The sequence below is a fragment of the Curtobacterium sp. Csp2 genome (assembly GCF_013347165.1).
Window position 1 is genome coordinate 853,796 of the sequence record NZ_CP054593.1, and the last position, 46,211, is coordinate 900,006.

Consider the following 46,211-nt stretch of genomic DNA (forward strand, 5'->3'; position numbering starts at 1 on the left):
GGCGGTCGTCCGGGCGGTCGGCTGCTCGTCAGGGGTCGGGTCGGGGCGACGGAGCCGGAGCGTCGCGGCCAGGCCGAGCACGAGGAACCCGGCAGCGGACCACGCTGCGGCTCGGGTCCCGTCGCTGAAGGCCGTCGCGGCGACGTCGGCGGTCGCGGCGTCGCGCTCCCGGAGGCCGGCGATCGCCCCGCCCGAGGACGTCACGACCGCGTCGGACACCCGGGACGCGACGCCGGACGGGGTCCCGGCGTCCTCGAGCCGCTGCTGGAGGAGTCCGCCCGTGCTGGTGAAGAGCACCGTCCCGAGCACCGCGATGCCGAGCGCCGACCCGATCTGCCGCGCGGTGCTCTGGGCGCCGGACGCCTCGCCGCTGCGCTCCACCGGGATGTCCTGCAGCACGACCCCGGTCAGCTGTGCGGTCGCGAGCCCGACGCCGAACCCGTAGACGAACAGGCACGGCACGACCGCCCACCACGGCGTGTCCGCGGAGACGACGAACCCGATCGCCGCGACCCCGACGATCTCCGCGGCGATGCCGATGCGGACGATGGGGAGGGGGCCGATCCGCTGGCCGGCGGTGGCCGCGAACCCGCTCGCCACGAACGAGCCGATCGCCAGTGCGAGCAGGACGAAGCCGGTCTGCAGTGCCGAGTAGCCGAGCACGTTCTGCAGCCAGAGCGGCAGTGACAGGACGATCCCGAACTCGCCGAGCGACACGATCAGGGCTGCGATCGACCCGTTCCGGAACGAGCCGATGCGGAACAGGTCGAGCGCGATCAGGGTCGAGCGTCCCGAGCGCTGCCGGCGTCGGGACCAGGCGACGAAGGCGATCCCGGCGACGATCGTCAGCGCGAAGGCGAACGGGATCGGGGAGGTGTCCGCCGGCCATGCCCAGTCGCCGACGCGGAAGCGCTCCGCGGGCGTCCACCACCCGTACGTCCGCCCCTCGATCAAGCCGAACACGAGCGACGCGCTCGTCAGCACGCTGAGCACGGCACCGACCACGTCGGTCCCGCCGGCGTGTGCGGCGTCCTGGGACTCCCGGACGGTGAGGAACGCACCGACGACGATCGCGATGCCGAGCGGCACGTTGATCCCGAAGGCCCAGCGCCACGAGAAGTCCGTCGTCAGCCAGCCGCCGAGCAGCGGGCCGACCGCGACCATGCCGCCGATGGTCGATCCCCAGACCGCGAAGGCGATGCCACGCTCGCGCCCGGTGAAGGTCGCGTTGACGAGCGACAGCGTGGTCGGGAGCACCATCGCGCCGCCCAGGCCCTGCAGGATGCGGGCCGCGACGAGCAGGTCTCCCGTCGGCGCGATCGCCGCGAGCACCGAGGCCACCACGAAGACCGAGACGCCGATCGTCAGCAGGCGCCGGCGTCCGTAGCGGTCGGCGAGCGACCCGAACACGAGCAGCAGTGCGGCGAACACCAGGGTGTAGCTCTCCTGGACCCACTGCACGAGCGTCGAGCCGATGTCCAGGTCGGCGACGATGCTCGGGATCGCGACGTTCACGATCGTCGAGTCGACGATGATCAGGGAGACCGCGACGCTGATGACGACGAGTCCCGCCCAGCGGCGGCGGTCGGGGACGGACGGGGTCTGCACGGGCCCTCCTGGTGGTCGGCCGACGGAGATCGTCAGCATGCTGACGACACTGTACGCCTGCGGCCCGTGCGCGTCCGGGAACGATGTGTCCGGGGACGCGTCCGGCGGGCGCACACGTCCCGTACCGCCCGCGTCCGGTTAGGCTGACCTGAGCCACGATGACCAACCACGACACCGACCGCACCGCGACCCCGCACCCGGGCACCACCCTCCGCACCGGGACCGGGTCCTCCCACGGCAAGACGATCCTGATCGGCGAGCACGCCGTGGTGTACGGCGTACCCGCACTCGTGCTGCCCGTCCTGGACGTCCGCGTGACCGCGACCGCGACCCCGGTGTCGTCGACCTCGGGCAGCGCACTGGAGTCCACCGTGCACACCGGTCCGCTCGACACCGCGCCCGCCGCCGTGCTGCCGACCGTCACGGCGGTCACGGCCACGCTGCGGCACCTCGGCGCCCCGGGGCAGCACCTGCACGTCCGCGTCGACAGCGCCGTGCCGACCGCCCGCGGCATGGGGTCGAGCGCCGCGGTCGCCGCCGCCGTCACGGCCGCCGTCGCCGACGTCTTCGACCGGACCCTGGAAGCGCAGGAGCACCACGAGCTCGTGCAGGAGTGCGAGCGGGTCGCCCACGGCCGACCGTCCGGGCTCGACGCCCGCGGTGTGGTCGCCGACGTCCCGGTGTGGTTCGAGGACGGCGTCGTCGAACCCGTCCCGCTCGGCGCCGCGTTCACGTTCGTCGTCGCCGACACCGGCGTCCCCGGGCACACGCGCGAGGCCGTCGCCGCCGTGCGGGAGCGGCACGACCGCGACCCGCAGGCCGTCGACGCCGTGGTCGCGGCGATCGGCGACCTCGCCCGTCGCGCACGGGGGACACTCGTGGACGGCGACGCACAGGGCCTCGGTGCCACGATGGACGCCGCGCACGGACTGCTCACCGAACTCGACGTGTCGAGCGCGGACCTCGACCGGCTCGTCGACGCCGCACGCCGTGCGGACGCCCTCGGCGCGAAGCTCACCGGCGGTGGGCGCGGCGGATGCGTCCTCGCGCTCGTCGCGGACGCCGCGCACGCCGACCGCGTCGCGACGGCCCTCCGTGCCGCCGGCGCGACGGAGACCTGGACCACCACGATCGGAGCCCGCGCCCTATGACCGCCACCGCCGTCGCGCACCCCAACATCGCGCTCGTGAAGTACTGGGGCAAGGCCGACGCGCAGCTCGCCCTCCCGGCGACGGGCAGCGTGTCGATGGGCCTCGACGTGTTCCCGACGACCACCACCGTCACGCTCGACGGTGCCGCGGCGGCGGACTCGCTCGTGCTGAACGGCGGCGCGGCCCCGGACGGCGCCCTGCTCCGCGTGCAGCAGTTCCTCGACCTCGTGCGCCGGGCCGCGGGGTCGTCCGTGCACGCCGCGGTGGTGTCGGAGAACACCGTGCCGACCGGCGCCGGACTCGCGTCGAGCGCGTCGGGCTTCGCGGCGCTCGCGACGGCCGCGGCCGCCGCGTACGGGCTCGACCTGTCCGAGCGCGACCTGTCCCGGCTCGCCCGTCGCGGCTCCGGTTCCGCCACCCGGTCGATCCCCGGCGGCGTCGCGGTGTGGCACGCTGGCGACGACCAGGCGTCGTTCGCCGAACGCGTCCCCGCGCCGCCGATGGCGATGGTGGTCGTGACGATCTCGGCCGGCGAGAAGGCGATCGGGTCGCGCGAGGCGATGCGCCGCACGATCGCGACCTCGCCGTTCTACCCGGCGTGGGTCGAGTCGACCACGGCCACCGTCGACGACATGCTCGCCGCGTGCGCCGCCGGCGACTTCGCCCGCATCGGCGAGCTCACCGAGAGCAACGCGCTCCGCATGCACGCCACCATCGAGGGCGCGTTCCCGCCGATCCGCTACCTGAACGCCCGGAGCGTCGCCGTGTTCGACGCCGTCGCCGGGCTCCGTGCCGACGGGCTGACCGCGTACGCCACGGCCGACGCCGGGCCGAACGTCGTCGTGCTCACCACGCCCGAGGACCGCGGCGCCGTCGCTGCCGCGCTCGCCGACCTGGGAGACGTCATCGAGTCCGGTACCGGACCAGGCGCGCACTTGCTCCGCTCCGAAGGAACGGAGGCACCTGGAGCGGGTGCCGTCCGACCGGAGGAGACCGCCGAGTGATCGAGTTCCGCGCCCACGGCAAGCTGTTCGTCGCGGGCGAGTACGCCGTCGTCGAGCCCGGGCAGCCGTCCGTGCTCATCGCCCTCGACCGCGCCATCACGGCCCGGGTCGCCGAGGGCCACGGCTCGGGCAGCGTGCACTCCGAGGAGTACGGCCACCTGCCGCTCACATGGACCCGCGCGGACGACGGGCTCGCACTCGACCGCGAGCACCACCCGTACGACTACGTGATGGCGACGATCGACCTCGTCGAGAAGCTCCGCGCCGAGCGGGGGATCGCCCCGCGGTTCCACGACCTGCGGATCGAGAGCCAGCTCGACGACGCCAGCGGTCGGAAGTTCGGGCTCGGGTCCTCCGCCGCCGTGACCGTCGCGACCGTCGGCGCGCTCGACCGCTTCTACGGCATCGGGCTGTCCCAGCGCGACCGCTTCCGGGTCGCCCTGCTCGCCACCATCCGGGTGAACCCCCGGGCGTCCGGCGGCGACCTCGCGGCGAGCACGTTCGGCGGGTGGCTGCGGTACAGCGCGCCCGACCGGGAGCGCCTCGCGGGGATGCTCGGCGGCCGGACGGTGTCCGAGGTCCTGGCCGACGCGGACGCCTGGGCCGGCTTCGACGTCGAACGGCTGCCGGCGCCGAAGGACCTCGAACTGCTGGTCGGCTGGACCGGTTCGCCCGCGTCCACGACGAAGCTCGTCGACGTCGTGCGGCGCCACCGCAACGGTGGCTACCCGGCGTTCCTCGACGAGAGCCGGACCTGCGTCGACGACCTGACCACGGGCCTCCGTTCCGGTGACGCGGCGCGGACGCTCGACGCCCTGCGACGCGCCCGCACGCTCCTGCAGGGGCTCGGCGCCTCGGTCGGGTCGCAGATCGAGACCGAGCGTCTCGCGACCCTGTGCGACGTGGTCGAGGCGGCCGGTGGGGCGGCGAAGCCGTCCGGCGCCGGCGGCGGCGACTGCGGCATCGCGCTCGTCCCGGCGGACACCGACCTCGCCGGCATCCACCGCGCCTGGGAGGCGCACGACATCAGACACCTCAGCGTCGCGGTGCAAGCGCCCGAAGGGAGCGTCGAATGACCGACCTGCTGACCCCGATCCCCACGAAGTGGGTGGGGCCGATCCGCGTGAGCGGCAACGCCGTCGAGGGCGAGCACGAGGTGCCGCTCGCGACGTACGAGTCGCCGCTCTGGCCGTCCGTCGGCCGCGGTGCCCGTGTCTCGCGGATGGTCGAGGGCGGGATCGTCGCGACCGTCGTCGACGAGCGCATGACCCGCTCCGTCGTCGTGAAGGCCGACAGTGCCGCCGCCGCGCACATCGCCGCGGGGCGGATCCTGGCGCGCCAGGACGAGCTCGAGCAGCTCGTCGCCGGGCAGAGCCGGTTCGCGAAGCTGATCGAGGTGCACCCGGAGATCGTCGGCGACCTGCTGTTCCTGCGCTTCGCGTTCACCACGGGCGACGCCTCCGGCCACAACATGGTCACGCAGGCGGCGGACAAGCTGCTGCCGGCGATCCTCGCGTGGGAGCCGGGCCTGCGGTACGTCAGCGTCTCGGGCAACTTCTGCACCGACAAGAAGGCCACGGCGGTGAACGGGATCCGCGGACGCGGCCGGAACACCATCGCCGAGATCGTCATCCCGGGCGAGGTCGTCGAGAAGCGGCTCCGGTCGAGTGCCGCGCGGATCGCCGAGCTCAACGTCGCGAAGAACCTCGTCGGGTCGACGATCGCCGGTGCCCTGCGCTCCGCGAACGCGCACTACGCGAACATGCTCCTCGGCTTCTACCTGGCCACCGGGCAGGACGCCGCGAACATCGTCGAGGGCTCGCAGGGCATCACCTACGCCGAGGCCCGCGGCGACGACCTGTACTTCTCGACCGCGCTGCCGCACCTGATCGTCGGCACGGTCGGCAACGGCAAGGGCGGCGACCTGCCGGTCGTCGAGGACGCGCTCGTGCGGCTCGGCTGCCGCGAGGAACGCGAACCCGGCGCGAACGCCCGACGCCTGGCGGCCCTGTGCGCCGCCACGGTCCTCTGCGGTGAGCTCTCCCTGCTCGCCGCCCAGACGAACCCCGGAGAACTGATGGCGGCCCACGTCGCCATGGAACGCCGGGGCTCCCGGCCTGCAGGAGGTGCAGCATGACCGCGCAGCAGCCGCTGAGCATCGGCATCCACGACATCGCGATCGCCACCGGCCACCACGTGCTCGAGCTCGACGACCTCGCCGAGCGCCTGGGTGTCGACCCCGCGAAGTACCACGTCGGCATCGGCCAGGACGCCTTCAGCGTGCCCGCGCCCGACGAGGACATCGTCACGATGGGGGCCGCCGCCGCGAAGGAGGTCATCGACCGCCACGGCGTCGAGGGCATCCGCACGGTCCTGTTCGCCACCGAGTCCGGCGTCGACCAGTCCAAGGCCGCCGGCGTCTTCGTGCACGGGCTGCTCGGCCTGCCGCAGTCGGTGCGCGTCGTCGAGCTCAAGCAGGCCTGCTACGGCGGGACCGCGGCCGTGCAGCTCGCGCTCGGCATCGTCGCGCGCGCCCCGCACGAGCGGGTGCTCGTGATCGCCGCCGACGTCGCGCGCTACGACGTCGACACCGCGGCCGAGCCCACGCAGGGCGCCGGTGCCGCCGCGATCCTGGTGTCCGCGGACCCGGACCTCGTCGAGCTCGAGCCGGCCGCCGGTGTCTTCACCGCCGACGTCGACGACTTCTGGCGTCCGAACGACCGCTCCACGGCGCTCGTCGACGGGCGGCTCTCGGTGAGCGCGTACGTCGACGCCTTCGTCGGTGCCTGGGACGACCTCGCCGCGCAGGGCGGTCCCGCGTACGCCGACATCACCCGCTTCGTGCACCACCAGCCGTTCACGAAGATGGCCCTCAAGGCGCACCGGAAGCTGACGCAGCACGTCGGGGAGCCCTTCGACGAGTCCGAGCTCGCGATCGGCTTCACCTACAACCGGCAGACCGGCAACACCTACACGGCGTCGATCTGGATCGGCCTCGCGGCACTCCTCGACCTGGACGACGAGCTCGGCGGGCAGCGCATCGCGATGTTCAGCTACGGCTCCGGCAGCGTCGGCGAGCTCATGACGGGCATCGTGCAGCCCGACTACCGGTCGCACCGCCGCGAGGGTCGCGTGCGCGCGGTGCTCGACGCGCGCGTCCGGCTGACGGTCGACGAGTACCGCGCGCTGCACGCCGGCGGCGCCGCCACCAGCGAGGACGTCGAGCGTCCCCGGGTCACCGCCGGTCCGTACCGGTTCGCCGGGGTGCGCGGTGGCGCGCGCCACTACGAGGCGGTCGCGCAGGACTGAGCGGGTCCGGCCCACCAGGACGCGGACGGGAGGATCGTGGCGGGCCCGCCACGATCCTCCCGTCCGTCGTCCGGGCACCCCGCGACCGCCCGCGCCGACGCCGCCCGGATCGCACGGCCGGCCGCGTGGATCCGCGCCGGTAGGCTGTCCACGGGACGAGGGGGAGTCGATGGCCGAGCGGGACGTGACGACGGTGGTCGCCGACCTCGTGCGCACGCTGCCGGCCGACCCGCGTCTCGACGACGTCGTGGCCGCGGTCGCCCGCACGGTCGGCACGCCGACACGCGTCGTCGACGTGGACGGCCCGTCGTGGGGCAGCCTCACCGCACTCGTCTCGCAGGCGCCGCACGAGAACCTCGTGCTCGTCCCCGCCGCCGTGCCGCCCCTGTACCGCATGCACTGCGTGCTGCACGAGCTCGGGCACCTGCTGCACGGCGACGCCGGGGCGCCGACGCCCGCATCGGTCGCGTCGCTCGCCGCAGGGACGAACGTGTGCCAACGGGACGTCGACGGCCGGAGCGCGGCGCACGGGGACGACCCGACGCAGACTGCCGGGCACGGGCTCGTGAGCGTGTCCGGCGACGACGAGCACTTCGCGGAGGACTTCGCGTACGAGGTCGCCACCGTCCTGCTCGGCGCGGGGTCGTCGGACGAGCGGGCCTACGGCTGATGGGTGCCCTGCACGCCGCCACCTTCTGGTGCGCGGCCTTCATCTTCGCGGCGCGGACGCCGTCGGTGCGGCGGAACCCGCGCGGTCGTGCGGCCTGGGCGGCGACCGGGGTGGGTGCCCTCGGGCTCCTCACCCTCGGCAGCGTCGTGCCGCAGACCGTGCTCGACGGGTGGCTCGGCGGCACGAACCTCGTCAACCTCGTGCAGAACGTCTGCGCGACCACCGCCTTCTGGCTCATGCTCCGCGCGTCCACGGGCGACCTGCCGCGCCGACCGGTCCTGGCGCACCCCCTCGCGCTGCTCGCGATGGTCACCGCGTTCACGATCCCGTTCGCCTGCATCACCGACCGGGGCACGACCGCGTTCCACTTCATCGTGCTCGGCATCGACCAGACCGCGATGTGGCTCTACGCCTCGGTCTACATGGCCTGCGTGGCCGCGATCACGGTGACGACGCTCGTGCGCGGGATGCCGACCGGGCGCGGGGCCCTCGGGGTCTTCCGGGTCGGACTCGTCCTCGTCGCCCTGGCCAGCGTGGAGGAGATCGTGTCGCTGACGGCCGACCACCTCGGCCTGGCCACCCCCGGCGTCCGCGACGCGTTGCGGTTCGCGTTCGACCCGCCCTTCTACCTCGGCATCGTGCTCGTCGTCGTCGGGATGGCCTCGTTCACGGTGCGCCGGTGGGTCCGCGACCTGCGGCTCGGCCGGCACCACCGTCGGCTCGCCCGCGTCGTCCGACACCACGGCCTGCGGCCCGTCGACCGCCGTGCCGACCTGCGGGTGCGGACGTACAACCTCGTCATCGCGATCCGCGACGCCGAGGTGCAGGGACGGACGATCGACCCGGGCGAGCTCGCGCACGTGCGGTCGGCGGAGCGGCTGCTCGCTCGGAACCTCGGAGGATGACGGCATGACGGTCGTGGTGTGGGCGCTCGTCGCCCTGGTGGTGCTCGTGGTGGTCGGCGGGCTGCTGGCCGTCCGTGCGGTGGTCGGCAAGATCGTCCTGCCCGGGCGGCACCGGTGGACGCCGGTGCTCGACGCGGACGCCGACTCGGTGCAGCTGCCCCTGACCGCCGACACGCTGCGGCCGGGGGAGTACGGCCTGTGGCACGAGGGCGACGGACACACCACGGTCGGGCCGGTGCTCGAGGTCGACGAGGCCGCCGGCACCGTCCGCCGCGCCGTGGTCCGGACGACCGGCGCGGTGTCCGCCCGGATCCGGTGGAGCGGTCACGTGCACCCCGACCCCGCCGCGATGGAGGTCGACTGGTCAGAGGTGTCGATCCCGACCCCGCTCGGCGCGGCACCCGCGTGGGTGGTGCGCCCCGCCCGCCCCGACGACGACGCCGCGGCCACGTGGGCCGTCCACGTGCACGGCATCCGGACGACCCGGGTGACCGCGCTCCGGACCGTCCCGGCGGCGCTCGAGGCCGGCTGGACCTCGATCGTGCCGTCGTTCCGCGGAGACGGTGAGGCGCCGTGGGAGGGACGCGCGTCGCACCTCGGTGCCCGGGAGTGGGTCGACGTCGAGGCAGCCCTCGACCACGCGGTCGCGAACGGTGCGCGGCGGATCGTCCTGGTCGGCTGGTCGATGGGCGCCACGATCACCCACGAGCTGCTGCTGCACTCGGCCCACCGCGACCTGGTCACGGGCGTGCTGCTCGTGGCGCCGGCGCTCGACTGGGAGGCGGCCGTCCGCTTCCAGGCGGCCCGCACCCCGGTGCCCGGGTTCGTCGTCTCCGCGGCCCTCGCGGCGATGCGCACGCCGCTGCTGCACCGCGTGGTCGGGCTCCGTGCGCCGGTCGACGTCCGGGCGCTCTCGTGGCTCCGGGTCCCGCCGCCCCTGCCGCCGACGCTGCTCGTGCACTCCGACGGGGACCGCACCGTGCCGTTCGCCGTGAGCCAGGAGTTCGCCGCGGGGGAGCCCGACCGGGTGACCCTGGTGGTCAGCGGCTCGGCCGAGCACGCGTGGGAGCGGAACCTCGACGCGGCGTGGTTCGACGCGCAGGTCGCCGGGTGGATCGCGGGGCTGCCGGCGCGCTGAGGGGCACCCCACGCGCAGATCGGCGCCCCTCGCGCGGGTCAGTAGACGTCGCGGACGTACCGCTTCGCGCGCCGCAGGTCGGCCAGGTACCCGAGCGCGTCGTCGGCGCCCCGGCCCCGCTGCTCGGCGACGACGTCGAGCAGCGCCTGCTCGACGTCCTTCGCCATCCGCGAGGCGTCGCCGCACACGTACACGAACGCGCCGTCCTCGAGCCACCGGTACAGCTCGACGGCCTGCTCCCGCATCCGGGTCTGCACGTAGACCTTCTCGGCCTGATCGCGTGAGAACGCCAGGTCGAGCCGGTCGAGCACGCCGGACTCCCGGAACGCGGTGAGCTCGTCCTCGTAGACGAAGTCCGTGTCGCGGTGCTGGTCGCCGAAGAACAGCCAGTTGCGCCCGGTCGCCCCGGCGGCCGCCCGCTCGTGCAGGAACCCGCGGAACGGCGCGATCCCGGTCCCGGGGCCGATCATCACCATCGGGGCGTCGCCGTCGGCCGGCACCCCGAACGCGGCGTTCGGCTGCAGGTACACACCGACCTCACCGTCCGCCTGCACCCGGTCCGCCAGGTACGTCGACGCGACGCCGTGGTGGGTGCGTCGGGTGTCCCCGTACCGGACGCTCGCGACGGTCAGGTGCACGCGGCCGGGGTGGGCGAGCGGGCTCGACGAGATCGAGTACTGCCGCGCCTGCAGTCCGCGGAGGTTCGGCAGCAGCTCGTCGAGCGACGGCGCCGCGGGTCCGGCGTCCACGAGCAGGTCGAGGACGTCCCGCCCCCACAGCCACCGGTCGAGCTCCTGCTTGTCGCCGTGCGCCACGACCGCGGCGAGCTCCGACGCGGGCGCACGCTGCACCAGGTCGGCGACGAGGTCCTTCGACGGCGTCCGGATCTCGCGCTCGACGCGCAGGACCTCGGCGAGCGGTCGGCCGTCGACGTCCGCCGCACCGTCCGCGCCGAGGTGGTCGATCAGCTGGTCGACGAGCGCCGGGTCGTTGTGCGGCACCACGGCCAGCGCGTCGCCGGCCGCGTACGTGATCCCGGAGTCACCGAGGTCGAACTCCAGGTGCCGGATCTCCTTCGCGCTCCGCGGCGCACTGAGCACCCGGTTCACGACGAGCGGCGCCCGGTACGGGGTGCGCTTGGTCCACTGCGCACCCGGCCGGGAGGCACGACCCGCGCCCGCCCCGCCGGCTGCGGTCGCGGTCGGCGCGGCCCCGGCAGCGGCGGTCCCGCCCGTCGCGGCGACGCCGGCCTGGGCGGCGATCCGGTCGAGGACGGCGGCGCTCCACAGGGCTGCCGGGTCCTCGTAGTCGACGTCGCAGTCCACCCGGTCGTGCACCCGCGTCGCGCCGAGCTGCTCGAACCGCAGGTCCAGGAGCTTCCCGGCCTGGCAGAACTCGTCGTAGCTCGTGTCGCCGAGTCCGAGCACCGCGTACTGCACGCCCTCGAGACGGGGGACCGCGGGGGATTGCAGCGCCTCCCAGAACAGGCCGGCGTTGTCGGGCATCTCGCCCTCGCCGTACGTCGAGGTGACGACGAGCACGTGCGACATGCCGGCGAGCTGCTCCGGCGACACGGCGTCGAGCGGGGTCGCCCGACCGCCGAGGCCCCTGGCGGTCGCGCCGGCGACGAGGTCCTCGGCGAGGAGTTCCGCGTTGCCGGTCTGCGTGCCGAACAGCACGTCGATCGTCGTGGTCGGCGCTGCCGGGGCGGCCTTCTTCCCCGCGGCGGCGATGCCCGCGATGAACCCGGCGAGCCAGGACTCCTGCGCGGCCGAGAACGGGGCGTCGACGGGGATGAGCGACCCGGTCGGGGGCATGGTCGTCATGCCGTCACCGCCTCGACCGGGGCGAGCGGCGCGCGGCGGGCGATGTCCTCGAGCGCCGCTGTGGCGAGCAGCTCGTCGAACCGTGCGGCTCGGCGTCGGCCGGCGTTCTTGGCGGTCTGGTGCATGATCCACCCCGTGGTTCCCGGCATGTCCGCGCTGCGGTTGTTCCGCTGCGCGAGCGCACGCTTGGCGTCGTCGAGCCGCTTCGTCGCGATGAGCGTCGCGAGCTCGTCGTCCGCGAAGGACTCGAGCGTGCGGCGCAGGTACTTCACGACCCGCTGCTTGACCTGGAAGTCCTCGGTCAGGACGAGGTTGCGGACCGCCTCGGTGACCCGGGGGTCGCCCGCCGCGGCACCGGGGACGCGCTCCTGCGCCACGTCCTGGGCGACCCCGAGCACGGTGTACGACGACAGGAGCGCGAACGTGTCCTCGCCCTGGTCGCCGAGCGCGGGAGCGCGGCCGTCGAGCACGGTGCGCCGGTCGCGGTAGTCCGTCTTGAACGCGCGGAGCTTGTCCGTCGCGACCGAGGTCGCGAGCTCGTCGAGGAGCTCCGGTCGAGTCGCGGCGGCGAGGATCTCGTCCGCGTCCTGGCTGAGCAGGAGCGCCCGCGGCATGCCGACGTACACGTGGTCGCGGGTGGTCTCCCACGCCGCGAGCAGCCGCTCGGCGAGCGCCGAGCCCGTCGCCTCGAGGTGCCACTCGAGCAGGAGCTTCGCGGCCGCCTCGTGGAACGCCCCGCGCCCGGTCTCCGTGACGGGGAACACCAGGAGCGAGTCGGTGCTCGCGCGCTCGGTCACCTGCCCCGAGGGGTCGTACTGGTACAGGAAGCCGCCGGACATGCCGTTCCCGAGCCCCTTGCCGAAGCCGCCGAGGTTGAGCACGGCACCGCCGGTCATGTACTCGCAGCCGAAGTCGCCGAGGCCCTCGACGACCGCGGTCGCCCCGGAGTTGCGCACGGCGAAGCGGTCGCCGGCCTCGCCCTCGACGAACGTCCGGCCGCCCGTGGCGCCGAACAGCGCGAAGTTGCCGACGAGGACGTTGCCGCCGCGCTCGGCACTGCCGCCGCCCGGCGCGCGGACGACGATCCGGCCGCCGGACTGGCTCTTGCCGACGCCGTCGTTCGCGGTGCCGGTGTGGTCGAGCGTCGTGCCGTCGTTCGTGAAGACCCCGTAGGACTGCCCCGCGGACCCGCTCGTGCGGATCGTCAGGGCGCCGTCGACCAGCCGACGGCGACCGCGGTCGTCCTCGGCGATCGCCGGGTGCCCGGACAGGTCGACCCCGCGGAGCTCGTGGTTCAGGATCCGCTCGATGTCGATGCCGAGCTGGCCGCCGACGGACTTGTCCGCGTTGCCGAGGACGACGCCGTCGACCACGAGCGCGCACTCGTGTCCGTCGACGAGCGCCGCACGCACCTGGTCGATGAGCGCGTCGTCGGTCCGGTAGTCCTTCTCGAGGTACTCCGGGTCCGCGACGACCTTCTCCGGCACCTGCGCCAGGAGGTCCCGCACGTCGAGCCGGCCGACGCTCGCCGGGTGGTCGAGCAGCTGCAGCAGGTCGGTGCGGCCGCGCGCCTCGCGGAGCGACCGCAGGCCGAGGCGCGCGAGGATCTGCCGAACGTCGTGCGCGATGTTGAGCAGGTACTGCGCGAGCGCACGCGGGTCGCCCTCGAACGCCTCGGCGTTCGTGGTCAGGCCGGCGGGGCACTTCACGTTGCAGTTCTTCGCCATCACGCAGCCGAGCATCATGAGCGCGGTCGTGCCGAACTCGAACGAGTCGCCGCCGAGCAACGCGCTCGTGACGACGTCCGATCCGGTCTGGTGGGCGCCGGAGCAGCGGAGCGTGACCTTCTGCCGCAGGCCGTTCGCGACGAGGGCCTGGTGCACCTCGGCGACGCCGATCTCCGCGGAGCGGCCCGCGTACTTCAGGCTCGTGACCGCCGCGGCACCCGTCCCGCCGGTGTTCCCCGCGACGTTGATGACGTCCGCGCCGGCCTTCGCGACGCCGACGGCGATCGTCCCGATGCCCTCGGAGGACACGAGCTTCACGACGACCCGGACGCGGGCGGCCTTGCAGTCGTGGATGAGCTGCGCGAGGTCCTCGATCGAGTACGTGTCGTGGTGCGGCGGCGGCGAGATGAGCTCGACGCCGGGCGTGCCCCCGCGTGCGGCGGCGATGTCCACCGTGACCTTCGGCGCGGGCAGCTGACCGCCCTCGCCGGGCTTGGCGCCCTGGCCGATCTTGATCTCGAGCTCCTCGAGCATCGGGTCGGCCAGGTAGCCCGCCCAGATGCCGAACCGACCCGAGGCGAACTGCTTGATCTTCGAGCCGCGGATCGTCCCGTAGCGGGAGTGGTGCTCGCCGCCCTCGCCCGAGTTCGACATGCCGCCGACCATGTTCGTGCCGTGCGCGACGGCCTCGTGCGCCGTGGCGACGAGGGCGCCGTGGCTCATCGCCCCGGACGCGAGCGTGCGGGTGATCTCGTGCGCGGGCTGCACCCGGTCGAGGTCCACGCTCGCCGGGGCCGCCTGCAGCAGCGCGAGGAGCGCGGCGGCGGCGCCGGTGGCGCGGAGCGTCACCTGGTCGTCGTCGACGGCGTCGACGTCCACCTGGCCCGGGTGCAGCAGGGCGAGCCCGTCCGCGAGGGCCCGGTGGCGTGCGGAACCCGTGGGCCCCGTCGACGTGAGCTCCAGGCGGAAGCGGGTCGTGCCTCCCGGCAGTCCGTCGGGCGAGGCGGGCCGCGAGCCGGACAGGCCGCGCACCGTGATGCTGGCGTTGCCGGTCGTCGAGAACCGGCCGAGCTCGCGTGCGAAGTCCTCGGCCTCGTCGATGCCCGTGACGTCCGCGGGCAGCGCGAGCACGTCGCGGAGCGCGGCGGGACGGCGGGACCGCTCGTCGTGGGTGGTCTGCAGGAACGACACGTAGCCGGGCGTGATGCGGTGCGCGTCGACCTCGGCGTCGCTCAGCCGGTCGTAGCCGGTGCCCCGGTACGCGCTGTCGGTGATGCCGAAGGCGTCGTCGAGCTGGCCGAGGGTCAGCAGGCGGAGCGCCTCCGAGCCGCCGGCACGCTCGAAGGCCGGGCGCTCCTCGGTCATCCCGCCGAAGCCGCGGACGCTCGCGACGCCGAACGAGTGCCCGGCGCCGTCGGAGCGCTCCTTGAACAGGCCGAGCAGCGGGACCTGGGCCTCGGTCGCGACCGAGCGGGCGCGCTCGTGCCACTCCGTCGCGGCCTGTGCGATGCGGGTGAAGCCGACACCGCCGACCGGGGCCTGCATGTACGGGAACACCCGGGCGAACAGGTCGTCCCCGGTGTCCAGGTAGTTCGGCTCGAAGAACGCGCCGCCGATGTAGCTCTCCGCGGTGCACAGGCCGACGCGGCCCATCGTCTTGGCGAGGGCCTTCTCGGCCGCCTTCCGGAAGCGCCGCAGGGCCAGGTCGGTCGCGGTGACCTCGCCGGCGGGGGCGGCCTCGGCGGGGTACTGCACCTCGGCGCGGAGCCGGGCCGACAGGCTGTAGACCGCCGACGCACCGAAGCCGAGCGCCGTGGCCACGTGGTGCGAGGACGGGAGCTGCCCGGACTCGGCGACGATCGACAGGCGCAGGCGCAGGCCGGTCTCGATGAGCCGCTGGTTCACGGCCGCGACCGCCAGGATCACCGGGAGCGGTGCGCGGGTCGAGGACACCGCGCGGTCGGTCAGGACCGCGATGCCGCCCGTGGTGCGCGCGAACGCCTCGACCCGGTCGCACAGGGCCTCGACGGCGGAGCGGACGGCGTCCGCGTTGGCGTGCTCGTCGTCGACGACGGGCACGTAGAGCATGTCGAAGCGCTCGAGCGGGACGACGTCCTGGTCGCGCAGGCGGACCATGTCGAGGTGGCCGAGCACGGGGGACTGCACGACGATCTGGCGGGTCGGGACGGCGGCCGTGCCGGTGTCGGCCTGCGCGCTGGTGTGTCCACCAGCGGCCGCCCGCGTGTGGGCGTCGAGCTTGGCGCCGAGGGCCACGCGCATCGACATGCCGTCGGCCTCGCGGATCGAGTCGAGCGGCGGGTTCGTCACCTGGGCGAAGCGCTGCGAGAAGTACTTCGCCATGCCGCCCTCGGTGTCGCTCAGGGCGTTGATCGCGTTGCCGTAGCCCATCGCCGAGATGCGCTCCGAGCCGTTCGCGAGCATCGGGTCGAGCATGAACCGGAAACTCTCCTGGTTCAGCGAGTAGGCGACGTAGCGCCCGGCGAGCGACAGGTCCCCGTCGTAGCCGAGCGTGCTCGTGCCGCGCTCGTACGCGGGCGCGGGCAGGGCGTCGAGCTCCACCCGGGCGGCGTCGAGCAGCGCGCCGAAGGGCCTGCGGGCGGCGAGCAGCTCGAGGGCCTCGCGCGTGCGCAGCACCGAACCCGTGCGGTGGTCGACGACGAGCATGCCGCCGGCCTCGATCCGGCCGCGGTGCACGACCTCGTCCGCGGCGAACGCCACCTGGCCGGACTCCGACGCGACCATCAGGTACTCGGCGGTCTGCACCGTGCGGAGCGGCCGGAGGCCGAGCCGGTCGAGGCGGGCGCCGACCACGTCGCCGTCGCTGAAGATCACGGCGGCGGGACCGTCGTTCTTCTCCTCGTACAGCGAGTGGTACTCGAGCATGTCGCGCACCGCCGGGGTGAGCGTGCGGTCGTTCTCCCACGCCGGGGGCATGAGCGTCACGACGGCCTCGACCAGGTCCAGGCCGTCGTCGAACACCCGGCTCTGCAGGGTCTGGTCGAGCCGGCTCGAGTCCGACTGCCCTGGCGGCCGGACGATGCTGCGCGTGCGGGCGCGCGCCGAGGCCTCGTCGGACAGCCGGTTCTTGCGGTCGGTGTTCAGCTCGCCGTTGTGCGCCATCAGGCGGAACGGCTGCGCCATCGTCGGGTGCGGCTCGGTGTTCGTCGAGAACCGGGTGTGGAAGTACAGCGTCCGGACCGAGTGCCGCGGGTCGCGCAGGTCGGTGAAGTAGCCGATCACCTCGCCCGAGTTCAGCCGGCCCTTCAGCACCTGGGTCCGGGCGCTGAGCGACAGCGGGTACAGGGCGGCGTGCGGTGCGTGCTCCTCGGCGGCGCGGGCGTAGGACACCGCCTCGATCGCGAGGAGCGCGCGGTTCGCCGCGGCGTCGACGTCGGCGCGGGACCAGGACTCCGGGGCGCGGAAGACCCACTGCGCGATCGGCAGCTGGTACTGCTCGGCCTCCGGACGGGCGACGCCGTGGTCGACCGGGACGTCGCGGACCAGGAGCAGCTCGAAGCCCTGCTCGGCCAGCTCCGCCGTCACGAGGCGTTCGGCGCCGGCACGCTCGTCGGGGTCGGACGGCACGAAGCAGTTCGCGACGCCGAAGTGCCCGGCGCGCAGGGTCTGGCCGGTGATCGCGCTGAAGAACTCCACCGACAGGTCGATGCTCACGCCCGCGCCGTCTCCGACGCCCTCGGCGGACTTGCCGCCGCGGTGGGGGATCGCGCACAGCGCCTCGTCGCCCTTCACCAGGACGTCGTGGCTCGGGGTCCCGTCGAGACGGGTGATGAAGCCGACGCCGCAGTCGCTCGATTCGCGAGCAGGGTCGTACAGGCCGAAGGGGGAGGGGTTCACGAGCGGGTCCAGTGGAGCGAGTGCCGGCAGCGGTCGGCCAGGCTGCATCGGTGGAGCGCTCGCCGCGGGCAGACCGTCGGGTGGTGGCCGGGCCCTGTGGGGTGGTGCGGTAGGGCGATGCTACGGGTTGATATACCGCGCACGCAACAGACCGACCGGACGGGAGGCACGGGTCGGGTCCGGCGGGCGGGCGGCGGTCCCGGTGCGGGTCCGGTTCTGGTTCGGGTGCCAGTTCCGCAAGACGCAACGTCGGCGGTTCCTCGCAGCGACATCCCGCTGCGAGCAGCCGCCGACGCCCGCGTTCCGCGGGCGGGGCGGTCAGTTCGTGCGTTCCTCCACGACCTGCCGCTCGCCCCCGGTTGCGGGAGCGGCTGCGGGCGCGGGCGCGGGTGCGTCGCCCGGCCGCACGAGCACGGGGCGACGCCGCGTGCGGAACACCCACGCCTTGAAGAGCACGAACCGGACCCCGGTCGCGACGAGGTTCGCCCCCGTGAGCACGAGCACCTCGGCCCCGTGCGACGCCCCGGGCGTCGTCGCATGCAGCACCACGAGCGACCCGGACGTGATCGCCCACGCGATCCCGAACACGACGAGCCCCTGCACGTGGTGTCGGCCGGCACCGGCACGGCCGCGCACACCGAACGTGAACCGTCGGTTGAGGGCGGTGTTGCCGATCGCCGTCACCAGGAGCGCCAGGAAGTCCGCGGTCTGCGCACCGATCGCCGGGCGGAACAGCGCGTACAGCAGCGCGAAGGCGAGCGTGGAGAGGACCCCGATCGTGCCGAACCGCAGCACCTGTCCCAGGATCCCGACGTGCGGCGTGCTGAACGGACGCCGGCCGATCGCGTCGTACACCGGGGCGATCGGGATCCGTCCGGTGGCCAGGCCACGCGAGACCCGCCACATGCCCTTGAGGTCCTCGGTCGCGGTCGAGGCGATGTGCACCGAGGAGTTCACGTCGTCGACCCAGTCGACCGGGACCTCGTGGATGCGCAGTCCCGCGTGCTCCGCCAGCACGAGCAGCTCGGTGTCGAAGAACCAGGCGTCGTCCTCGCAGAGCGGCAGCAGGTGCTCCGCGGCCTCGCGGGTGACGGCCTTGAACCCGCACTGCGCGTCGGAGAACGAGACCCCCATGGTGCTGCGGAGGAGCAGGTTGTACGAGCGGGAGATGAACTCGCGCTTGCCGCCCCGGACCACGCGGGAGGACCCGACCAGCCGCGTGCCGATCGCCACGTCGGAGTGGCCGGACAGCAGCGGCGCGACGAGGGGCTCGAGTGCCGCGAGGTCCGTCGACAGGTCCTCGTCCACGTACACGAGCACCGCGGCGGGGGAGTCACCCCACACCGCCTTGAGCGCGCGCCCACGTCCCTTGCACGCCAGGTGCACCGCGTGCACCTCGGGCAGCATGGCCGCGAGGTCGTCGGCGATGCGCGCGGTGTCGTCGGTCGAGGCGTTGTCCGCGATCGTGATCCGCCACGAGTGCTGCAACGAGGTCCGGCAGAACTGGTGCAGGCGCCGGACGTGTGCGGCGAGCGTGTCCTGCTCGTTGTGGCAGGGCACCACGATGTCGATGTCGATGTCGAGGGTCTGGTCCGAGTCCGTCATGCCGATCAGGCTCGGCAGCGCTCCGATGCGGACCGCAGCAGCACCCTGTGCCGCGCGTAAGAAGCGGCGCCCGGCTCAGTCGCCGAGGCCGAGCAGCACCTGCACCACCGCGACGACCGCGAGCGCCGCGATCGGGACGCCCGCGATCCAGGCGCCCGCGCGCATCTGGGTCCGGCGGATGGTCGGTGGCTCGTGCGAGGCCTGCGCGAAGCGCGTCGCCGCGACGAGCTCGGGAGCGCCGGCGGGCGGCTCCGGCTCGGGCTGCGGGCGGTCGTCCTCGAACGCCGGGACCTCGACCACGAGGTCCTCCGGCCGGGGGTGCTCCGGCAGGTGGTCGTACCGGTTGTCCATCGCGTCCGCCCTCCGCTCGTGCCCGCAGCGTACCCGCCGGAGCGGCAGACCGGAGCGGCGGACCGGAACGGTCAGGACGACGGACGACCGGATCGGTCAGGACGCGGGGCGGACCGGCAGCTCCACCGTGAACGCCGTGCGCCCCGGCTCGGAGACGACCCGCACCGTGCCGCCGTGCGCCTCGACGACCGCGCGCACGATCGCGAGCCCGAGGCCGCTCGTCCCGTGCTCCCGCGTCCGGGACGCCGACCCCCGGGTGAACCGGTCGAACAGCGTCGGCAGGACGTCCGCGTCGATCGGCGGCCCGTCGTTCGCGACCACGAGCCGCACGAGCGGAACGCCGCCGGAGTCGTGCTGCAGCGAGTCCTGCTGCAGCGCGACCTGCTGGAGCGAGACCACGACCGTCGTGCCCTCGGGGGTGTGCGTCCGCGCGTTCGACAGCAGGTTCGTCACCACGCGCCGCAGCTGCCCGGGGTCGCCGGACACCGCGACCGGGTGGTCGTCCGCGAGTTGCAGCGTCCACCGGTGTCCCGGCGCCGTGGCCCGGGCGTCCACGGTGGCCTCGACGACCGTCGCGGTCAGGTCGACGACCTCGCGCACGGGGTCAGGTCCGGCGGCCAGCGCGGTCGCGTCCAGCCGGGCGAGCAGCAGGAGCTCCTCGACGAGGTCGCCCATGCGCCGGGCCTCGCGGCCGATCCGGTCGACGTTGCGGTGCAGGTCGTCGACGTCGTCGGTGGTCCGGGACAGCTCGGCGTAGGCCCGGACTGTGGCGATCGGCGTGCGCAGCTCGTGCGAGGCGTCGGCGACGAAGGTCCGCATCCCGCGCTCAGCGTCCCGTCGGACGGTCAGCGCCCGGGCGACGTGCCCGAGCAGCCGGTTCAGGGCCGAGCCGACCTGGCCGACCTCGCGGTTCACGACGAGGTCCGCCGGTGCGACCCGGGCCGCGATGTCCGGGTCACCGCGCTCGAGGTCCAGGTCGGTGACGCTCGACGCGACCGACGCCACGCGCTCGAGCGGGCGCAGCGACCGACGGACCGTCAGGGTCAGCGCCCAAACGGCGACGACCAGCGCGAGGAGCGTGACGCTCCCGACCACGACGACCAGTCGCACGATGCCGGCGTCGAGGTTCCCGAGCGGCAGGGCGGTCACGAACACGTCGCCGTCGTCGCCGACCGCCTGCGCCCGGTACGAGCCGAGCGACCCGAGGGTCACCGTCACGGGCTCGCCGTCGGCCGCCACGGTGCCGAGCTGCCGTCGCTGCGCGGCGGTCAGCGCGTGCTGTCGGCCCTCGTCGTCGGTGTAGCCGGCCAGCACCGGGTCACCGTCCCGGAAGATCGCCACCACCGTGTCGGCCGCCTGCCCGGGGGCGCCGATGAAGGTGTTGTCCGGGTCGGGCCGTGCCGACGACGTCCCGTCCGACCCCGGCGGCGGTCCGCTCGGCCGCTCGCCGTCGCGGCCGCCTGGTGTCCGCCCCGCGGCCGTCGCCAGCTCGGCGTCGAGCCGCCCGACCAGGTACTCCCGGTAGGCGACGACGGTGACCGCGCCGACGACGACGTTCGTCACGACGAGCAGGAGCGCCACGGCCCCCACGATCCGCCACCGCAGCGACGGGGTGCGGACCGGCCGGGAGGCACGGGTCGGCTCCGCGGGACCGCTCACGTCGTCGGCCGCAGCACGTAGCCGGCCCCGCGGACCGTCTGCAGCATCGGCTCGCGTCCGGCGTCGAGCTTCTTCCGCAGGTACGAGACGTACATGTCGACCAGGTTCGAGGACGTGCCGAAGTCCATGCCCCAGACGCTCGCCAGGATCTGCTCGCGGGAGAGCACCCGGTTCGCGTTGCGGGCGAGGTGCCGGAGCAGCTCGTACTCGGTCGGCGTGAGGTCGACCGGCTCGTCCCCGCGGCGGACGGAGCGGTCCTCCTCGTCGAGCCGGAGGTCGCCGACGACGACCGCCGACGAGCCGGGCGCCGCGACGACCTGGGGTGCGGTGCGGGCGAGGATGCGCGCCCGGACCAGCAGCTCGTCGATGCCGAAGGGCTTGGTCAGGTAGTCGTCACCGCCGCCCGTGAGCCCGGCGAGCCGGTCCTCGGGGGCGTCCCGCGCGGTGAGGAACAGCACGCGGACCGGGTCCCGGGCGTCACGGAGGCGCTCGAGGACCTCGAACCCGTCGATGTCCGGCAGCATCACGTCGAGCACGACCACGTCCGGCAGGAACTCCCGCGCGGCGAAGAGCACGTCGCGGCCCCGGTGCACGGTGCGCACGGCCCAGCCGTCGCCCGTGAACGCGAGGGCGACGGCCTCGGCGAGCGCGTGCTCGTCGTCGACGACGAGGACCCGGACGGGCGTGCCGTCGGTCCGCCGCAGTGCTCGGTCGGCCATGTCGGCGAGCCTATCCGGGCCCTCGTCGTGCATCACTTCGCGGTGGTCAGGTCGTAGACCGTCGACCCGCCGACGGTGGTGCTGTCGTAGTTCGCCGCCACCCACTCCTGGATCGCCGAGGCGGTGGACGAGCCGCCGCCCATCCCGCGGCCGCTGCCGGAGCTGATGTAGTAGCCGATCTTGCCCTCGGCGACCAGCGCCTTGAACTCGGCGAGGGTCGGCGTCGGGTCGCTCGACCACCCGCCGATCGCCATCACCGCGGTGTCGGAGTCGAGTTCGAGCTGTGCGGCCGACTGGGAACCGTTCACCGCGGCGGACCACGTCGTGTCCGTCGCCGCGAGGAGCTTCGTGAGCGCCGCGGAGGTCGTCGCACCCTCGACGCCAGCGCCGCCACCCGTCCGGCCATCCACGCCGGTCGCGCCCTCGCCGGTCGTGCTCTCGCCGCTGGCGCCCTCGCCGGTGGTGCCGCCGGGCATCGTCGGCATCGAGCCGGTCGGCGGCTGGCCGCCGGGACCCTGCTGGGAGCCGTCGGTGCCGTCGGAGCCGTCGGTCTCGGAACCGGCGGCCGACCCGCCGGGGCCTGCCGTGCCTCCCGGCATGCCGCCGCCCCCGGGACCGCCACCGAACCCACCGGAGCTGCTGCCCGCCGGACCGACGCTCGGGATCGACCCGGAGTGCGCGACGGTGGTCGTGACGAGGGCGTAGGCGGTGGTGCCGGTCAGGCCGAACAGCGTGCCGGCGAGGACGCCCACGGCGACCAGGCGGCGGAGGGTCGGCACGCTGCCGACCACGATCGCGGCCGCGGCGAGGAGTCCGCCGAACAGCACCACCCAGCGCAGCCAGGGGAGCCAGGTGGGGTCCTCGTTCAGCAGGCACCAGCTCCAGAACGCGGTCCCGCCCACCATCGCGGCGAGGCCGAGGCGACCGGTGACGCGCTCGCGGGCGTGCCAGAGCAGGGCGCCGCCGGTGCCGACGAGGCCGGCGATCGCCGGGGCGAGGGCCACCGTGTAGTACGGGTGGATCGTGCCGGACATGAACGAGAAGACGAGCCCGGTGACGAGCAGCCAGCCGCCCCACAGCACCAGGCCGGCGCGGGCGGGATCGGCGAGGTGCCGACGGCCGACGACCACCAGGCCGAGGACGAGCGCGACGAGTGCGGCGGGCAGGAGCCAGGAGATCTCGAGCCCCATCTCGGACGAGAACAGGCGGTCCAGGCCGGTCGAGCCGCCGAACGACGAACCCGCGGTGCCGCCGCCCATGCCGCCACCGCCACCGCCGCCGCCGTTGCCCGAGCCGCCGAAGATCCGGCCGAGGCCGTTGTACCCGAAGACGAGGTCGAGGACGGTGTTGTTCGTCGACCCGCCGATGTACGGACGGGACTCCGCGGGCCAGAGTGCCACGGCGACGACCCACCAGCCGGCGGACACGACGAGGGACACCGCCGCGATGCCGAGGCCGATCGCGCGCTTCCCCCACGACGTGCGTGCGGCGACCAGGTACACGAGCCCGAAGGCCGGCAGGACGAGCAGGCCCTGCAGCATCTTCGTCAGGAACGCGAAGCCGAGGGCGACCCCCGCGAGGGCGATCCACCGCCAGCTGCCCCGGGGCAGGGCGCGGACCGTGCAGTACGCACCCGCGGTCATGAGCAGGACGAGCAGCGCGTCCGGGTTGTCGAAGCGGAACATCAGCGCCGCCGCCGGGGTCGCCGCGACGACGAACCCGGCGAGGAGCGCACCGACGTTCGCGGTGGTCGTGCCGAGGCGGGCGAGGGTCCGTCGGACGGTTCCCCACACGAGGGCGACCGAGGCGACGGCCATGAGCGCTTGGGGCAGCAGCAGGCTCGTCGACGAGAAGCCGAAGAGCCGCGCGGACAGCACCATCACCCAGAGCGAGGCCGGGGGCTTGTCGACGGTGATGAAGTTCGACGAGTCGAGCGAGCCGAAGAAGAACGCCTCCCACGACTTCGTACCGGCCTGCACGGCGGCGGCGTAGAAGCTGTTCGCGTACCCGGAGACGCTGAGGTCCCAGCAGTACACGACGGCGGTCAGGGCGAGGAGGGCCCAGAAGGCCGGCCGGAGCCAGCGGGCGTCCTCGCGCTCGCCGGCGAACAGGCGGACGAGCGGCGGCCGACGCCGGTCCCGCGCGGCGGTGGTCCCGCCGGGACGTGCGTGGCCCGGACGGTCGGTCACGGGGGTCGGGTACGTGGTCATGCCGGTGAGCCTCCACGGCGTTCCCCGTGCGACCCGATGCGCTGCCTTGGCGCTCCCTAAGACCGTCGGTGGGGTGGGGTTCAGGCGTAGCGGCGGGCGACGCGCAGGGCTGCGGCCGTGTACGACCCGCCGAACAGGTACACGTGGAGCAGCAGCGGTGCGAGCTGGTGCAGCTCGACCCGCTCCTGCCAGCCGTCGGCGAGCCGGGACTCCTCGTCGTACGCGGCCAGCACCGTCTCGAGCCGCGCGAGCCCGAAGAGTCCCAGCAGCGCGAGGTCGGTCTCCGCGTGCCCGCCGTGCGGCGTCGCGTCGATGAGCACCGCGCCGGTCGGCTCCGAGCTGTCCGTCGGCCAGAGGACGTTCCCGGCCCACAGGTCCCCGTGCACCCGGGCGGGTCCGTCCCCGACGAGCGTGGGCTGCGGCGACCCGAGCGAACCGTCCTCCAGCCGGTCGGCGACCCGGTCGAACACCGCTCCCTCGGCACCGTCGAAGCCGCCCCGGTCGACGATCCGCTGCACGAAGTCGCGGATCCGGTACTCGGCGAAGAACGCGCCCCACGTCGCCGGTGCGTCCGCCGCGGCGGTGAACGGTGTGCGCGAGCGCCCCATCCGCAGCCCCGCGCTCGCGGGGAACCCGGGGGACGGCGCTCCCCAGTGCGCGGCACCGGCGGCGTGGGTGTGCGCGAGCGACCGGCCGAAGCGCTCGGCCTGGGCCCGGGTCGGGGCGCCGTCGCTGATGCGCTCGAGGTGCAGGACCGTGGGAGACGGGTGCGCGAGGACCCGGGCGGTGCGGGTGCCGCCGGTGTCCTCGGCCTCGGCGAGCCAGCGCAGGCCGGCGGCCTCGGCGGTCGCCTCGTCCGGGTCGGTGAAGGTCTTCACGTGGGTGTCGGGCACGTGTCCATCCTGCCGACGGCGGCTGGGCGTCACACCGCGTCCACCAGTGCCTGCGCCAACGGGTGCCACGGCCGCGACGACGGCCCGCTCAGCACCAGCGTCCGCACGTACCGCGGCTCGACCGGCAGCATCACGAGGTCGGAGGGCAGCATCACGCGCCCGAGCGACGGCACGATCGACACCCCCTCGCCGCGCTGGATCATCCCGAACATCGTGCTCATCTCGCGGACCCGGTGCGCCCAGCGGAACGGCTGCCCGGCCAGTTCGTGCATCCGCTGGATCTGGTGCTCGCACCCGCCGCCGCCCGCGACCAGTCCGTCGTCGTGCAGGTCGTCGAGCGTCAGCTGCTCGGTCCCGGCGAGCGGGTGGTCGCGGCGCACGACGGCGGCCATCTCGTCCCGCGCGACCACCACGCCGCCGGCGGGCACCGGGGACGGGTCGACGAGCACCGCGGCGTCCACCGTCCCGCCCTCGAGCCACTCGGGCATCTCGTCGTCGTCGCCCTCGTAGACCTGCACGTCGACGCCCGGCAGCGTCACCGCCCACAGTTCGCGGAGCCGCGGGAGCAGCCCCTGGCAGACCGTCGGCACGGCGGCCAACCGGACCGTGCCGCGGTCCGTGGCGGGCCGGACCACCGCCTCCAGGGCGTCGACGGAGGCGAGCACGCTGCGGGCGTGGGCCAGCAGCCGGTCCCCGAGCGGGGTGGGCGCGGTCGCCGCGCCGCGGCGCAGCACGCTCCCGGCGACCTCGCGCTCGAGTCCCGCGACGGCGTGCGAGACGGCGGACTGCCCGACGCCGAGCGCGGTCGCGGCACCGGTGAACGACCCGGCGTCGACGGTCGCGACGAATGCACGGAGCTGCGGGATCGAGACGGTCATGCGCTTCCTTCATGGGCCCATGCAGCACATTCGTTCGACACATGCGCCGCGGTGCTCGATGCTAACCCTCGTGAACGCCCTCCTCTACGTGCTCGTCGCCCTCACCTGGGGGTCCAGCTTCTTCTTCGCGAAGATCGGGCTCGAGGGGCTCGCCCCGCAGCAGGTCGCGACCGTGCGGACCGTGCTCGGCGCCCTGACGCTCGTGGTCGTGCTGCTCGTCACGCGGCGTCGGTGGCCGCGGGAACGCCGGGTGTGGGGGCACCTGCTCGTCGTCGCGGTGTTCCTCAACGCGGTGCCGTCGTCGCTGATGGCCTGGGCGGAGCAGACCGTGCCATCGGGGCTCGCGAGCATCTACAACGCGACGACGCCGATCATGACCCTGCTGGCGCTCGCCGTCCTGGTGCCGAGCGAACGCCTGTCGCGTCGGCAGGTCGGCGGCGTCGTGCTCGGGATCGTCGGCGTGCTCGTCCTGGTCGGCCCGTGGAGCCTGGTGGGGGACCCCGCGGTGCTCGCGACCGTCCCGGGACAGGTCGCCCTGCTCGGGATGACCGCGTCCTACGGCGTCGGCCTGGCGTGGCTCCGCCGCTTCGGCGTCGGCAGCGGGCAGGACCCGACGACCGTCGCGACGGTGCAGCTCACCCTGGCGGCGTTGCTCATGCTGCTGGTCGCGCCCGTCGTCGCGACGGGTCCGGTGCAGCTGGACTGGAGGATCGTGGCCGCGATGGTCGCGCTCGGTGCGGTCGGCACAGGGTTGGCCTACGCGTGGAACACGCGCCTGGTCGGCGCGTGGGGTGCCGGTCGGGCGTCGACCGTGACGTACCTGACCCCGGTGGTCGGGGTCGCGCTCGGCGTGCTCGTGCTCGGTGAGCCGCTGCGGTGGAACGAGCCCGTCGGCGGAGTCGTCGTGCTCGCCGGGATCGCGCTGGCGTCGGGACGGCTGGCCTTCCGGAGGCGCCGGGTGTCCGCCGTGGCCCCGGCCGGTGCCGGTCAGGGGCGCGTGTAGTCGAACTGCAGCCGCATCCGGTCGCCACGGAACACGATCGTCGAGTACTCGAACGTCGTCCCGGCCCGGTCGGCGATGACGTCGGTGAGCTGCAGCGCCGGGTCGCCCCGACGCAGGCCGAGCAGCCCGGCGTCGGCCTCGGCCACGGCGACGGCCTCGAGCCCCTCCGCGACGTCGTGCATCGCCAGGCCGAAGGCGTCCTCGAGCACGACGCAGAGCTGCTCCTCGACGACGTCCAGCGCGTCGAGGGTGGGCGCGAGGGCCGCCGGGACGAACGACCGGTGCACGCTGAGGGGCTTGCCGTCGACGGACCGCAGCCGGACGATCGCGAAGACGTCGTCGGTGCGGCCGAGGCCCAGGCGGTCCCGGATGCGGGCTGGCGCCGGGGCCCGGTCGATCGACACGAGCGTCGTGGTGATGTCGTAGCCGAGCACCTCGAGCTGCTCGCGGATGCCGCGGTACGCCGGGGAGACCGCGCTGATCTTCTCGGGCGCGACGAACGTGCCCTTGCCGGGGACCCGGTGGAGCACGCCGTCGGTGGTCAGCTTCGTCAGGACGCCGCGCACCGTCATCCGGCTGGTCCCGTAGTGCCGGTTCAGCTCGTTCTCGGACGGGATCCGTTGGCTCGGCGCCCACTCGCCGCTCGCGATCTTCGCCGTGAAGATGTCCTCGAGCTGCTGGTAGATGGGCACGGCGGAGTCGCGGTCCACCTCGTCGACCACGGTCCACCTCCTGTCGGCCGGACGGTCGTCCGATAGCCGCTCATGATACTTGTCGAGTCCGGTCTAGACAGGTACAGTCCGAGCAGTCGTCGACGCTGACGGCGACATCCCACGACGCAGCGACGCAAGAGGGGACCCAGGCATGGACGTGTCCACCAGGACGTTGACCAGGACCGCGCGGGACGGCGGGTACGCCGTACCGGCCGTGAACGTGTTCGACGAGCTGAGCATGCGGGCGGTGATCGCCGCGGCGGTCCGGACCCGGGCGCCGCTCGTCGTGCAGATCTCCGTGAAGACCGTGAAGGCCTCCGGGACCGCCTTCACCACCGACCTGTTCCGCGCGCTCACCCGGGACGTCCCGGTGCCGGTCGCGCTGCACCTCGACCACTGTCCGGACCGGGCGGTGCTCGACGACGTCATCGCCGCGGGGTGGTCCAGCGTGCTGTTCGACGCGTCCGACCGCGGGTTCGACGACGCGGTCCGCGAGACCGCCGAGGTCACCGCCGCGGCGCACGCCGCCGGGGTCGACGTCGAGTCGGAGATCGAGAACATCCTGGGGGTCGAGGACGGCGTGGGCAGCGACGAGTCCCGGCACGCGTACTCGGTCGAGCAACTGGCGGAGGTCGCCGAGCGGACCGACAGCGACCTGCTCGCGCCGCAGCTGGGCACGAGCCACGGACTGTACAAGGCGGACCCGGTGCTGCTGCCCGAGCGCGCCGCCGAGCTCGCCGCCCTGACCGACCGGCCGATCGTGCTCCACGGCGGCACGGGGCTGAGCCGCGACGACTTCCGGTCGTTCATCGACGCCGGGGTGTCGAAGATCAACATCTCGACCGCGGTGAAGCACGCGTACATGCGCGCGTCGCTCGAGCACCTCGAACAGGCACGGGCGACGGACAGCTGGGACCCGCCGAAGCTCGTCACCGCGATCGAGTCCGCCGTCACCGACGTCATCGCCGAGCACGTCACGTGGTTCGGCGCGGACGGCAAGGCCGGTCGGTCGTGACCCGCGCGCTCGTCTTCGACTGTGACGGCGTGCTCGCCGACACCGAGCGCGACGGGCACCTGCCGGCGTTCAACCAGACGTTCGAGCACTTCGACCTGCCGGTCCGGTGGAGCCAGGACGACTACGCCGAGGTGCTCCGGATCGGCGGCGGGAAGGAGCGGCTGGCGTCGCTGCTGACGCCGGAGTTCGTCGAGCGCGCCGGCCTGCCGACCGATCCCGAGGAACAGCGGGCCCTGGTGGCCGAGTGGCACGCCGAGAAGACCCGGCGGTACACCGCGATGGTCCGCGACGGGGTGATGCCCGGGCGGCCCGGCATCGCCAGGATCGTGCACGAGGCACGCGACGCGGGCTGGCTGCTCGCGGTGGCCTCGACCTCGGCCGAGGCGTCGGTCCGCGCGGTGCTCGAGCACGCCGTGGGCGAGGACGCCGCCGGCTGGTTCGCGGTCTTCGCGGGCGACGTCGTCCCGCGCAAGAAGCCCGCGCCCGACGTGTACGAGCTGGCGCTCCGGGAGCTCGGCGTCACCGCGGCAGATGCGGTCGTCGTCGAGGACAGCGCGAACGGGCTCCGGGCAGCGCTCGGCGCCGGACTCACCACGGTCGTCACCGTCAGCAGCTACACGGCCGACGAGGACTTCACCGGCGCGGCGCTCGTGGTCGACCGGCTCGGCGACCTGCCCGACGAGCCGGCACACGTGCTCGCGGACCCCCACCACGTCGAGGTGCCCGGACAGGTGACCCTCGACAACCTCACCCAGCTCCCGACCGGAGGACGACGATGACCACCGAAGCCACCACCCACCTCGAGTCCACCGTGCGGCTCATCGCGAGCACCTGCGTCGAGAACGAGCGGTACTTCTGCGACCTCGACGCGGTGGCCGGCGACGGCGACTTCGGCTACTCCCTCGCCCGCGGGTTCGAGAACGTGCTCGCCGGGTTCGACGACTACGACCGGTCGGACCCCGGGACCTTCCTGCAGCAGGTCGCGATGACGATGAGCAGCCGCATCGGCGGGACGTCCGGTCCGATCTGGGGCACCGCGTTCCTGCGGGCGGCCGGGGTCGTCAAGGGCAAGGACGACCTGACCGCAGAGGACGTCGTGGCGATGCTCCGCGCCGCGGTCGAGGGGATCAAGAAGCGCGGTGGCGCCGACCTCGGCGACAAGACGCTCCTCGACGCGATCGTCCCGATGACCGACGCGATCGAGTCCGACGCGGCGGACGGCCGGGACGGCGCCGCGATCGCCCGACACGCCGCCGAGGTCGCACGCCAGGCAGCGGACGCCACCTCGACGCTCGAGGCCCGCCGTGGGCGTGCGTCGTACACGGGGGAGCGCAGCATCGGCTCGCCCGACCCCGGCGCGGTCGCCGTCGCGGTGCTCGCGGAGCGCATCGCCGACGAGTGGTGACGCGAGCCGACCAGATCCGATCCGCCCCCACCAGCACGACCCTTCGCAGTACCCGACCACCACGATGAAGTGAGGCAACCGCAGTGAAGAAGTTCGTCAACGACCCGAAGCAGTTCGTCCCGGACATGCTGAAGGGTTTGGCCCTCGCCAACCCCGACACCCTGACCTACGACCCGAAGGCGAACCTGATCGTCCGCGCCGACGCCCCGCGCGACGACAAGGTCTCGATCGTCCAGGGGTCCGGCTCCGGGCACGAGCCCGCGCACGTCATGGTCGTCGGCAAGGGCATGCTCGACGCGGCCTGCCCCGGGGACGTGTTCGCCGCGCCGCCGACCGACTACGTCATCGAGGCCGCCCGCCGGGTGAACAGCCCCAAGGGCGTGCTCCTGCTGGTCAACAACTACACGGGCGACAAGATGGCCTTCGAGATGGCGGAGGAGTTCGCCGAGGCCGAGGGCATCAAGGTCGCGACCCTGTTCATCGACGACGACGTCGCCGTGAAGGACTCCACGTACACGATCGGCCGTCGTGGCGTCGCCGGGAACTTCTTCGTGATCAAGGCGGTCGGCGCCGCGGCCGAGGCCGGCGCCGACCTCGACGAGGTCGTCCGGGTCGGGAAGAAGGTCAACTCGGTGACCCGGACCATGGGCGTCGCCCTCACGGCGTGCACCCCGCCCGCCAAGGGCTCGCCGCTGTTCGAGCTCGGCGACGACGAGATCGAGGTCGGCGTCGGCATCCACGGTGAACCCGGACGCGCTCGGCAGAAGATCGTCCCGGCGGACGAGATCGTCGACATCCTGCTCGACCCGATCGTGTCCGACCTGCCCTTCTCCGACGGCGACGAGGTCGCGCTCATGGTGAACGGACTCGGCGGCACCCCGATCAGCGAGCTCTACCTGCTCTACGGGATCGCGCACGAGAAGCTCGTCGCGCAGGGCATCACACCCGTCCGGAGCTACGTCGGCGAGTACTGCACCTCGCTCGACATGGCCGGCGCCTCGATCACGCTCGTGAAGCTCGACGACGAGGTCAAGGAGCTCCTCGCCGCCCCCGCCGAGATCCCGATCCGCACGTTCTGACCCGTCGGCGGGCCTACCCGCCCGCCGACGGCTCCCACACCAGGACGCCCGCGACCGCGGGTGTCCCGACGCCGACGATCGAGGAGGATCACATGGCGAGCAACCACGCAGTCGCGTACAAGGGGCCGGGCAAGGTCGAGGTCATCGAGACCGACTACCCGACGTTCGAGCTCAAGGACGGACCCGGTGTGAACCCGGCGAACGTCGGGCGCAAGGTCAACCACGGGGCGATCCTCCGTACGGTGGCGACGAACATCTGCGGCAGCGACCAGCACATGGTCCGCGGCCGCACCACCGCGCCGAGCGACCTCGTCCTCGGCCACGAGATCACCGGCGAGGTGGTCGAGGTGGGCTCGGACGTCGAGTTCATCAAGGTCGGCGACATCGTCTCCGTCCCGTTCAACATCGCGTGCGGTCGCTGTCGGAACTGCAAGGAGCGGAAGACCGGCATCTGCCTCAACGTCAACCCGGACCGCCCGGGCAGCGCGTACGGCTACGTCGACATGGGCGGCTGGGTCGGTGGACAGGCCGAGTACGTCCTCGTGCCGTACGCCGACTGGAACCTGCTGAAGTTCCCGGACCGCGACCAGGCGCTCGAGAAGATCCTCGACCTCGCGATGCTCTCCGACATCTTCCCGACCGGCTTCCACGGCGCGGTCACCGCCGGCGTCGAGGTCGGTTCGACGGTGTACGTCGCCGGTGCCGGGCCGGTCGGCCTCGCGGCCGCGACCGGGGCGATGCTGCTCGGTGCCAGCGTGGTGATCGTCGGCGACATGAACGCCGACCGCCTGGCCCAGGCGCGGAGCTTCGGCTGCGAGACCGTCGACCTGACGAAGGGCGACCCCGCCGACCAGATCGACCAGATCCTCGGCGAACCGCTCGTCGACTGCGGCATCGACGCCGTCGGCTTCGAGGCCAAGGGCCACGGCGCCGGATCCGGGGAAGAGGCACCGGCGACGGTCCTCAACTCGCTCATGGACATCACGGCAGCCGGTGGCGCCCTGGGCATCCCCGGGCTCTACGTCACGGGTGACCCGGGCGGCGTCGACGAGGCCGCCAAGAAGGGTGCCCTGTCGCTCAGCCTCGGCACCGGCTGGGCGAAGTCGCTGTCCTTCACGACGGGGCAGTGCCCGGTCATGAAGTACAACCGGCAGCTGATGATGGCGATCCTGCACGACCGCACGAGCATCGCGAAGAACGTGAACGCGAAGCCGATCGGCCTCGACGAGGCCCCGCGTGGCTACGAGGAGTTCGACAAGGGCGCGGCGACGAAGTACGTCCTCAACCCGAACGGCCTCATCCCCGCGGCCTGACCCGGCGGTCCCACCGGCCCCTGCACCGTCGACACCCGGCGGCGCAGGGGCCGTCCGTCATCCGGGCCCGACCGCGTGCAGCCGTCCGTCCGTACGCTCGCCCGTGTGGACGCACCGCACCGACCCCGGGCCAGCCGACCGTCGACCCTGCGGCTGCTGTTCGCGTCCTCGCACCCCGGGCCGACCGTCACCGTCACGGTCCTCGCCACGGTGATCGCCGTCGCGGTCGGGCACCCGTTCGGCACCGTGCTGCTCGTGGCGCTCGCCGTGGTGGCGGGGCAGCTGTCGATCGGCCTGGCGAACGACTGGATCGACGCGGACCGCGACCGGGCCGTCGGCCGCTCCGACAAGCCCGTCGCACGGGGCCTCGTCGCAGCCTCGACCGTCCGGACCGCCGCGTTCGTCACGGCCGCGGTCGCGGTGCTCGCGAGCGTGTTCCTCGGTCCGGTCGCGGCCGTCGCGCACCTCCTGCTCGTCGCCGCGGGGTGGGCCTACGACGCGGGGCTCAAGCGCACGGCCTGGTCCGTCGCACCGTTCCTGGTGGCCTTCGGACTGCTGCCCGTCGTCGCGGTCGCCGCCGGCGGTGGCGCCTGGCCGGCCTGGTGGGCGGTCGCGACCGGGGCGGTGTTCGGCATCGCGATCCACTGCACGAACGTCCTCCCGGACCTGCTCGACGACGCGGCCACGGGTGTCCGGGGCTTCCCGCACCGCCTCGGCCTGCGCGGTGCCGGTGTCCTCGCGTTCGGGTCGCTCGTCGTCGCGGCGGGGCTCGTGCTCGGCGGGCAGCTGGCCGGGGCCGACCCGGCTCGCGGCGCGGCGGCGGTCCTCGCGGTCGTCGGGGCGCTCGTGGTGGTGGTGCTCGCGGTGGTCGGGGTCGGGCTCGTCCTGGTGGGGCGACCGACCCGCGCCCTGTTCCGGCTCGTGATCGCGTCGTCCCTCGTCCTCGTGGTCGAGCTCGGCGTCGCCGGTGCCCGACTCGTCGCCTGAGCCGATCCGGTCAGGCCCACCTCATCGCGTACCGTCCGGAGGGTAGAGCCGAGCCACCTGGCGGACGCGATCCGGTCAGGCCCACCCCATGGCGTACGTCGAGGCGAGCCACCTGGCGGACGGGAGGGCGAGGACGGACCGGAGCAGTGCCTCCCGTCCGACCAGCAGCGCACCGCGAGCCGGGCGACCGAGTGCCGCGTTCGCCTCCGCCTGCCGCGCGGCGCGCGCCGCGGCCGCCTGCCGGGTCGCGGCGTACGCGGGCCACGGACCCGCCTCGCCGGAGCGGACCGCGTCGGCCAGGAGCGGCGCGAGCGCCGCGACGTCCAGCCACCCGAGGTTCATGCCCTGCCCGCCGATCGGGCTGATCTCGTGCGCGGCGTCGCCGACCAGGACCACCCGGCCGATGCCCACCCGTTCGGCGGTCCGCCGCCGGGTCCGGAACGCACTCACCATCGAGCAGGTCGTCGGGTCGGGAGCCGTGCCGGTGCGCTCGCGGACGAGCGTCGCCAGCCGGGAGGCACGCCCCGCCTCCGTCCCGTCGGTTCCGGACGGTCGCGTGGCCGGGTCGGTGACGAGCGCGACGGCGCGACGGCGACCGCCGGGCAACGGGAAGGACTCGAGGACGCCGCCGGGGCCGACGTCGACGACCGCGGTGTCCGCCGGGGCGACGCCGGTGTCCGCGAAGTCGCCCATCACGTACTGCTCGCGGTAGGTCCGGCCGGTGGTGCGGATGCCGAGCAGGTCGCGCACGGTGCTCCTGGCACCGTCCGCGCCGACGACGAACCGCGCGCGGACCCGCACCCGCTCGTCGTCCGGACCGGTGCCGGACACGGCGACGTGCCCGCGTTCCGGGTCGAGCGCGGTGACCGTCGTGCCGGTGCGGAGGGCGTCCGGTGCGAGGGCCGCGAGACGGTCCCGCAGGAGCGTCTCGGTGCGGTGCTGGTCGAGCGCGGCGACGAACGGGAACGGGTCGGACACATGGTCGAACGACAGCGTCCCGAGGGCGCGACCGCGGCTCGTGGCCACACCGCGGCGGACGGGGACCGCCTCGGCCAGGACGGGACCGGCGACCCCGACCCGGTCGAACACGGCGAGCGAGGGCGGGTGGATGCCGATCGCCCGCGAGCCCGTCGGCGCCGAGTCTCGGCGTTCCCAGACGCGCACGTCGACGCCCTCGGCGGCGAGCAGCACGGCGGCGAGGAGGCCGACCGGGCCGCCGCCCACCACGAGGACGTCGGTCGGGTCGGAGGTCACGCGCCGAGCCTACGGACGGGCGGTCCGGTGGCTGCCAGCCACGCAGCGGTCAGTTCGTGACGCTCGCGCGCTCGGCCCGGTCGGCGGCGACGAGGGACCGTGCTTCGCGGACGCGCTTGCGGGCCTTCTCGACCGGGACCTCGACCGCGTAGGCGGCGCCGACGGCCACGAGCAGCGCGACGGCGATGAGCCACACCGTGCCCCACGGCCCGATCGCGAAGGGGTCGAGCAGGGCGATCACGAGCGGGTGCCAGAGGTACGCCGAGTACGAGACGCGGCGGCCGAACCACGACACCGGTGTCCAGGCGAGCGCGGCGGAGAGCGGTGACCGGACCGAGACGAGCCCGGCGATGAGCACCGACGACACGACCCCGGTCAGGGGCAGGACGACGCCGAAGGTCCACGCGTGCTGCGTCCAGTCGTCGCCGATCCAGAGCAGGATGCCGACGAGGAGCGCCAGGCCCGCCCAGCTCGCGACGTGCCCGGCGACCCCGGCCGCCCACGTGCGGACGCGCGCGTCGTCGAGGAGCAGGGCGAGCAGGCAGCCCGTCGCGAGCGGCACGACGCCGAGCACGGGGGAGAAGTACACGTCCGGCGTCGACCCGCCGTTGGGTGTCTGGTAGACGAGTCCGGCGGCGATCGAGCAGCCCACGATGACCGCACCGAGGCCGGCCACCAGCCACCGACGTCGAGCGCGCACCATGAAGAGCAGCACGAGCACGGGCGGCCACACCAGGTAGAACTGCTCCTCCATGGACAGGCTCCACGTGTGCGCGAAGACGCCCTGCGTGGTGTCCCAGAACGAGCGGAACAGGTTGCCCGTGTAGGTGAGGGCGATGAACGCGGCCTCGCCCGGACCGAACGACGCGCCCTTGTAGTCGCCGACCCAGTTCCACAGCATCAGTCCGACCGCCACGAGGGCGAGGAGTGCCGGGTACAGCCGGAGCAGGCGCTTCCACCAGAACGAGCCGAGGCGGATGCGGCCGGTCTTCCGGTGCTCGCCGAGCAGCAGCGTCGTGATGAGGAACCCGGACAGGGCGAAGAACACGGTGACGCCGATGAAGCCGCCCTCGAACTGCGGGACGTGCAGGTGGTACAGGATCACCGCGAGGATCGCGATCGTGCGGAGGCCGTCGAGTGCCGGAGCCCGGTTCGTCAGGGGCGGTGGTGGCGTCGTCCGGGCAGCACCGATCCCTCGACCGACCGCGGCGGCGCGGCGGGTCGTGCTGGAGCGCTCGGGGGCGAGCGTGTTCGTCGTCACGGGTCCTCCCTGCGAGGATCGGTCTTCCGGGTGACGACCAGCGTGCTCCACCCAGGTAAGAGGACCCTCAGTGATCGGGGTGCACGAGCGCGGTCAGCGCTGCGAGCCGCTCCTCGACCAGGGTCCGGAAGTCGCGGTCCTCGGGTTCGGCGATCCACTGCGCGAACGCCAGGTGGAACACGGTGACCGCCGCCTCGGCGGCGATCGTGGCGAGGGGCTCGTCGATCCCGTGCGCCCGCAGGGTGTCGCCCAGACGGACCTTCAGGTTCGCGAGCTTGCCGAGTTCGCGCTCCTCGAGGGCGGGGACGGCGTCGATCACGGCCTGGCGTGACCGGGACCACGAGCGACGGTCCTCGGGGAAGAAGTCTGCGGCCGAGTCGAGCGCCCGCCGGACCAGGTCGAACGCGGGAGTGCCGTCCGGGGCCTGCTCGACCGGGGTGGTGAACATCGCCGTGAAGTCGGTCTGGCCGGCGAACAGGACCTCGGGCTTGTCCGCGAAGTGCCGGAAGAAGGTGCGCTCGGTGACGTCGGCGGCCGCGGCGATCTGCGAGACGGTCGTCTCGTCGTAGCCCTGCTCGGCGAAGAGCCGGAGTGCGGTCGACTGCAGGCGTTCGCGGGTGCCGGGTTGCCAACGAGCCATGGTCGCAGTCTACTGACGACAGTAACTGACATCGAGTGCTACGGTGATGTCAGTTCGTGACATCGCGCCACGGACCCTGTGAAGGGAAGCACTCATGCACGTGTTCGTCACCGGGGCCTCCGGCTGGATCGGCTCCCACACCGTCGACGAGCTCCTCGCCACCGGGCACACCGTCACCGGGCTCGCCCGGTCCGATGCGTCCGCCGCCGCACTCGAGTCCCGCGGTGCCGCCGTCCTGCGCGGCGACCTGGACGACCTCGACGCCCTGCGCCGCGGGGCGGAGGGCGCCGATGGCGTCCTGCACCTCGCGAACAAGCACGATTGGGGCAACCCGGCTGCCACGAACGCGAGCGAGCGGGCCGCCGTCGAGACGCTCGGGAGCGCCCTGGCCGGTTCCGACCGTCCGCTCGTGGTGGCCTCCGGGGTGGCCGGCCTGGCCCCCGGGCGACCGGCCACCGAGCAGGACCCCTCGCCGTTCGTCGGCCCGGACAGCATGCGCGGCGGCAGCGAGAACCGCGCGTTCGACTTCACGGCGGACGGTGTCCGGGCCGTCAGCGCGCGCTTCAGCCCGACCACGCACGGCGTCGGCGACCATGGGTTCATCGCCGCGATCGTCGCCGCAGCCGTCCGGACCGGGGTGTCCGGCTACCTGGGGGAGGGCACGAACCGGTGGGCCGCCGTGCACGTGGACGACGCCGCGCGGCTCGTGCGCCTCGGGCTCGAGGACGCCCCGGCGGGAACGCGGTTGCACGCCGTCGCCGAGACGGGTGTCCCGACCCGGGACATCGCGCAGGCGATCGGCGACGCCCTCGGGCTCCCGGTGACGAGCGTCGACCCCGCGGACGCCGAGGAGCACTTCGGGTTCATCGGGCGGTTCTTCGCGCTCGAGATGTCCGCGACGGCCGACGCCACGCGGGAGCGCTTCGGCTGGACCCCGACCGGGCCGACCCTGCTCGAGGACATCGCCGCCGGGGCGTACGCGCACGTCGCGCGCTGACCCGCTCGCGGGCCCGGCGCCCTGGCTGGGGGAGGCTACTCGGCCTTCTGCATCTGCCAGGGCTCGGGCTCGCGGTCCCCGTTCGGGCGCACCGGACGGACGTCGCCGACGATCGGGATGGACCGCTTCCGCATGAACCACAGGTAGCGGACGAAGAAGTGCGACAGGGTCGACAGCCGGTTACCGTTGCCGAGCAGCGATGCGATGTGCACGGCCACCCAGGCGGCCCACGCGACGGGGCCGACCATCGTGATGCCACCGCGGAGCTGGGCGACCGCGGCGTTCGTGCCGATCGTCGCCATGGTGCCCTTGTCGAAGTACTTGAAGTGCTCGGTCTGCTTGCCCTCGAGCAGGCGGACGACCTGCCGGGCGACGTGCCGGCCACCCTGCAGCGCCGGCTGGGCGAGCTGGGCGAGGGCGTCGTCCTGGGCGGCGATGTCGCCGGCGGAGAAGATCCGCTCGACGCCCTTCACGCTGAGGTCGTCGTTCACCTGGATCCGCCCGCCGTGGGTCTGCGGCAGACCCCAGCCCGATACCTCCTTGTGGGCCGCGACCCCGGTCGCCCAGATCACCTGGGACGCGGGGATGAACTCGCCGTCGGCCGTGACGACGCCGTCGGGCTTGACCTCGGCGACCCCGGTGTTCAGCCGCAGCACGACGCCGCGCTTCCGCAGGACCTTGGCCGCGTACCGGCGCAGGCGCGGGGCGAACGGCTTGAGGAGTTCGCCGCTGCGGTGCACGAGCGTGATCGTGATCGCGCCCTCGTCGAGCTCGGGGTACGCGCCCTCGAGGGCCTGGTCGCGGAGCTCCGCGAGGGCACCGGCCATCTCGACGCCCGTCGCACCGCCGCCGACGATGACCACGCGGATCTCGTCGGGGCCCTGGTTCGCCGCGGCCTCCTCGAGCCGGGTGAACAGCTCGTCGCGGATCCGCAGCGCCTGCGAGCGGGAGTACATCGAGTACGCGTACTCGTACGCGCCGGGGGTGCCGAAGTAGCTCGTGTTGACGCCGTTCGCCAGGATGAGCCAGTCGTAGTGCAGGTGCTCGCCGTCGGACATCTCGGCGACGCGGTGCTCGGCGTCGATGCCGGTGAGCAGCCCGTGGCGGAAGTCGGCGTTCGACTGCTTCGCGCGCAGGCTCCGCAGGAAGTACGTCACGTCGCCGGCGTTGAGGCCGCCCGTCGCCACCTGGTACATGAGCGGCTGGAACATGTTGTAGACGTGGCGGTCGACCAGGGTCACCCGGACCGGTGCGTCCGCGAGTTCACGCATCGCCGCGATGCCGGCGAAGCCTCCGCCGACGATGACGACGTGCGGGCGGGTGTCCTCGGACATGCTGATCTCCAGGGTGGTGCGGTCGACGGCCACCCAGAAGGGTACGCCGATCGGGAGCCGTGTCCGTCCACCCGCCCGTCACCGTGCCGATGGAGCGGTCCCGCCGGCCCTGCGGCCCTGCGGCCTGCGTCAGGCGCGGCCTGCGTCAGGCCTCGAACGGCGCGTACGTGCTCAGCACGTTGCCCTTGCTCGTCACGACGCTCTGCACCAGGCGCAGCCGCGTGGGCGGATCGGTCGGCTCGAACAGCTTCCGGCCGGCGCCCGCGATCGCCGGGTGCGTCATGAGCTGCAGTTCGTCGAGCAGCCCCGCGAACAGCAGGTGCCGCACGAGCGTGACGCTCCCCGTCACCGCGACGTCGCCGCCGTCGCCGGCCTTGAGCTCGCGCACGAACGCGTCGACGTCACCCTGGATCAGGTGCGCGTTCTCCCACGTCAGGTCCGGGTCGAGCGTGGTCGAGGCGACGTGCTTCTCGATCGGGTTGATCCAGCGGCCGAACGGGTCGTCGGCGTGCGACGGCCACCACTCGGACCACTCGAGGTAGCTCTGCTTGCCGAGCAGGACCGTGTCGGTGCGGTCCATCCACGCCGTCATCGCCGTGCCGAGCTCCGCGTCGAAGGAGTCGTACTGGAACGTGTACGGGTCCTGCACGACACCGTCGACCGACGTGAAGAGCCCCGAGGTCACCTTGCGCATGCCCCGGAGCCTAGGGGCCGGGGCGTCCTGCGTCGAGGGTCAACTCCCCGTGCCGCTCCCGCCGCCCTGCACGCCACCGGGCAGCTGTCCGCCCTGACCGCTCTGCCCGTCCTGCCCGCTCTGCCCGTCCTGCCCGGGGAACCCGTCGCGCCCGCCACCCGGGACGGTCACGGAGCTCGAGTGCGACGCGCCGATGGCATGGCCGACGGCGTACCCGACGCCACCGCCCGCGAGCAGGGCTCCGAGCCCGACCGCCACGGCCACCACGGGCCAGAACCACGGCGGCTTCGGACGCGTGCGCCCCGCGGTCCCCGACGGCTGTCCGGTCCAGGCAGCGGGACCGATCGGGGCCGCGGCCCATGAGGGCTGGCCGGTTGCGGCGGGCGGCCCGTCGAGCGTGGTGGTCGGACCGGCGGCGGGCGCCGCGCCCCAGCCGTGCGGCGGGACGGGCGCGTGGCTCGGTGCGGTGTTCGGGGAGTGGTCGCTCATGCGCGCCAGTGCACTCTGCTCGGCCAAGAGGAACCGATGACGACCCTGACCCGGCGCTGCGAACCCGCGGGTAGGTTCGGGTCGTGCGCGCACGGGTCGGGTCGTTCCAGGTCGGGGACCTCCGCGTGCGCCTCCGGACCCTGGCGCCGGCCGGCCGTCTGCACGACTCCCTGGCCCCGACCGTCGTCCTGGTCCACGGCATCGGGATGTCGCACCGGTCCTTCGCCCGCACGCAGCGGGTCCTCGCTCGGACCCACCGCACGGTCGCCGTCGACCTGCCGGGGTTCGGCGGCCTCCCGCCGGCCGGACGCCGGCTGCAGGTCGAGGAGCTCGCGGACCTCGTGGTCGCGGCTGTCCGGGACGGCGGCGCGGAGACCGTCGTCGCGATCGGGCAGTCGATGGGGACGCAGGTCGTCGCGGAGGCCGCGCTCCGCCACCCCGACGTCGTCCGGGCCGTCGTCCTGGTCGGCCCCGTGTGCGACCGGTCCCGGCGCACCCTGCTCCGGCAGGCGCTCGACCTGACGCGGGACACCGCCGTCGAGACCCCACGCATGAACGCCGTCGTCACGACCGACTACCTGCGGAGCATCCGGCAGTACGTCCGCGAACTCGGCCCGATGCTCCGGCACCGGCTCGAGGACGTGCTGCCCCGGCTCACCCAACCCGTGCTCGTCGTGCGCGGCGACCGCGACCCGATCGCGCGGCGGGAGTGGTCGGAGTCCCTCGCGCAGGCGGCCCCGCGCGGGGCGCTCGTCGAGCTGCCCGGCGGGCACCACGTGCAGGAGCGGCACCCGGAAGCGTTCGGACGACTCGTCGAGGAGTTCCGGCGCGTGCAGACCCTGGAGGACGCACGGTGACCGACCCGACCGCCCGCTCGGCCGCGGCGGCGGGACCGACGCGAGCCGTGCCTCCAGGCCGTCTGCCGGTGGACCGCGTGCCGGTGCTGCGGCGCGCGTGGTGGGCCGTCCTCGACTGGTGGTACGCGGCGCGGTGGCAGCTGCGGAGTGCCGGCCCGACGACCGCCGAGGACTACCGGACCGGCGAGGGCCAGCCGGTCGTCGTCGTGCCGGGCGTCTACGAGACCTGGCACTTCATGCGTCCCCTGATGGACGCGCTGCACGACGCCGGGCACCCCGTCCACGTGCTGCCCGTGCTGCGGCACAACATCCGGCCGGTGCCGGAGTCCGCGCGCGAGGTGCTCGCGTACCTCGAGGCGGAGGGCCTGCGCGACGTCCTCGTCGTGGCGCACAGCAAGGGCGGGCTGATCGGGAAGTACGCGATGACCCTGCCCGAGGGGGACCGCATCGACCGGATGGTCGCCGTGTCGACGCCGTTCGCCGGGTCGGCCTACGCGCGGCTCGCGCCGGTGCGGCACCTGCGGGTGTTCCGTGCCGCGGACCCGGTGCTCGCGGCGCTCGGGCGGGACCTCGCGGTGAACGCGCGGATCACGTCGGTCTGGGGGGTCTTCGACACGCTCATCCCGGCCGGGAGCGAGCTCGCGGGTGCGACGAACGTAAGCGTCCCGGTGGGCGGGCACTTCCGGATCCTGGCCGCGCGGCAGACGCGTGAGGCGGTGCTGGCCGCCGCCGCGGGGCCGGGGCAGGCCCGAGACTCGGCCTGACGGACAGATCTGTGCCTCGGCGGCCCGAGTCTCGTCCGCGGAGCCGAGACTCGCTGCGGTCCGCCGTCGCGGCGCGATCCGGCCTGGAGGCACGTGGTGCGCCCGGCGCGTCGGCCCGGTCGGGCGTGCTGCCCTGGTCGCCGGGTCAGGCGCCCGGCAGGAACAGGCAGAACGGGTGGCCGTCCGGGTCGAGGAGCACCCGGACGTCGTCCTGGGGCTGGAACGCGTGCTCGGTCGCCCCGAGCTCGAGGGCGCGGGCGGTCGCCGCGGGCAGGTCCTCCACCTGGAAGTCGAGGTGCAGCTGCATGCCCTGGCGTCCGGACTCGGGCGGCCACACCGGCGGGACGTAGGCGTCGTCGTACTGCACCGACAGACCGGGACCGCCGTCGGCCGGGCGGACCCGGAGCCACGTCGGTCCGTCCTCGTGCACGGTCCACCCGGTCAGCGCGCCGTAGAAGCGGGCGAGGGCGACCGGCTCCGGGGACTGCAGCACGGTCGCGGTCAGGACGGGCATCGCGGGGTCGTCGGCGCTCATGGCGCGGACGGTACCCCCGGCCGTCGCACCACTCGTCCAGCGCGCCCGGGCGGTGCGTCCGGTCAGCGTTCCCGGACGCTCGCGCGCTCGACGATCCGGTGCGGCACCACGACCGTCTCCGGTGCTGCCGAAGGGTCCGCGATCCGCCGGGTGAGGAGATCGAGCGCAGCGGTCGCGAAGGCCCGACGGTCGAACGACACGGTGGTCAGCGCGGGGATCGCGTAGGCCGCTGCGTCGACGTCGTCGAACCCGACGACGCTCACCTGCTCCGGGACCCGGACGCCCCGCGCCGCGAGCACGTGCAGCACGCCGAAGGCGATGGAGTCCGTGTAGGCGAACACCGCGTCCGGCAGCGGGTTCGTGTCCAGCCACGCGGCGAACGCCGTCGCCGCCGCACTCGTCGTCCACGCCGGCAGCGGCACGCGCAGCGCGGGGTCGACCACGAGGCCGGACGTCCCCAACGCGTCCGCGTGGCCCTGGTCACGGAGCTCGCTCGTGGCGGTGGCGTCCGTCGGGCGCGCTGCCCCGACGACGGCGATCCGCCGGTGCCCGCGGTCGAGCAGGTGGGTCGTGACCTCGCGTGCGGCGAGCCGGCTGTCGACGTGCACCTGGTCGACGTGCTCCGGCTCGACCTCGCCGATCACCACGGTCGGCGGCAGCCCCTCGGTCTCGGCGAGCACGCTCGCGCTGAGGGACACCGGGTTGAGCACGAGCCCGTCCACCAGGTGCGCGCGGGCCCGCGAGACCAGTTCGCGCTCGCGGTCCGGGTCGTTGCCGGTCTGGTCGAGCTGCACCGTCCAGCCGCGCTCGCGCGCCAGCTCGACGAACCACTGCGCCAGCTCTGCGGAGTAGGCGTTCCCGAGCTCGGGCAGCGTCAGCGCGATCGCCCCGGACCGTCCGTTGCGCAGCCCGCGGGCGGACAGGTTCGGGACGTAGTCGAGCTCGGCGAGGGCTCGCTCGACGCGCTCCCGGGTCGCCGGGCGCACCGCGACGCCGCCGTTGATGACGTTGGAGACGGTCTTCGGCGACACCCCGGCCATGGCCGCCACGTCCCGCACGGTCGCGCGCATCCGACGAGCGTAGCGCGGACGGGGACTTCTCGGTGCTGGTGGCCGGGCCGATCCCGATCGTGCTGTACGCCGTGCTGGCGGTCGTGGTCGCGGCCACCGTGACCAGCCGCATCCGGGCGCGACGCGCTGCGCGGCGCGAGCTGGTCGACGCGTAGTCAGGTCGTCGGTCGTCCGGTCCGGGACCCGTCCCCGCGACCGGACCTCCGGGCCACCAGACGTCCGGAGGTCCGCGCTACGCTCGTCGGATGCGCGCGACCGTGCGGGACGTGGCGGCCATGGCCGGGGTGTCGCCGAAGACCGTCTCCAACGTCATCAACGGCGGCGTCGCGGTGCGCCCGGCGACCCGGGAGCGCGTCGAGCGAGCCCTCGCCGAGCTCGACTACGTCCCGAACCTGTCCGCCCGCGGGCTGCGCAACGGACGGTCCGGGGCGATCGCGCTGACGCTGCCCGAGCTCGGGAACGCCTACTCCGCAGAGCTGGCGCAGTGGTTCGTCGAGCTGGCGCGCGAGCGCGGCTGGACGGTGCAGCTCGACCAGACCGGCAACGACCCGGACCGCGAGCGCGAACTGGTCTCGCGGGCCCGCGCGCACCTGGTGGACGGGCTCGTGCTCAACCCGGTGTCCCTCAGCGCGAGCGTGCTCGCCGAGACCGAGGGGCTGCCGCCGACCGTGGTGATCGGCGAGGTCGAGCCGGAGCACGTCGACCAGGTGCACGTCGACAGCCGGCTCGCCGCACGCGAGGTCACGACCCACCTGCTCGACCGCGGGCACCGGCGGATCGCCGTCGTCGGGGCAGCGCGCCCGACGGACGCCACCGCCACGAGCGAGCTCCGTGACCAGGGCCACGCGGACGCGTTGGGGACGTCCGGCCTCGTGGTCGACCCCGCGCTGCGCGTGCCGCTGCCGGCGTGGACGACGAGTGCGGCGGCGACGGCGTTCGCCGCGTGGCTGGACACGAACCCGCTGCCGGACGCGGTGTTCGCCTACACGGACTCCATCGCCTTCGGCGTGCTGCACGTGCTCGCGGCGCGGGGCGTCCGGGTCCCGGAGCAGGTGAGCGTCGTCGGGTTCGACGACGTCGACGCAGCGGCCTACGCGATCCCCGCGCTGACCACCGTGTCGTTCGACCGTCGGGCCTTCGCGACCGCTGCGCTCGATCTCCTCACCCGGCGGATCGCGGACCCTTCGGCAGCACCGGAGACGGTCGTGGTGCCGCACCGGATCGTCGAGCGCGCGAGCGTCCGGGAACGCTGACCGGACGCACCGCCCGGGCGCGCTGGACGAGTGGTGCGACGGCCGGGGGTACCGTCCGCGCCATGAGCGCCGACGACCCCGCGATGCCCGTCCTGACCGCGACCGTGCTGCAGTCCCCGGAGCCGGTCGCCCTCGCCCGCTTCTACGGCGCGCTGACCGGGTGGACCGTGCACGAGGACGGACCGACGTGGCTCCGGGTCCGCCCGGCCGACGGCGGTCCCGGTCTGTCGGTGCAGTACGACGACGCCTACGTCCCGCCGGTGTGGCCGCCCGAGTCCGGACGCCAGGGCATGCAGCTGCACCTCGACTTCCAGGTGGAGGACCTGCCCGCGGCGACCGCCCGCGCCCTCGAGCTCGGGGCGACCGAGCACGCGTTCCAGCCCCAGGACGACGTCCGGGTGCTCCTCGACCCGGACGGCCACCCGTTCTGCCTGTTCCTGCCGGGCGCCTGACCCGGCGACCAGGGCAGCACGCCCGACCGGGCCGACGCGCCGGGCGCACCACGTGCCTCCAGGCCGGATCGCGCCGCGACGGCGGACCGCAGCGAGTCTCGGCTCCGCGGACGAGACTCGGGCCGCCGAGGCACAGATCTGTCCGTCAGGCCGAGTCTCGGGCCTGCCCCGGCCCCGCGGCGGCGGCCAGCACCGCCTCACGCGTCTGCCGCGCGGCCAGGATCCGGAAGTGCCCGCCCACCGGGACGCTTACGTTCGTCGCACCCGCGAGCTCGCTCCCGGCCGGGATGAGCGTGTCGAAGACCCCCCAGACCGACGTGATCCGCGCGTTCACCGCGAGGTCCCGCCCGAGCGCCGCGAGCACCGGGTCCGCGGCACGGAACACCCGCAGGTGCCGCACCGGCGCGAGCCGCGCGTAGGCCGACCCGGCGAACGGCGTCGACACGGCGACCATCCGGTCGATGCGGTCCCCCTCGGGCAGGGTCATCGCGTACTTCCCGATCAGCCCGCCCTTGCTGTGCGCCACGACGAGGACGTCGCGCAGGCCCTCCGCCTCGAGGTACGCGAGCACCTCGCGCGCGGACTCCGGCACCGGCCGGATGTTGTGCCGCAGCACGGGCAGCACGTGGACGGGGTGCCCGGCGTCGTGCAGCGCGTCCATCAGGGGACGCATGAAGTGCCAGGTCTCGTAGACGCCCGGCACGACGACGACCGGCTGGCCCTCGCCGGTCCGGTAGTCCTCGGCGGTCGTCGGGCCGGCACTCCGCAGCTGCCACCGCGCCGCGTACCACCAGTCGAGGACGGCCCACCACGCGCGCCGCAGCACCGGCACGCGGTCCACCGGCAGACGGCCTGGAGGCACGGCTCGCGTCGGTCCCGCCGCCGCGGCCGAGCGGGCGGTCGGGTCGGTCACCGTGCGTCCTCCAGGGTCTGCACGCGCCGGAACTCCTCGACGAGTCGTCCGAACGCTTCCGGGTGCCGCTCCTGCACGTGGTGCCCGCCGGGCAGCTCGACGAGCGCCCCGCGCGGGGCCGCCTGCGCGAGGGACTCCGACCACTCCCGCCGCGCGATCGGGTCGCGGTCGCCGCGCACGACGAGCACGGGTTGGGTGAGCCGGGGCAGCACGTCCTCGAGCCGGTGCCGGAGCATCGGGCCGAGTTCGCGGACGTACTGCCGGATGCTCCGCAGGTAGTCGGTCGTGACGACGGCGTTCATGCGTGGGGTCTCGACGGCGGTGTCCCGCGTCAGGTCGAGCGCCTGCCGGAGCAGGGTGCGCCGGGACCGGTCGCACACGGGGCCGACCAGGACGACGGCCCGGACGACGTCGGGGGTGCCGAAGTAGCTCGTGTTGACGCCGTTCGCCAGGATGAGCCAGTCGTAGTGCAGGTGCTCGCCGTCGGACATCTCGGCGACGCGGTGCTCGGCGTCGATGCCGGTGAGCAGCCCGTGGCGGAAGTCGGCGTTCGACTGCTTCGCGCGCAGGCTCCGCAGGAAGTACGTCACGTCGCCGGCGTTGAGGCCGCCCGTCGCCACCTGGTACATGAGCGGCTGGAACATGTTGTAGACG

Annotated in this window: 41 protein-coding genes; 20 read left to right on the forward strand and 21 right to left on the reverse strand. The window is 73.8% G+C overall.

Translation table 11 applies throughout. The annotated features are described in order from the left end of the window. The coding region (locus HUN59_RS04260) for a DHA2 family efflux MFS transporter permease subunit (protein ID WP_174779366.1) at window positions 1–1,647 on the reverse strand (1,647 nt) is incomplete at its 3' end. Window positions 1,648–1,766: 119 nt separating this feature from the next. On the opposite strand from HUN59_RS04260, the gene mvk reads away from it, so the two are divergent. From mvk to HUN59_RS04300, 8 genes are all read left to right on the forward strand, one after another. Beyond that, window positions 1,767–2,759 (forward strand): mevalonate kinase, encoded by a 993-nt coding sequence (gene mvk / locus HUN59_RS04265; protein WP_174777595.1) that lies wholly within the window; start codon window positions 1,767–1,769, stop codon window positions 2,757–2,759. Continuing rightward, the gene (gene mvaD, locus HUN59_RS04270) at window positions 2,756–3,763 is read left to right on the forward strand and encodes a diphosphomevalonate decarboxylase (protein WP_174777596.1); all 1,008 of its coding nucleotides are present in this window, start codon (window positions 2,756–2,758) and stop codon (window positions 3,761–3,763) included. The genes mvk and mvaD overlap by 4 nt, the downstream gene beginning before the upstream one ends. Then, the gene (locus HUN59_RS04275; protein WP_174777597.1) at window positions 3,760–4,839 is read left to right on the forward strand and encodes a phosphomevalonate kinase; all 1,080 of its coding nucleotides are present in this window, start codon (window positions 3,760–3,762) and stop codon (window positions 4,837–4,839) included. The genes mvaD and HUN59_RS04275 overlap by 4 nt, the downstream gene beginning before the upstream one ends. Then, a complete protein-coding gene (locus tag HUN59_RS04280; RefSeq protein WP_114850574.1) occupies window positions 4,836–5,900 on the forward strand; it encodes a hydroxymethylglutaryl-CoA reductase in 1,065 nt (354 codons plus the stop codon). The genes HUN59_RS04275 and HUN59_RS04280 overlap by 4 nt, the downstream gene beginning before the upstream one ends. Next, a complete protein-coding gene (locus HUN59_RS04285) occupies window positions 5,897–7,072 on the forward strand; it encodes a hydroxymethylglutaryl-CoA synthase (RefSeq protein WP_141862684.1) in 1,176 nt (391 codons plus the stop codon). Before HUN59_RS04280 ends, HUN59_RS04285 begins: the two co-directional genes overlap by 4 nt. A 169-nt stretch (window positions 7,073–7,241) precedes the next feature. Then, window positions 7,242–7,742, forward strand: coding sequence for a hypothetical protein (locus HUN59_RS04290; RefSeq protein ID WP_174777598.1), 501 nt, complete (start codon window positions 7,242–7,244; stop codon window positions 7,740–7,742). Beyond that, window positions 7,742–8,647 (forward strand): hypothetical protein, encoded by a 906-nt coding sequence (locus HUN59_RS04295; protein ID WP_174777599.1) that lies wholly within the window; start codon window positions 7,742–7,744, stop codon window positions 8,645–8,647. The genes HUN59_RS04290 and HUN59_RS04295 overlap by 1 nt, the downstream gene beginning before the upstream one ends. A 4-nt stretch (window positions 8,648–8,651) precedes the next feature. After that, window positions 8,652–9,785: an alpha/beta hydrolase family protein gene (locus HUN59_RS04300; protein WP_174777600.1), complete on the forward strand. Its 1,134-nt coding sequence runs from the start codon at window positions 8,652–8,654 to the stop codon at window positions 9,783–9,785. 38 nt (window positions 9,786–9,823) lie between these two features. On the opposite strand, the gene HUN59_RS04305 is transcribed toward HUN59_RS04300, so the two are convergent. The 9 genes from HUN59_RS04305 to HUN59_RS04345 form a co-directional block, all read right to left on the reverse strand. Next, window positions 9,824–11,611, reverse strand: a complete 1,788-nt coding sequence (locus HUN59_RS04305) for a sulfite reductase subunit alpha (RefSeq protein ID WP_174777601.1) — start codon at window positions 11,609–11,611, stop codon at window positions 9,824–9,826. Beyond that, window positions 11,608–17,214, reverse strand: a complete 5,607-nt coding sequence (locus HUN59_RS04310; protein WP_217483618.1) for a glutamate synthase-related protein — start codon at window positions 17,212–17,214, stop codon at window positions 11,608–11,610. The genes HUN59_RS04305 and HUN59_RS04310 overlap by 4 nt, the downstream gene beginning before the upstream one ends. 318 nt (window positions 17,215–17,532) lie before the next feature. Continuing rightward, complete coding sequence (locus HUN59_RS04315) at window positions 17,533–18,819, reverse strand: glycosyltransferase (protein WP_174777603.1); 1,287 nt, start codon at window positions 18,817–18,819, stop codon at window positions 17,533–17,535. A gap of 75 nt (window positions 18,820–18,894) precedes the next feature. Beyond that, entirely contained in the window at window positions 18,895–19,170 is a 276-nt protein-coding gene (locus HUN59_RS04320) for a hypothetical protein (protein WP_174777604.1), read from the reverse strand. A 96-nt stretch (window positions 19,171–19,266) separates the two neighbouring features. Continuing rightward, window positions 19,267–20,751 carry a sensor histidine kinase gene (locus tag HUN59_RS04325; RefSeq protein ID WP_174777605.1) on the reverse strand — a complete coding sequence of 495 codons (1,485 nt, stop codon included), beginning with the start codon at window positions 20,749–20,751 and terminating at the stop codon, window positions 19,267–19,269. A gap of 74 nt (window positions 20,752–20,825) precedes the next feature. Next, window positions 20,826–21,548, reverse strand: coding sequence for a response regulator transcription factor (locus tag HUN59_RS04330; RefSeq protein WP_144804916.1), 723 nt, complete (start codon window positions 21,546–21,548; stop codon window positions 20,826–20,828). Window positions 21,549–21,580: 32 nt separating this feature from the next. Further along, a complete protein-coding gene (locus HUN59_RS19930) occupies window positions 21,581–23,758 on the reverse strand; it encodes a glycosyltransferase family 39 protein (RefSeq protein ID WP_174777606.1) in 2,178 nt (725 codons plus the stop codon). Between the two features lie 80 nt (window positions 23,759–23,838). Next, window positions 23,839–24,651 (reverse strand): fructosamine kinase family protein, encoded by an 813-nt coding sequence (locus HUN59_RS04340; protein ID WP_254629990.1) that lies wholly within the window; start codon window positions 24,649–24,651, stop codon window positions 23,839–23,841. A 29-nt stretch (window positions 24,652–24,680) separates the two neighbouring features. Beyond that, window positions 24,681–25,529: a LysR family transcriptional regulator gene (locus tag HUN59_RS04345; RefSeq protein ID WP_174777607.1), complete on the reverse strand. Its 849-nt coding sequence runs from the start codon at window positions 25,527–25,529 to the stop codon at window positions 24,681–24,683. A 70-nt stretch (window positions 25,530–25,599) separates the two neighbouring features. On the opposite strand from HUN59_RS04345, the gene HUN59_RS04350 reads away from it, so the two are divergent. After that, the gene (locus HUN59_RS04350; RefSeq protein WP_174777608.1) at window positions 25,600–26,532 is read left to right on the forward strand and encodes a DMT family transporter; all 933 of its coding nucleotides are present in this window, start codon (window positions 25,600–25,602) and stop codon (window positions 26,530–26,532) included. On the opposite strand, the gene HUN59_RS04355 is transcribed toward HUN59_RS04350, so the two are convergent. Then, on the reverse strand, window positions 26,517–27,254 hold the full coding sequence (locus HUN59_RS04355) for a GntR family transcriptional regulator (protein WP_058743185.1): 738 nt from the start codon (window positions 27,252–27,254) through the stop codon (window positions 26,517–26,519). The genes HUN59_RS04350 and HUN59_RS04355 overlap by 16 nt on opposite strands. Window positions 27,255–27,396: 142 nt before the next feature. Here HUN59_RS04355 and HUN59_RS04360 point away from each other — a divergent pair, with 142 nt between their 5' ends. From HUN59_RS04360 to HUN59_RS04385, 6 genes are all read left to right on the forward strand, one after another. Then, window positions 27,397–28,260 (forward strand): class II fructose-bisphosphate aldolase, encoded by an 864-nt coding sequence (locus HUN59_RS04360; protein WP_174777609.1) that lies wholly within the window; start codon window positions 27,397–27,399, stop codon window positions 28,258–28,260. Then, window positions 28,257–29,039, forward strand: coding sequence for an HAD-IA family hydrolase (locus HUN59_RS04365; RefSeq protein ID WP_174777610.1), 783 nt, complete (start codon window positions 28,257–28,259; stop codon window positions 29,037–29,039). Before HUN59_RS04360 ends, HUN59_RS04365 begins: the two co-directional genes overlap by 4 nt. Then, window positions 29,036–29,665 (forward strand): dihydroxyacetone kinase subunit DhaL, encoded by a 630-nt coding sequence (dhaL, locus tag HUN59_RS04370; RefSeq protein WP_174777611.1) that lies wholly within the window; start codon window positions 29,036–29,038, stop codon window positions 29,663–29,665. The genes HUN59_RS04365 and dhaL overlap by 4 nt, the downstream gene beginning before the upstream one ends. A gap of 83 nt (window positions 29,666–29,748) precedes the next feature. Next, on the forward strand, window positions 29,749–30,744 hold the full coding sequence (dhaK, locus tag HUN59_RS04375; RefSeq protein ID WP_058743181.1) for a dihydroxyacetone kinase subunit DhaK: 996 nt from the start codon (window positions 29,749–29,751) through the stop codon (window positions 30,742–30,744). A gap of 92 nt (window positions 30,745–30,836) precedes the next feature. Continuing rightward, a complete protein-coding gene (fdhA, locus tag HUN59_RS04380; protein ID WP_058743180.1) occupies window positions 30,837–32,057 on the forward strand; it encodes a formaldehyde dehydrogenase, glutathione-independent in 1,221 nt (406 codons plus the stop codon). Window positions 32,058–32,162: 105 nt separating this feature from the next. Further along, window positions 32,163–33,044, forward strand: coding sequence for a UbiA family prenyltransferase (locus tag HUN59_RS04385; protein ID WP_174777612.1), 882 nt, complete (start codon window positions 32,163–32,165; stop codon window positions 33,042–33,044). A gap of 75 nt (window positions 33,045–33,119) precedes the next feature. Here the strand turns inward: HUN59_RS04385 and HUN59_RS04390 are convergent, their stop codons facing one another. The 3 genes from HUN59_RS04390 to HUN59_RS04400 all read right to left on the reverse strand — a co-directional run bounded on the left by HUN59_RS04390 (window position 33,120) and on the right by HUN59_RS04400 (window position 36,199). After that, window positions 33,120–34,298, reverse strand: a complete 1,179-nt coding sequence (locus HUN59_RS04390) for an FAD-dependent oxidoreductase (protein ID WP_174777613.1) — start codon at window positions 34,296–34,298, stop codon at window positions 33,120–33,122. A 49-nt stretch (window positions 34,299–34,347) separates the two neighbouring features. Further along, window positions 34,348–35,559, reverse strand: coding sequence for an acyltransferase family protein (locus HUN59_RS04395; protein ID WP_174777614.1), 1,212 nt, complete (start codon window positions 35,557–35,559; stop codon window positions 34,348–34,350). Between the two features lie 67 nt (window positions 35,560–35,626). Next, the gene (locus HUN59_RS04400; RefSeq protein WP_174777615.1) at window positions 35,627–36,199 is read right to left on the reverse strand and encodes a TetR/AcrR family transcriptional regulator; all 573 of its coding nucleotides are present in this window, start codon (window positions 36,197–36,199) and stop codon (window positions 35,627–35,629) included. A 94-nt stretch (window positions 36,200–36,293) separates the two neighbouring features. On the opposite strand from HUN59_RS04400, the gene HUN59_RS04405 reads away from it, so the two are divergent. Next, window positions 36,294–37,196, forward strand: a complete 903-nt coding sequence (locus HUN59_RS04405) for an SDR family oxidoreductase (protein WP_174777616.1) — start codon at window positions 36,294–36,296, stop codon at window positions 37,194–37,196. A gap of 35 nt (window positions 37,197–37,231) precedes the next feature. Here HUN59_RS04405 and HUN59_RS04410 read toward each other — a convergent pair whose 3' ends face one another. From HUN59_RS04410 to HUN59_RS04420, 3 genes are all read right to left on the reverse strand, one after another. After that, complete coding sequence (locus HUN59_RS04410; protein ID WP_229666944.1) at window positions 37,232–38,563, reverse strand: NAD(P)/FAD-dependent oxidoreductase; 1,332 nt, start codon at window positions 38,561–38,563, stop codon at window positions 37,232–37,234. A 112-nt stretch (window positions 38,564–38,675) separates the two neighbouring features. After that, entirely contained in the window at window positions 38,676–39,224 is a 549-nt protein-coding gene (locus HUN59_RS04415) for a dihydrofolate reductase family protein (protein WP_141862643.1), read from the reverse strand. Between the two features lie 39 nt (window positions 39,225–39,263). After that, window positions 39,264–39,713, reverse strand: coding sequence for a hypothetical protein (locus tag HUN59_RS04420; RefSeq protein ID WP_174777617.1), 450 nt, complete (start codon window positions 39,711–39,713; stop codon window positions 39,264–39,266). A gap of 83 nt (window positions 39,714–39,796) precedes the next feature. On the opposite strand from HUN59_RS04420, the gene HUN59_RS04425 reads away from it, so the two are divergent. Both HUN59_RS04425 and HUN59_RS04430 read left to right on the forward strand, forming a co-directional pair. Continuing rightward, complete coding sequence (locus tag HUN59_RS04425; protein WP_174777618.1) at window positions 39,797–40,570, forward strand: alpha/beta fold hydrolase; 774 nt, start codon at window positions 39,797–39,799, stop codon at window positions 40,568–40,570. Next, window positions 40,567–41,334 (forward strand): esterase/lipase family protein, encoded by a 768-nt coding sequence (locus tag HUN59_RS04430; protein WP_254629991.1) that lies wholly within the window; start codon window positions 40,567–40,569, stop codon window positions 41,332–41,334. The genes HUN59_RS04425 and HUN59_RS04430 overlap by 4 nt, the downstream gene beginning before the upstream one ends. Before the next feature lie 145 nt (window positions 41,335–41,479). On the opposite strand, the gene HUN59_RS04435 is transcribed toward HUN59_RS04430, so the two are convergent. Next, the gene (locus HUN59_RS04435; protein ID WP_167510131.1) at window positions 41,480–41,869 is read right to left on the reverse strand and encodes a VOC family protein; all 390 of its coding nucleotides are present in this window, start codon (window positions 41,867–41,869) and stop codon (window positions 41,480–41,482) included. A gap of 62 nt (window positions 41,870–41,931) precedes the next feature. Further along, a complete protein-coding gene (locus tag HUN59_RS04440) occupies window positions 41,932–42,939 on the reverse strand; it encodes a LacI family DNA-binding transcriptional regulator (RefSeq protein WP_174777619.1) in 1,008 nt (335 codons plus the stop codon). 245 nt (window positions 42,940–43,184) lie between these two features. Here HUN59_RS04440 and HUN59_RS04445 point away from each other — a divergent pair, with 245 nt between their 5' ends. Both HUN59_RS04445 and HUN59_RS04450 read left to right on the forward strand, forming a co-directional pair. Continuing rightward, a complete protein-coding gene (locus HUN59_RS04445; RefSeq protein WP_174777619.1) occupies window positions 43,185–44,192 on the forward strand; it encodes a LacI family DNA-binding transcriptional regulator in 1,008 nt (335 codons plus the stop codon). 62 nt (window positions 44,193–44,254) lie between these two features. Next, window positions 44,255–44,644 (forward strand): VOC family protein, encoded by a 390-nt coding sequence (locus HUN59_RS04450; protein ID WP_167510131.1) that lies wholly within the window; start codon window positions 44,255–44,257, stop codon window positions 44,642–44,644. Between the two features lie 145 nt (window positions 44,645–44,789). Here the strand turns inward: HUN59_RS04450 and HUN59_RS04455 are convergent, their stop codons facing one another. Together HUN59_RS04455 and HUN59_RS04460 are read right to left on the reverse strand one after the other, a co-directional pair. After that, the gene (locus HUN59_RS04455) at window positions 44,790–45,557 is read right to left on the reverse strand and encodes an esterase/lipase family protein (RefSeq protein WP_254629991.1); all 768 of its coding nucleotides are present in this window, start codon (window positions 45,555–45,557) and stop codon (window positions 44,790–44,792) included. Beyond that, on the reverse strand, window positions 45,554–46,211 hold a 658-nt coding region (locus HUN59_RS04460; protein WP_217483619.1), incomplete at its 5' end, for an alpha/beta fold hydrolase. The genes HUN59_RS04455 and HUN59_RS04460, both read right to left, overlap by 4 nt.

Bases quoted from the DNA above. Each gene is read 5' to 3' on its own strand.
- mvk (WP_174777595.1), top strand. From the start codon at position 1,767: ATGACCAACCACGACACCGACCGCACCGCGACCCCGCACCCGGGCACC.
- mvaD (WP_174777596.1), top strand. From the start codon at position 2,756: ATGACCGCCACCGCCGTCGCGCACCCCAACATCGCGCTCGTGAAGTAC.
- HUN59_RS04280 (WP_114850574.1), top strand. From the start codon at position 4,836: ATGACCGACCTGCTGACCCCGATCCCCACGAAGTGGGTGGGGCCGATC.
- HUN59_RS04285 (WP_141862684.1), top strand. From the start codon at position 5,897: ATGACCGCGCAGCAGCCGCTGAGCATCGGCATCCACGACATCGCGATC.
- HUN59_RS04290 (WP_174777598.1), top strand. From the start codon at position 7,242: ATGGCCGAGCGGGACGTGACGACGGTGGTCGCCGACCTCGTGCGCACG.
- HUN59_RS04295 (WP_174777599.1), top strand. From the start codon at position 7,742: ATGGGTGCCCTGCACGCCGCCACCTTCTGGTGCGCGGCCTTCATCTTC.
- HUN59_RS04300 (WP_174777600.1), top strand. From the start codon at position 8,652: ATGACGGTCGTGGTGTGGGCGCTCGTCGCCCTGGTGGTGCTCGTGGTG.
- HUN59_RS04305 (WP_174777601.1), bottom strand. From the start codon at position 11,611: ATGACGACCATGCCCCCGACCGGGTCGCTCATCCCCGTCGACGCCCCG.
- HUN59_RS04315 (WP_174777603.1), bottom strand. From the start codon at position 18,819: ATGACGGACTCGGACCAGACCCTCGACATCGACATCGACATCGTGGTG.
- HUN59_RS04320 (WP_174777604.1), bottom strand. From the start codon at position 19,170: ATGGACAACCGGTACGACCACCTGCCGGAGCACCCCCGGCCGGAGGAC.
- HUN59_RS04330 (WP_144804916.1), bottom strand. From the start codon at position 21,548: ATGGCCGACCGAGCACTGCGGCGGACCGACGGCACGCCCGTCCGGGTC.
- HUN59_RS19930 (WP_174777606.1), bottom strand. From the start codon at position 23,758: ATGACCACGTACCCGACCCCCGTGACCGACCGTCCGGGCCACGCACGT.
- HUN59_RS04345 (WP_174777607.1), bottom strand. From the start codon at position 25,529: ATGACCGTCTCGATCCCGCAGCTCCGTGCATTCGTCGCGACCGTCGAC.
- HUN59_RS04360 (WP_174777609.1), top strand. From the start codon at position 27,397: ATGGACGTGTCCACCAGGACGTTGACCAGGACCGCGCGGGACGGCGGG.
- dhaL (WP_174777611.1), top strand. From the start codon at position 29,036: ATGACCACCGAAGCCACCACCCACCTCGAGTCCACCGTGCGGCTCATC.
- fdhA (WP_058743180.1), top strand. From the start codon at position 30,837: ATGGCGAGCAACCACGCAGTCGCGTACAAGGGGCCGGGCAAGGTCGAG.
- HUN59_RS04400 (WP_174777615.1), bottom strand. From the start codon at position 36,199: ATGGCTCGTTGGCAACCCGGCACCCGCGAACGCCTGCAGTCGACCGCA.
- HUN59_RS04405 (WP_174777616.1), top strand. From the start codon at position 36,294: ATGCACGTGTTCGTCACCGGGGCCTCCGGCTGGATCGGCTCCCACACC.
- HUN59_RS04415 (WP_141862643.1), bottom strand. From the start codon at position 39,224: ATGCGCAAGGTGACCTCGGGGCTCTTCACGTCGGTCGACGGTGTCGTG.
- HUN59_RS04420 (WP_174777617.1), bottom strand. From the start codon at position 39,713: ATGAGCGACCACTCCCCGAACACCGCACCGAGCCACGCGCCCGTCCCG.
- HUN59_RS04435 (WP_167510131.1), bottom strand. From the start codon at position 41,869: ATGAGCGCCGACGACCCCGCGATGCCCGTCCTGACCGCGACCGTGCTG.
- HUN59_RS04440 (WP_174777619.1), bottom strand. From the start codon at position 42,939: ATGCGCGCGACCGTGCGGGACGTGGCGGCCATGGCCGGGGTGTCGCCG.
- HUN59_RS04445 (WP_174777619.1), top strand. From the start codon at position 43,185: ATGCGCGCGACCGTGCGGGACGTGGCGGCCATGGCCGGGGTGTCGCCG.
- HUN59_RS04450 (WP_167510131.1), top strand. From the start codon at position 44,255: ATGAGCGCCGACGACCCCGCGATGCCCGTCCTGACCGCGACCGTGCTG.